This is a genomic window from Pseudomonas sivasensis, from assembly GCF_052938085.1.
Map to the genome: position 1 here is coordinate 1,699,502 of NZ_CP176442.1, position 57,671 is coordinate 1,757,172.

At 61.5% G+C, this 57,671-nt stretch carries 51 protein-coding genes (2 of these 51 running past the window's edge); 39 read left to right on the forward strand and 12 right to left on the reverse strand.

The features are described from left to right. The 32 genes from ACKZ62_RS07995 to yegS all read left to right on the forward strand — a co-directional run. Positions 1-64, forward strand: partial view of a flagellar hook-length control protein FliK gene (locus ACKZ62_RS07995; protein ID WP_447096508.1) — the end only. 1,259 nt of this gene lie to the left of the window's left edge; the window shows 64 of its 1,323 coding nt (coding positions 1,260-1,323); its start codon lies off the left edge, out of view; the stop codon is at positions 62-64. A gap of 222 nt (positions 65-286) precedes the next feature. After that, positions 287-793, forward strand: a complete 507-nt coding sequence (gene fliL / locus ACKZ62_RS08000; protein WP_032887891.1) for a flagellar basal body-associated protein FliL — start codon at positions 287-289, stop codon at positions 791-793. A 9-nt stretch (positions 794-802) separates the two neighbouring features. Then, positions 803-1,771, forward strand: coding sequence for a flagellar motor switch protein FliM (fliM, locus tag ACKZ62_RS08005; RefSeq protein ID WP_010208755.1), 969 nt, complete (start codon positions 803-805; stop codon positions 1,769-1,771). A gap of 43 nt (positions 1,772-1,814) precedes the next feature. After that, positions 1,815-2,282: a flagellar motor switch protein FliN gene (fliN, locus tag ACKZ62_RS08010; RefSeq protein WP_032887893.1), complete on the forward strand. Its 468-nt coding sequence runs from the start codon at positions 1,815-1,817 to the stop codon at positions 2,280-2,282. Position 2,283: 1 nt separating this feature from the next. After that, complete coding sequence (gene fliO, locus ACKZ62_RS08015; RefSeq protein ID WP_032887895.1) at positions 2,284-2,724, forward strand: flagellar biosynthetic protein FliO; 441 nt, start codon at positions 2,284-2,286, stop codon at positions 2,722-2,724. Next, positions 2,724-3,467, forward strand: coding sequence for a flagellar type III secretion system pore protein FliP (gene fliP, locus ACKZ62_RS08020; RefSeq protein ID WP_032887897.1), 744 nt, complete (start codon positions 2,724-2,726; stop codon positions 3,465-3,467). The genes fliO and fliP overlap by 1 nt, the downstream gene beginning before the upstream one ends. Before the next feature lie 4 nt (positions 3,468-3,471). Continuing rightward, positions 3,472-3,741, forward strand: a complete 270-nt coding sequence (gene fliQ / locus ACKZ62_RS08025) for a flagellar biosynthesis protein FliQ (RefSeq protein ID WP_003214552.1) — start codon at positions 3,472-3,474, stop codon at positions 3,739-3,741. A gap of 4 nt (positions 3,742-3,745) precedes the next feature. Further along, positions 3,746-4,531, forward strand: a complete 786-nt coding sequence (gene fliR / locus ACKZ62_RS08030; RefSeq protein WP_032887898.1) for a flagellar biosynthetic protein FliR — start codon at positions 3,746-3,748, stop codon at positions 4,529-4,531. Positions 4,532-4,534: 3 nt separating this feature from the next. Then, positions 4,535-5,671 carry a flagellar biosynthesis protein FlhB gene (gene flhB, locus ACKZ62_RS08035; protein WP_095185434.1) on the forward strand — a complete coding sequence of 379 codons (1,137 nt, stop codon included), beginning with the start codon at positions 4,535-4,537 and terminating at the stop codon, positions 5,669-5,671. Positions 5,672-6,082: 411 nt separating this feature from the next. Further along, complete coding sequence (locus ACKZ62_RS08040; RefSeq protein ID WP_032887903.1) at positions 6,083-6,286, forward strand: cold-shock protein; 204 nt, start codon at positions 6,083-6,085, stop codon at positions 6,284-6,286. Between the two features lie 158 nt (positions 6,287-6,444). Beyond that, on the forward strand, positions 6,445-8,559 hold the full coding sequence (gene flhA, locus ACKZ62_RS08045) for a flagellar biosynthesis protein FlhA (protein WP_185160066.1): 2,115 nt from the start codon (positions 6,445-6,447) through the stop codon (positions 8,557-8,559). 12 nt (positions 8,560-8,571) lie between these two features. Then, complete coding sequence (gene flhF / locus ACKZ62_RS08050) at positions 8,572-9,888, forward strand: flagellar biosynthesis GTPase FlhF (protein ID WP_032887905.1); 1,317 nt, start codon at positions 8,572-8,574, stop codon at positions 9,886-9,888. Positions 9,889-9,994: 106 nt separating this feature from the next. After that, positions 9,995-10,828: a flagellar synthesis regulator FleN gene (gene fleN, locus ACKZ62_RS08055; protein ID WP_003192912.1), complete on the forward strand. Its 834-nt coding sequence runs from the start codon at positions 9,995-9,997 to the stop codon at positions 10,826-10,828. After that, positions 10,825-11,565, forward strand: coding sequence for an RNA polymerase sigma factor FliA (gene fliA, locus ACKZ62_RS08060; RefSeq protein WP_015885174.1), 741 nt, complete (start codon positions 10,825-10,827; stop codon positions 11,563-11,565). The genes fleN and fliA overlap by 4 nt, the downstream gene beginning before the upstream one ends. Before the next feature lie 170 nt (positions 11,566-11,735). Then, positions 11,736-12,110 (forward strand): chemotaxis response regulator CheY, encoded by a 375-nt coding sequence (locus tag ACKZ62_RS08065; RefSeq protein WP_160385018.1) that lies wholly within the window; start codon positions 11,736-11,738, stop codon positions 12,108-12,110. 18 nt (positions 12,111-12,128) lie between these two features. Further along, entirely contained in the window at positions 12,129-12,917 is a 789-nt protein-coding gene (locus ACKZ62_RS08070; RefSeq protein ID WP_032887907.1) for a protein phosphatase CheZ, read from the forward strand. Between the two features lie 11 nt (positions 12,918-12,928). Next, a complete protein-coding gene (locus ACKZ62_RS08075) occupies positions 12,929-15,124 on the forward strand; it encodes a chemotaxis protein CheA (RefSeq protein ID WP_447096509.1) in 2,196 nt (731 codons plus the stop codon). A 48-nt stretch (positions 15,125-15,172) separates the two neighbouring features. Continuing rightward, positions 15,173-16,312: a protein-glutamate methylesterase/protein-glutamine glutaminase gene (locus ACKZ62_RS08080; RefSeq protein ID WP_032887910.1), complete on the forward strand. Its 1,140-nt coding sequence runs from the start codon at positions 15,173-15,175 to the stop codon at positions 16,310-16,312. Beyond that, complete coding sequence (locus ACKZ62_RS08085; RefSeq protein ID WP_032887912.1) at positions 16,312-17,052, forward strand: flagellar motor protein; 741 nt, start codon at positions 16,312-16,314, stop codon at positions 17,050-17,052. The genes ACKZ62_RS08080 and ACKZ62_RS08085 overlap by 1 nt, the downstream gene beginning before the upstream one ends. A 15-nt stretch (positions 17,053-17,067) precedes the next feature. Next, positions 17,068-17,955, forward strand: coding sequence for a flagellar motor protein MotD (motD, locus tag ACKZ62_RS08090; RefSeq protein ID WP_032887913.1), 888 nt, complete (start codon positions 17,068-17,070; stop codon positions 17,953-17,955). A gap of 50 nt (positions 17,956-18,005) precedes the next feature. Next, positions 18,006-18,794: a ParA family protein gene (locus ACKZ62_RS08095; RefSeq protein ID WP_032887915.1), complete on the forward strand. Its 789-nt coding sequence runs from the start codon at positions 18,006-18,008 to the stop codon at positions 18,792-18,794. Beyond that, on the forward strand, positions 18,794-19,594 hold the full coding sequence (locus ACKZ62_RS08100) for a CheW domain-containing protein (protein ID WP_032887917.1): 801 nt from the start codon (positions 18,794-18,796) through the stop codon (positions 19,592-19,594). Before ACKZ62_RS08095 ends, ACKZ62_RS08100 begins: the two co-directional genes overlap by 1 nt. Positions 19,595-19,674: 80 nt before the next feature. After that, positions 19,675-20,157: a chemotaxis protein CheW gene (locus tag ACKZ62_RS08105; RefSeq protein WP_032887919.1), complete on the forward strand. Its 483-nt coding sequence runs from the start codon at positions 19,675-19,677 to the stop codon at positions 20,155-20,157. Then, positions 20,158-20,550 carry a DUF2802 domain-containing protein gene (locus ACKZ62_RS08110; RefSeq protein ID WP_032887921.1) on the forward strand — a complete coding sequence of 131 codons (393 nt, stop codon included), beginning with the start codon at positions 20,158-20,160 and terminating at the stop codon, positions 20,548-20,550. Positions 20,551-20,817: 267 nt separating this feature from the next. Then, positions 20,818-22,485: a ShlB/FhaC/HecB family hemolysin secretion/activation protein gene (locus ACKZ62_RS08115; RefSeq protein WP_032887923.1), complete on the forward strand. Its 1,668-nt coding sequence runs from the start codon at positions 20,818-20,820 to the stop codon at positions 22,483-22,485. 11 nt (positions 22,486-22,496) lie between these two features. After that, on the forward strand, positions 22,497-23,018 hold the full coding sequence (locus tag ACKZ62_RS08120) for a toxin-activating lysine-acyltransferase (RefSeq protein WP_032887925.1): 522 nt from the start codon (positions 22,497-22,499) through the stop codon (positions 23,016-23,018). A 24-nt stretch (positions 23,019-23,042) separates the two neighbouring features. Next, on the forward strand, positions 23,043-30,794 hold the full coding sequence (locus ACKZ62_RS08125; RefSeq protein ID WP_447096510.1) for a hemagglutinin repeat-containing protein: 7,752 nt from the start codon (positions 23,043-23,045) through the stop codon (positions 30,792-30,794). An 11-nt stretch (positions 30,795-30,805) separates the two neighbouring features. Further along, positions 30,806-31,117, forward strand: coding sequence for a hypothetical protein (locus ACKZ62_RS08130; RefSeq protein ID WP_032887929.1), 312 nt, complete (start codon positions 30,806-30,808; stop codon positions 31,115-31,117). 59 nt (positions 31,118-31,176) lie between these two features. Then, positions 31,177-31,485 (forward strand): hypothetical protein, encoded by a 309-nt coding sequence (locus tag ACKZ62_RS08135; RefSeq protein ID WP_032887930.1) that lies wholly within the window; start codon positions 31,177-31,179, stop codon positions 31,483-31,485. A gap of 24 nt (positions 31,486-31,509) precedes the next feature. Next, positions 31,510-31,836 (forward strand): hypothetical protein, encoded by a 327-nt coding sequence (locus ACKZ62_RS08140; RefSeq protein ID WP_032887932.1) that lies wholly within the window; start codon positions 31,510-31,512, stop codon positions 31,834-31,836. A gap of 33 nt (positions 31,837-31,869) precedes the next feature. Next, positions 31,870-32,415, forward strand: coding sequence for a hypothetical protein (locus ACKZ62_RS08145; RefSeq protein WP_032887934.1), 546 nt, complete (start codon positions 31,870-31,872; stop codon positions 32,413-32,415). 92 nt (positions 32,416-32,507) lie between these two features. Continuing rightward, positions 32,508-33,425, forward strand: coding sequence for a lipid kinase YegS (yegS, locus tag ACKZ62_RS08150; protein ID WP_447096511.1), 918 nt, complete (start codon positions 32,508-32,510; stop codon positions 33,423-33,425). On the opposite strand, the gene ACKZ62_RS08155 is transcribed toward yegS, so the two are convergent. The 3 genes from ACKZ62_RS08155 to ACKZ62_RS08165 all read right to left on the reverse strand — a co-directional run bounded on the left by ACKZ62_RS08155 (position 33,384) and on the right by ACKZ62_RS08165 (position 35,738). Beyond that, positions 33,384-34,043, reverse strand: a complete 660-nt coding sequence (locus ACKZ62_RS08155; protein ID WP_032887937.1) for a response regulator transcription factor — start codon at positions 34,041-34,043, stop codon at positions 33,384-33,386. The two genes, yegS and ACKZ62_RS08155, sit on opposite strands and share 42 nt — an antisense overlap. Then, positions 34,040-34,933 (reverse strand): sensor histidine kinase, encoded by an 894-nt coding sequence (locus tag ACKZ62_RS08160; RefSeq protein ID WP_447096944.1) that lies wholly within the window; start codon positions 34,931-34,933, stop codon positions 34,040-34,042. The genes ACKZ62_RS08155 and ACKZ62_RS08160 overlap by 4 nt, the downstream gene beginning before the upstream one ends. A 355-nt stretch (positions 34,934-35,288) precedes the next feature. Then, on the reverse strand, positions 35,289-35,738 hold the full coding sequence (locus tag ACKZ62_RS08165) for a hypothetical protein (RefSeq protein WP_177326444.1): 450 nt from the start codon (positions 35,736-35,738) through the stop codon (positions 35,289-35,291). Between the two features lie 553 nt (positions 35,739-36,291). Between ACKZ62_RS08165 and ACKZ62_RS08170 the strand changes: the two genes are divergently transcribed. Then, positions 36,292-37,227 (forward strand): chemotaxis protein CheV, encoded by a 936-nt coding sequence (locus ACKZ62_RS08170; RefSeq protein WP_032887940.1) that lies wholly within the window; start codon positions 36,292-36,294, stop codon positions 37,225-37,227. Between the two features lie 39 nt (positions 37,228-37,266). Continuing rightward, entirely contained in the window at positions 37,267-38,073 is an 807-nt protein-coding gene (locus ACKZ62_RS08175; RefSeq protein ID WP_032887942.1) for an MOSC domain-containing protein, read from the forward strand. 65 nt (positions 38,074-38,138) lie between these two features. On the opposite strand, the gene ppnP is transcribed toward ACKZ62_RS08175, so the two are convergent. The 8 genes from ppnP to ACKZ62_RS08215 all read right to left on the reverse strand — a co-directional run bounded on the left by ppnP (position 38,139) and on the right by ACKZ62_RS08215 (position 47,729). After that, positions 38,139-38,423, reverse strand: coding sequence for a pyrimidine/purine nucleoside phosphorylase (gene ppnP, locus ACKZ62_RS08180; protein WP_032887944.1), 285 nt, complete (start codon positions 38,421-38,423; stop codon positions 38,139-38,141). A gap of 64 nt (positions 38,424-38,487) precedes the next feature. Then, the gene (locus ACKZ62_RS08185) at positions 38,488-39,030 is read right to left on the reverse strand and encodes a 3'-5' exonuclease (protein WP_032887946.1); all 543 of its coding nucleotides are present in this window, start codon (positions 39,028-39,030) and stop codon (positions 38,488-38,490) included. Positions 39,031-39,103: 73 nt separating this feature from the next. Next, positions 39,104-40,987, reverse strand: coding sequence for an acetyl/propionyl/methylcrotonyl-CoA carboxylase subunit alpha (locus ACKZ62_RS08190; protein ID WP_447096512.1), 1,884 nt, complete (start codon positions 40,985-40,987; stop codon positions 39,104-39,106). A 525-nt stretch (positions 40,988-41,512) separates the two neighbouring features. Further along, on the reverse strand, positions 41,513-42,274 hold the full coding sequence (locus ACKZ62_RS08195; protein ID WP_032887950.1) for an enoyl-CoA hydratase/isomerase family protein: 762 nt from the start codon (positions 42,272-42,274) through the stop codon (positions 41,513-41,515). Continuing rightward, the gene (gene atuD / locus ACKZ62_RS08200; RefSeq protein WP_122764593.1) at positions 42,271-43,428 is read right to left on the reverse strand and encodes a citronellyl-CoA dehydrogenase; all 1,158 of its coding nucleotides are present in this window, start codon (positions 43,426-43,428) and stop codon (positions 42,271-42,273) included. Before atuD ends, ACKZ62_RS08195 begins: the two co-directional genes overlap by 4 nt. A gap of 16 nt (positions 43,429-43,444) precedes the next feature. Then, on the reverse strand, positions 43,445-45,061 hold the full coding sequence (gene atuC / locus ACKZ62_RS08205; RefSeq protein ID WP_447096513.1) for a geranyl-CoA carboxylase subunit beta: 1,617 nt from the start codon (positions 45,059-45,061) through the stop codon (positions 43,445-43,447). Between the two features lie 3 nt (positions 45,062-45,064). Then, complete coding sequence (locus tag ACKZ62_RS08210; protein WP_032887956.1) at positions 45,065-45,937, reverse strand: SDR family oxidoreductase; 873 nt, start codon at positions 45,935-45,937, stop codon at positions 45,065-45,067. Between the two features lie 13 nt (positions 45,938-45,950). Then, entirely contained in the window at positions 45,951-47,729 is a 1,779-nt protein-coding gene (locus ACKZ62_RS08215; protein WP_447096514.1) for an acyclic terpene utilization AtuA family protein, read from the reverse strand. 153 nt (positions 47,730-47,882) lie between these two features. Between ACKZ62_RS08215 and ACKZ62_RS08220 the strand changes: the two genes are divergently transcribed. The 3 genes from ACKZ62_RS08220 (at position 47,883) to ACKZ62_RS08230 (ending at position 50,470) form a co-directional block, all read left to right on the forward strand. Then, positions 47,883-48,506: a TetR/AcrR family transcriptional regulator gene (locus tag ACKZ62_RS08220; protein WP_122756982.1), complete on the forward strand. Its 624-nt coding sequence runs from the start codon at positions 47,883-47,885 to the stop codon at positions 48,504-48,506. A 93-nt stretch (positions 48,507-48,599) separates the two neighbouring features. Next, positions 48,600-49,388 (forward strand): substrate-binding periplasmic protein, encoded by a 789-nt coding sequence (locus tag ACKZ62_RS08225; protein WP_447096515.1) that lies wholly within the window; start codon positions 48,600-48,602, stop codon positions 49,386-49,388. 68 nt (positions 49,389-49,456) lie between these two features. After that, positions 49,457-50,470, forward strand: coding sequence for a GNAT family N-acetyltransferase (locus tag ACKZ62_RS08230; RefSeq protein WP_099603032.1), 1,014 nt, complete (start codon positions 49,457-49,459; stop codon positions 50,468-50,470). A gap of 49 nt (positions 50,471-50,519) precedes the next feature. Here ACKZ62_RS08230 and ACKZ62_RS08235 read toward each other — a convergent pair whose 3' ends face one another. Beyond that, positions 50,520-51,071 carry an RNA polymerase factor sigma-70 gene (locus ACKZ62_RS08235; protein ID WP_005789991.1) on the reverse strand — a complete coding sequence of 184 codons (552 nt, stop codon included), beginning with the start codon at positions 51,069-51,071 and terminating at the stop codon, positions 50,520-50,522. A 299-nt stretch (positions 51,072-51,370) separates the two neighbouring features. On the opposite strand from ACKZ62_RS08235, the gene ACKZ62_RS08240 reads away from it, so the two are divergent. Beyond that, positions 51,371-52,123: a thioesterase II family protein gene (locus ACKZ62_RS08240; protein WP_032887966.1), complete on the forward strand. Its 753-nt coding sequence runs from the start codon at positions 51,371-51,373 to the stop codon at positions 52,121-52,123. A 51-nt stretch (positions 52,124-52,174) separates the two neighbouring features. Further along, a protein-coding gene (locus tag ACKZ62_RS08245; protein ID WP_447096516.1) for a non-ribosomal peptide synthetase crosses the window boundary here: on the forward strand, positions 52,175-57,671 show its 5' portion. 7,415 nt of this gene lie beyond the right edge of the window; the window shows 5,497 of its 12,912 coding nt (coding positions 1-5,497); its start codon is at positions 52,175-52,177; its stop codon lies off the right edge, out of view.

Below are 57,671 nucleotides of genomic sequence, written 5' to 3' on the forward strand. Positions count from 1 at the left end.
TGAAGCCGTGGTGCCAGTGAGCTCTACAGTGATCGGCTCCAGCGCCGTCGATTACTACGCCTGACTTGAGCCGCGTACAGATCCAAATTGTGGGAGGGGGCTTGCCCCCGATGAGGGTGTATCAGTCAACCGATGTATGAACTGACACACCCTCATCGAGGCAAGCCTCCTCCCACATTTGTTTTGTGGTGTTCGTTCGTCTCTGCCTGCCAGACAACTCTGGCATAACACTTGCTCTTGCCTATCCGTAGATCTATGAATTCCCGAATAGTGACGGATTATTGGCATGGCGAAGAGCGACGACGCAGCAAAAGCACCCGCACCGGCAGGCAAAGGCAAGCTCAAGCTTATCCTGATGATAGTCGTGGGCCTGCTCCTGGCCATCGGGGCCTCGGTGGGCGGCACTTGGTACATCATGCATAGCAGTGCAAGCAAACCGGCACCTGCCGCCGAAACCGCCAGTAACGTCAAGCCACCGGCAATCTTCGAGCCGATGCTTCCGGCCTTTGTCGCCAACTTCAATCAGAACGGTCGCCAACGCTACCTGCAAGTGAGCATCACCTTGCTGGCACGGAATGCGGCGGACCTGGATGCCCTCAAAGTGCATATGCCGGTGATCCGCAACAACCTGGTGATGCTGTTCTCCGGGCAGAGCTTCGACACCTTGGCCACCCCGGTGGGCCAGGAAATGCTGCGCCAGAAGGTCACTGCCAGCGTGCAGGAAGTGGCCCAGAAGGAGCTCGGCAAAGTCGTGGTCGAGCAGGCGCTCTTCACTAACTTCGTATTGCAGTAGGATCACGACATGGCCGTGCAAGACCTGCTGTCCCAGGATGAAATCGACGCGCTGTTGCATGGCGTCGACGACGGTCTGGTACAGACCGAAATGGCTGCCGAGCCCGGCAGCGTCAAAAGTTATGACCTGACCAGCCAGGATCGCATCGTCCGTGGACGCATGCCGACGCTGGAGATGATCAACGAACGCTTCGCTCGCTACACCCGGATCAGTATGTTCAACATGCTGCGCCGCTCGGCGGACGTGGCGGTGGGCGGCGTGCAGGTGATGAAGTTCGGTGAGTACGTGCATTCGCTGTACGTTCCCACCAGCCTTAACCTCGTCAAGATCAAGCCGTTGCGCGGCACTGCGCTGTTCATCCTCGACGCCAAACTGGTGTTCAAGCTGGTGGACAACTTCTTCGGCGGTGATGGCCGTCACGCCAAGATCGAAGGCCGTGAATTCACCCCCACCGAATTGCGCGTCGTGCGCATGGTGCTGGAGCAGGCCTTCATCGATTTGAAGGAAGCCTGGCAGGCGATCATGGAAGTCAATTTCGAGTACATCAACTCGGAAGTGAACCCGGCCATGGCCAACATCGTCGGCCCGAGCGAAGCGATTGTGGTGTCCACTTTCCACATCGAACTCGATGGCGGCGGCGGCGACCTGCACGTGACCATGCCGTACTCGATGATCGAGCCGGTGCGCGAGATGCTTGATGCCGGTTTCCAGTCCGACCTGGACGACCAGGACGAGCGTTGGGTCAAGGCCTTGCGCGAAGACTTGCTGGACGTCGACGTGCCGCTGAGCGCCACCGTAGCCCGTCGCCAATTGCGCCTGCGGGATATTTTGCACATGCAGCCGGGAGACATCATCCCGGTCGAATTGCCGGAAGAAATGATCATGCGCGCCAACGGCGTGCCGTCGTTCAAGGTCAAGCTGGGTTCCCATAAGGGCAACCTGGCGCTGCAAGTGGTTGAGCCGATCAACCGTCGCTGATGCATCCCCTATTTATGAATGTTTGCTCCGCCGAGGACATGTAATGGCTACCGAACACGAAAACACTTCCGCCGAAGACCAGGCTCTGGCTGACGAATGGGCTGCGGCCCTGGAAGAAACCGGCGATGTTGGCCAGGACGATATCGACGCCCTGCTGGCCGCCGATGCCGCCACCGCCCCCGCAGGTAACCGCCTGCAGATGGAAGAGTTTGGCAGCGTGCCGAAGAACAACGACCCGGTGACCCTCGATGGGCCGAACCTGGACGTGATCCTCGACATACCGGTGTCGATTTCCATGGAAGTGGGCAGCACCGACATCAACATTCGCAACCTGCTGCAACTCAACCAGGGCTCGGTGATCGAGCTGGATCGCCTGGCGGGTGAGCCCTTGGACGTGTTGGTCAACGGCACCCTGATTGCCCACGGTGAAGTGGTGGTGGTCAACGAAAAGTTCGGCATCCGCCTGACGGACGTGATCAGCCCAAGCGAACGCATCAAGAAGTTGCGCTGATATGAAGCGGCTGATGGTGGGACTGTTGGTCGCGCTGCCATTGGGCGCTTGGGCCGCAGAGCCGGTGGCCCAGGCGGCCGCCGCGGCGGCGCCGGTCGGCAGCGGCCTCGGTGGCCAGTTGACCCAACTGGTGCTGGGGCTGTTGCTGGTGGTTGGCCTGATCTTCGTGTTGGCCTGGCTGTTGCGCCGCGTACAGCAGGTGGGTCCGGGTAACGCGCAGGTGATCGAGATGATCGGCTCCCGCGCCCTCGGCCCGCGTGATCGGCTGGTGCTGGTGCAAGTGGGTGAAGAGCAGATCCTGCTGGGCCTCACTCCTGGCCGCATCACCCCGTTGCATGTGCTCAAGACCCCAGTGAACGTGGATCAGTCCAAGCCCGCCACGCCCGAATTCGCTCAGCGCCTGATGGAACTGTTGGGCAAGGATCAGAAGGATAAGAAGTAATGCGCGTGTTATTGACGCTCATGCTGTGGCTGGCGGCGCCGTTGGCGTTTGCCGCCGACCCGTTGTCGATCCCGGCGATTACGCTGGGTACCAACGCGGCCGGGGCCCAGGAGTATTCGGTCAGCCTGCAGATCCTGCTGATCATGACCGCGCTGAGCTTTATCCCGGCGTTTGTGATGCTGATGACCAGCTTCACGCGGATCATCATCGTGTTCTCGATCCTGCGTCAGGCCCTGGGCCTGCAACAGACGCCGTCGAACCAGATCCTCACCGGCATGGCGTTGTTTCTGACCATGTTCATCATGGCGCCGGTGTTCGACAAGGTGAACCAGCAAGCCCTGCAGCCCTATCTGGCGGAAACCATCACCGCCCAGGTGGCGATTGACCGGGCACAGGTCCCTATCAAGGATTTCATGCTGTCGCAGACCCGCTCCAGTGACCTTGAGCTGTTCATGCGCCTGTCCAAGCGTACCGACATCGCGACCCCGGACCAGGCGCCGCTGACCATTCTCGTACCGGCCTTTGTGACTTCCGAGTTGAAGACCGCGTTCCAGATCGGCTTCATGATCTTTATCCCGTTCCTGATCATCGATCTGGTGGTGGCGAGCGTGCTGATGGCCATGGGTATGATGATGCTGTCACCACTGATCATCTCGTTGCCGTTCAAGATCATGCTGTTTGTGCTGGTAGACGGTTGGGCGCTGATTATCGGCACCCTGGCCGGCAGTTTCGGCGGGGTATAGCGCAATGACGCCAGAAGTAGCCGTCGACCTGTTCCGAGAAGCGCTGTGGCTGACCACCATGATGGTTGCCGTGCTGGTGGTGCCGAGCCTGTTGGTGGGCCTGCTGGTGGCGATGTTCCAGGCTGCCACCCAGATCAACGAACAGACCTTGAGCTTCCTGCCGCGCCTGCTGGTGATGCTGATCACCCTGATCGTCGCCGGCCCGTGGCTGGTGCAAACCTTTATGGAATACATCCTGCAGCTGTACGGCAGTATTCCGCAGTTGATCGGCTGATCGGGTGAATTCCCTGCTGGCATTGACCGACACCCAGATCAGCACGTGGGTGGCGTCGTTCATCCTGCCGTTGTTCCGCGTGACGGCCATGTTGATGGCCATGCCGGTGTTCGGCACGACCCTGGTGCCACGCCGGGTGCGCCTGTATTTGGCGGTGGCGATCACGGTGGTGCTGGTGCCGGGCTTACCGCCGATGCCGTCGGTGAATGCGCTGGACCTGAGTGCCCTGATGCTGATCGCCGAACAAGTCCTGATCGGTGCCATGTTGGGGTTTTCCCTGCAACTGTTCTTCCAGGCGTTTGTGATTGCCGGGCAAATCATCTCGATCCAGATGGGCATGGGCTTCGCCTCCATGGTCGACCCCACTAACGGTGTGTCCGCGGCGGTGATCGGGCAATTCCTGACGATGCTGGTGACCTTGCTGTTCCTGGCGATGAACGGGCATCTGGTGGCGTTCGAGGTGCTGACCGAAAGCTTCACCACCTTGCCGGTGGGGTCAGGGTTGGTGGTCAATCACTTCTGGGAAACGGTCGGGCGCCTCGGTTGGGTGCTGGGGGCTTCGCTGTTGCTGGTACTGCCGGCGATTACCGCATTGTTGGTGGTCAACATCGCGTTTGGCGTGATGACCCGTGCGGCACCGCAGTTGAACATCTTTTCGATTGGTTTCCCGTTGACCCTGGTTTTGGGCATGGGGATTTTCTGGATCGGCCTGGCCGACATTCTCAATCAGTATCAACCGCTGGCGACCGACGCCTTGCAGTTCTTACGTGATCTGGCACGGGCGCGCTGAGCCATGGCCGAGAGCGAGAGTGGTCAGGACAAAACAGAAGACCCCACGGAGAAACGTAAAAAGGACTCCAGGGAAAAGGGCGAGATTGCGCGCTCCAAAGAGCTCAATACCGTTGCCACCATGATGGCCGGTGCCGGCGCCTTGCTGATCTACGGCGGTGGTTTGGCGCTCGACTTGCTGGAGCTGATGAAGCACAACTTCACCTTGCCTCGTGAGGTGTTGCTCAACCCGGATGCGATGGGGCAATACCTGTTGCACTCGGGCAAGATCGCGATCCTGGCGGTGCAGCCCATCCTGATTACCTTGTTGCTGGCCGCGCTGATCGGTCCGGTAGCCCTCGGCGGCTGGCTGTTCGCCGCGAGCAGCATGGCACCCAAGTTCAGCCGCATGAACCCCGGAGCCGGGCTCAAGCGCATGTTCTCCGCCAAGGCCTTGGTGGAGCTGCTCAAGGCCCTGGCCAAGTTCATCCTGATTCTGTTTGTGGCGCTGATGGTGTTGTCGTCAGACATCGACGACCTGCTGCGTATCGCCCACGAACCGCTGGAGTCGGCGATCATCCACAGCGTGCAGGTGGTCGGCTGGAGCGCGCTATGGATGGCCGCCGGGCTGATCATCATTGCGGCTGTGGATGCGCCGATCCAGCTGTGGGAAAGCCATAAGAAACTGCTGATGACCAAGCAGGAAGTGCGCGACGAACACAAGGATCAGGAAGGGCGGCCCGAGGTCAAGCAACGCATCCGCCAGCTGCAGCGGGAAATGTCCCAGCGCAAGATGATGGCGTCGGTGCCCGACGCCGACGTGGTTATCACCAACCCGACCCACTACGCCGTGGCCCTCAAGTACGACCCGGAGAAGGGTGGCGCACCGATGCTGCTGGCCAAGGGCAGCGACTTTACTGCGCTGAAAATCCGCGAAATCGCCGTGGCCCACGACATTCTGTTGCTCGAATCGCCGGAACTGGCGCGGTCGATCTTCTACTCCACCGATCTCGATCAGGAAATCCCCGCCGGGCTTTACCTGGCCGTGGCTCAGGTGTTGGCGTATGTCTATCAGATCCGCCAATACCGTGCGGGCAAGGGCAAGCGTCCGGACCCGCTCAAGGATCTGCCGATCCCGCCGGAATTGCGCCGCGACTCCTGATTATCAGCTGCCCCGAACTCTCCCTCCCGGCTCCATCCTTCCCCCTACCACTCGTCGTTGTCGGTCGTCTACCTGTCAACTTTGACAGTAGCTGCCGTCCCTTTATCGCGGTTCCATAACACTGGGTTTTCCACGCACATTGCTGTACGTGAGGCAGAGGGTGTTGCAATGGAAGTGGTTAAAGGGACGGTCGAGGAATACGACCGCAAAACAGGGGAGGGAGTGATTGCAATGGATGGCGGCGACGAACGCGTGTTGGTGGATCTCACGAGTTCTGCAGGGATTTGGCTCAGAGAGGGCCTAAGGGTGCAATTTACGAGGATCCACCGCCCTGAGGGCGTATTCGCGTCCCATATCAAGATTATCCAGTGAGTCTCGTGTGGTGTGCTGAGCGAGGTCAGGAGAGCGGCAATGTCGACAGGTACGGTGAAGTGGTTTAACGGGGAAAAAGGCTATGGCTTTATCAGTCAGGATGGTGGGGGAGATCTCTTCGTCCACTATTCGGCGATCAAGGGCGAGGGCTATAAAACCCTTGAGGAGGGGCAGAAAGTGGAGTTCAAAGTAGAAACAGGTCAAAAGGGTGATCAGGCTACCGAAGTGCAAATCGTCAGTTGAATTGCCCGGCCTGATAGTGCTCCAGCGTGCTTGGGAGCAATCCGCGTTTTTTAAAGCAAAAGTTGGAAGGCTTCTTGCAATACCGCCTCCAGGACGCCTTCCGGCGTCAAAAGTTTGCTTCAAGGAAACGAGGAATACCGGTGGTGGATCGCTCTCAAATGCTCGGCACGGCCCGTACGACCCTGACTGACCTCTCGCGGGGCAATCTGGGTGTGCCGTTGTTGTTGCTGGTGATGCTGGCAATGATGATGTTGCCGATGCCGCCGTTCCTGCTGGACGTGTTCTTCACCTTCAACATTGCGTTGTCGGTCGTGGTCCTGTTGGTGTGCGTTTACGCCCTGCGGCCGCTGGACTTTGCGGTATTCCCGACGATCCTGCTGGTGGCGACCCTGCTGCGGCTGGCGCTCAACGTGGCGTCCACCCGCGTGGTCATGCTCCACGGCCAGGACGGCCACGCGGCCGCCGGTAAGGTGATCCAGGCCTTCGGTGAGGTGGTGATCGGCGGTAACTACGTGGTCGGTATCGTGGTGTTCGCGATCCTGATGATCATTAACTTCGTGGTGGTCACCAAGGGCGCCGGGCGGATTTCCGAGGTCAGCGCACGCTTTACCCTCGACGCCATGCCCGGCAAACAAATGGCCATCGACGCCGACCTCAACGCCGGTCTGATCGACCAGAATCAAGCCAAGACCCGCCGCCTGGAAGTGGCCCAGGAAGCCGAGTTCTACGGCTCCATGGACGGTGCCAGCAAATTCGTGCGCGGTGACGCCATCGCTGGCCTGTTGATTCTGTTCATCAACCTGATCGGCGGCATGGCCGTCGGTATCTTTCAGCACGGCATGACCTTCGGCGATGCGGGCAAGGTGTACGCCTTGCTGACCATCGGTGACGGTTTAGTGGCGCAATTGCCATCACTGTTGTTATCTACAGCTGCAGCCATCATGGTGACCCGTGCGTCGGGCTCCGAAGACATGGGCAAGCAGATCAGCCGGCAGATGTTTGCATCGCCCAAGGCGTTGGCCGTGGCGGCGGGCATCATGGCGATCATGGGTATCGTCCCGGGCATGCCCCATGTGTCGTTCCTGAGCATGGCGGCCATGGCGGGCGGTGGTGCCTACCTGTTCTGGAAGAAGCAAAATGCGGTCAAGGTCCAAGCCCTGCAAGAAGTTGCGCGTCAACAAGAACTGCTGCCATCGCCAGCCCGCGCCCAGGAAACCAAGGAGTTAGGCTGGGACGACGTGACCCCCATCGACATGATCGGCCTGGAAGTCGGCTATCGCCTGATCCCGCTGGTGGACCGCAACCAAGGCGGCCAATTGCTCGCGCGGATCAAGGGCGTGCGTAAGAAACTCTCGCAGGACCTGGGCTTCCTGATGCCCACCGTGCACATCCGCGACAACCTCGACCTGGCTCCGAGCGCCTACCGCCTGACCCTGATGGGGGTGATCCTGGCTGAAGCCGAGATCTATCCGGATCGCGAGTTGGCGATCAACCCAGGCCAGGTGTTCGGCAGCCTCAACGGCATTACCGCCAAAGATCCGGCTTTCGGCCTGGAGGCGGTATGGATCGAAATCAGCCAGCGCAGCCAGGCGCAGTCACTGGGCTATACCGTGGTGGACGCCAGCACGGTGGTCGCGACCCACCTCAACCAGATTCTGTACAAGCACTCCCACGAGCTCATCGGCCACGAAGAAGTCCAGCAATTGATGGGCTTACTGGGCAAAGCCTCGCCAAAACTGGCGGAAGAGCTGGTGCCCGGCGTGCTGTCGCTGTCGCAATTGCTCAAGGTGTTGCAGGCGCTGCTGGCCGAACAGGTACCGGTACGCGACATTCGCAGCATTGCCGAGGCCATCGCCAACAACGCCGCCAAGAGTCAAGATACCGCCGCGCTGGTGGCTGCGGTGCGTGTCGGATTGTCCCGTGCAATCGTGCAAAGCATTGTAGGGCTTGACTCTGAGCTGCCTGTGATCACCTTGGAACCAAGGTTGGAACAAATATTGCTCAATAGTATTCAGAAGGCAGGACAAGGCCAGGAAGAGGGCGTTCTGCTGGAGCCAAGCATGGCTGAAAAGCTGCAGCGTTCGTTGATCGACGCCGCACAGCGTCAGGAAATGCAGGGCCAACCGGTGATTCTGCTGGTGGCAGGTCCGGTCCGCGCGATGTTGTCGCGGTTTGGACGCTTGGCAGTACCGAATTTGCACGTTTTGGCTTATCAGGAAATTCCTGACAACAAGCAAGTGACTATCGTCGCGACAGTAGGGCCCAACGGCTGAGGGTAGTGGGTTATGCAAGTTAAGCGTTTTTTCGCCGCCGATATGCGTCAGGCCATGAAACTGGTCCGTGATGAGCTGGGCGCCGACGCCGCGATTATCGGTAACCGTCGTATTGCCGGCGGTGTCGAGCTGACGGCTGCCCTGGATTACACCCCCTCGGCGCTGGCGCCGCGTGTACCGAACATGGAGCTCGAAGACGAGCTGCGCAAGACCGCTTCGCGCATCGTCTCGGCCCAGGCTGAGCTGAGCATGCGTGGCGACAGCGATACCACCACCAATCGCCAGTTGTTCGCCGGGCTGCCGCTGACCGCTGCCGAACCACTGGTTGAGCCGACCTTCGTCGAGCCGCCGCGTCCTGCCGCGCCAGCCCCGGCCGCCGCAGTTGACCAGCGTGTGTTCGACTCGATGCGCTTTGAGCTCAACGGCCTGCGCGAACTGCTGGAAGTGCAGCTCGGCTCGCTGGCCTGGACGCAGTTGCAAGGCAGCAAACCGCAACAGGCCAACCTGTGGCGTCGCCTGCAACGCATTGGCTTGTCCGGCCCGTTGTCCCGCGACCTGCTGGCCCTGACCACCGAAATCGAAGAACCACGCCAGGCCTGGCGCATGTTGCTGGCCCACCTGGCGCGGATGATCGCTACCCCGGAAATCGAACCCCTGGAAGAGGGCGGTGTGATCGCCATGGTCGGCCCTGCCGGCATGGGCAAGACCACCACCCTCGCCAAGCTGGCAGCGCGTTATGTGCTCAAGTACGGCGCGAATAATATCGCGCTGGTGAGCATGGACAGCTACCGGATCGGCGCCCAGGAGCAGCTCAAGACGTTGGGCCGCATCCTCAATGTACCGGTGACCCACGTCGACCCGGGCCAGTCCCTGGCCAACGCCCTCGATCCGCTGCTGCGCAAGCGCGTGGTGCTGATCGACACCGCCGGCTTGCAAGCCAGCGACCCGGCGTTGCGCATGCAACTGGAAACCCTGGCCGGGCGTGGCATCAAGTCGAAAAATTACCTGGTGCTTGCAACCACCAGCCAAAAACAGGTTCTTACCGCTGCGTACCATAGCTACAAACGCTGTGGCCTGGCCGGTTGCATCCTCACGAAACTGGATGAAACCGCCAGCCTGGGTGAAGTGTTGAGCCTGGCTATCAGTCATGAATTACCGGTTGCCTACCTGACCGACGGGCCGCGGATCCCGGATGATCTTCATCTGCCGCGCCGTCATCAGTTGGTCAGCCGTGCCGTCAGCGTGCAAATGCAAGAAGAGCCTAGCGAGGAAGCGATGGCCGATATGTTCGCCGACCTCTACCACAACCCGGCAAAACGGGTCGGTTGAAGTCAGGATGAACACCGTGAAATGTACCTACATTGATGGTCTGCAAGCGATTCACGCGGCCAAGCCATGTAGCCTGCGTCTAAGCAAGACAAGGTAAAGAAATAAAATGGGCAGCATGCATCCCGTACAGGTGATCGCGGTGACCGGCGGCAAAGGTGGCGTCGGAAAGACTAACGTGTCAGTGAATTTGTCCCTGGCCCTGGCAGAGCTTGGCCGTCGCGTCATGCTGCTGGATGCTGACCTGGGGCTGGCGAACGTCGACGTTCTGCTGGGACTGACGCCCAAACACACCCTTGCCGATGTGATCGAGGGGCGCTGTGAGCTGCGCGACGTGCTGCTCCAGGGCCCTGGCGGGATCCGCATCGTGCCGGCTGCCTCCGGTACCCAGAGCATGGTGCACCTGAGCCCGGCGCAGCATGCCGGCCTGATCCAGGCATTCAGTGATATCGGCGACAACCTCGACGTGCTGGTGATCGACACCGCCGCCGGGATCGGCGAGTCCGTGGTCAGCTTCGTGCGCGCCGCGCAGGAAGTCCTGCTGGTGGTCTGCGATGAACCCACCTCGATCACCGACGCCTACGCTCTGATCAAACTGCTTAACCGTGACTACGGCATGAACCGCTTCCGCGTCCTGGCCAACATGGCCCAGAGTCCGCAGGAAGGGCGCAATCTGTTCGCCAAGTTGACCAAGGTCACGGATCGCTTCCTCGATGTCGCCTTACAATACGTCGGCGCAGTTCCCTACGACGAGTGCGTGCGCAAGGCTGTGCAAAAGCAGCGTGCAGTCTACGAAGCGTTCCCTCGTTCCAAATGCGCATTGGCGTTCAAGGCTATTGCCCAGAAGGTCGATACCTGGCCGTTGCCCGCCAACCCTCGTGGGCATCTGGAGTTTTTCGTCGAGCGATTGGTACATCAGACGAGCGCAGGACCGGTGCTATGACAGCGAATGGCTACAACGCCTACAAGAAATCTGCCCGTGACAGTCAGGGTGAGTTGATTGAGCGCTATGCGCCGCTGGTCAAGCGTATCGCCTATCACTTGCTGGCTCGCCTGCCCGCCAGCGTGCAGGTCGAGGACCTGATCCAGGCCGGCATGATCGGCTTGCTCGAAGTGTCGACCAAATACGATGCCAGCAAAGGCGCGAGTTTCGAGACGTATGCGGGTATCCGTATCCGTGGCGCGATGCTTGATGAGGTGCGTAAAGGTGATTGGGCGCCGCGTTCGGTGCACCGAAATACGCGCATGGTCAGCGACGCAATTCGTGCAATTGAAGCAAAAACCGGTCGCGACGCTAAAGATCATGAAGTTGCGGCCGAACTCCAATTGAGTCTCGACGATTATTACGGGATTTTGAACGATACCTTGGGCAGCCGCCTGTTCAGTTTCGACGACCTGTTGCAGGACGGCGAACACGAAGGGCTGCACGAGGACGGCGCGAGCGCGCATATGGAACCGTCACGCGACCTGGAAGATGAACGCTTCCAGGGTGCATTGGCGGACGCCATTGCCAACTTGCCCGAGCGCGAGCGGTTAGTGTTGGCGCTGTATTACGACGAAGAGCTGAACCTTAAGGAAATCGGTGAGGTCCTGGGGGTCAGCGAATCGCGTGTCAGCCAGTTGCACAGCCAATGCGCAGCCCGCTTGCGGGGGCGTTTGGGAGAGTGGCGAGCGCGCTGACAGGCAGTGTGGGGAGCATTGCAAAGCGATACCGCGAGGGTGATAGGCCTTCGTGGGTTCGATCCGTGGTGCCCCCGGCAGTCCTTTTTGTGTAATGCCTGTTGATTGAAATGGCGCGTCCAGGTGCTGGGCGCGTTTAAGACTGCTTGGAGGTCGAATTGGACAAGAACATGAAAATCCTCATCGTTGATGACTTCTCAACGATGCGGCGGATCATAAAAAACCTGTTGCGTGACCTTGGGTTCACAAACACGGTCGAGGCGGATGACGGCCTTACGGCGATTCCGATCCTCAACAGCGGGAGCATCGACTTTCTGGTAACAGACTGGAACATGCCGGGCATGACCGGTATCGACTTGTTGCGCCACGTGCGTGCCGACGAAAAACTGCGCAGCCTTCCCGTGTTGATGGTGACCGCCGAAGCCAAGCGTGAACAGATCATCGAAGCCGCCCAGGCCGGGGTCAACGGTTACGTAGTCAAGCCATTCACTGCACAGGCCTTGAAAGAGAAGATCGAAAAGATCTTTGAACGCATCCACGGCTAATGCCATCGCGGGGGAGCTATGGAGCATAAAGAAACGTCACAGGGAGACTTTGAGTCGACCCTGAAAAAGCATGCTCACCAGTTGGTCGACAGCCTTGAAAAAGGCCACTTCGGCGACGCGGTGCAGTTGATCCATGAGCTCAACCAGACCCGTGACCGCGGCCTGTACCAGGAAGTGGGCAAGCTCACACGCGAGCTGCACAGTGCGATCGTCAATTTTCAGATTGACCCGCACATGCCCCAGGCCGAAGAAATCTCGCAGATCACTGATGCCACCGAACGCCTGTCCTATGTGGTCAGGCTGACCGAGGCCGCGGCCAACCGCACCATGGACCTGGTGGAAAATGCCACGCCTCTGGTCAACGGCATGGCCAATGAAGCCCAGGCCCTCAGCGTTGACTGGGGCCGCTTCATGCGTCGCGAAGTCGGGGCTGAAGAGTTTCGTGAATTGGCCCGTCGGGTCGACGGTTTCCTGTCGCGCAGCGAACAGGAAAACCGCACGGTTTCCAGCAACCTCAATGACATTCTGCTGGCCCAGGATTACCAGGACCTCACCGGTCAGGTGATCAAACGTGTAACCCAGTTGGTTACCGAAGTGGAAAGCAATTTGCTCAAATTGGTGCTCATGGCTGGCCAGGTAGACCGTTTTGCCGGCATCGAACATGACCGCGAAGCGATCCTCTCTGAAAAAGATCCACAAAAACATCTCGCCAAGGGTGAAGGTCCGCAGATTCATGCCGATAAACGTGAAGACGTTGTGTCAGGTCAGGATGACGTAGATGACCTGTTATCCAGTTTAGGCTTCTAAGGAGCACCCACATGAGCTTCGGCGCCGATGAAGAGATCCTTCAGGATTTCCTTGTAGAGGCCGGCGAAATTTTAGAGCAACTGTCCGAACAACTGGTCGAGCTGGAAAGCCGACCGGATGATGCGAACCTGCTCAATGCAATTTTTCGCGGTTTTCATACTGTAAAAGGGGGCGCCGGCTTCCTCCAGCTCCATGAGCTGGTGGAGTGCTGCCACATCGCCGAGAACGTGTTCGACATCCTGCGCAAGGGTGAGCGTCACGTTGATTCGGAATTGATGGACGTGATTCTCGAAGCACTGGATGCGGTCAACGGCATGTTCAGCGAAGTTCGCGAACGTGCCCCGATCACGGCGGCCACCCCGGAACTGCTGGCCGCCCTGGCGCGCTATGCAGAGCCGGCCGACACCACGGCAGCGCCGGTGGTTGAGGCCGCGCCTGAGCCGGTGGCGGAGCCTGAAGCGGATGTGACGGACAATGAGTTCGAACAACTGCTCAACTCCCTCAGTGCCGTCAAGGCCGAAGCTGAAGCACCGGCCGCCGTTGCCCCGGCAGCGGCACCGACCAGTGAAGACATCACCGACGCCGAGTTCGAATCCCTGCTCGACCAGTTGCACGGTAAAGGCCAGTTCGCCGCCGATGCGGTGGCGCCTGTCGCGGCTGCCGAAGCGCCTGCGGCCCCGGCCAGCACCGACATCACCGATGACGAATTCGAAGCCTTGCTTGACCAGTTGCACGGCAAAGGCACGTTTGCGGTCGACGCCCTGCCGGAAGTGGCGGCAGCGCCTGCTGCGGCGGCGGCTGCCAGTGCCAAGCCTGCGGACGATGGGTTGATCTCTGATCACGAATTCGAAGCGCTGCTGGATGATTTGCACGGCAAGGGCAAGTTCAGCGAAGTTGCCCCAGCGGCTGCAGTCGCCACGGCAGCACCGGCTGCTGCTAAAGCGGCTGCGCCTGCGCCTGTGGCCAAGCCCGCAGCCCCGGCTCCAGCACCTGCGCGTGCGGCTGCGCCACCACCGGCGGAAAAACCCGCCAGTGAAGCCGAAACCACCGTGCGGGTTGATACCGCGCGTCTGGACGACATCATGAACATGGTCGGCGAGCTGGTACTGGTGCGTAACCGCCTGGTGCGCCTGGGCTTGAGCAGTGGCGATGAAGCCATGCAGAAGGCCGTGTCGAACCTCGACGTGGTGACGGCTGACCTGCAAACCGCGGTGATGAAAACCCGGATGCAGCCGATCAAGAAAGTCTTCGGCCGCTTCCCGCGCCTGGTTCGTGACCTGGCGCGCCAGCTGAAGAAAGAGATCAACCTGGAACTGGTGGGTGAAGAAACCGACCTCGACAAAAACCTTGTCGAGGCCCTGGCCGACCCGCTGGTCCACTTGGTGCGCAACGCTGTCGATCACGGTGTCGAAACCCCTGAAGAACGCGAAGCCTCGGGCAAGTCCCGTGGCGGCAAGGTGATTCTGGCGGCGGAGCAAGAAGGCGACCACATCCTGCTGTCGATCACCGATGACGGCAAGGGCATGGACCCGGCGATCTTGCGCAATATCGCCGTCAAGCGTGGCGTGATGGACAAGGACGCCGCCGACCGCCTGACCGACACCGAGTGCTACAACCTGATCTTCGCCCCTGGCTTCTCGACCAAGACCGAGATTTCCGACGTGTCGGGCCGTGGCGTGGGCATGGACGTGGTGAAGACCAAGATCAGCCAGCTCAATGGCTCGATCAACATCTACTCGACCAAGGGCCAGGGCTCCAAGATCGTCATCAAGGTGCCGTTGACCTTGGCGATCATGCCGACCCTGATGGTGATGCTGGGTAACCAGGCGTTCGCCTTCCCGTTGGTCAACGTCAACGAGATCTTCCACCTCGACCTGTCGCGCACCAACGTGGTGGACGGTCAGGAAGTGGTGATCGTGCGTGATAAAGCGCTGCCGTTGTTCTACCTCAAGCGCTGGCTGGTTGCATCGGCGGCCCATGAGGAGCAGCGCGAAGGCCATGTGGTGATTCTCTCGGTGGGCACTCAGCGGATCGGCTTTGTCGTCGATCAACTGGTTGGCCAGGAAGAAGTGGTCATCAAGCCTTTGGGCAAAATGCTGCAGGGAACCCCGGGCATGTCGGGTGCGACCATTACCGGTGACGGTCGGATCGCGCTGATTCTCGATGTTCCGAGCATGCTCAAGCGTTACGCCGCACGGCGTATTTGATTCTGGCGGGGCAGGGCGGTAATGCCCGCCCCGCCTAACGGAGTGTTTATGGCAGTCAAGGTCCTGGTGGTGGACGATTCGGGTTTCTTCCGCCGCCGCGTCTCGGAAATTCTTTCCGCCGATCCAAGCATCCAGGTGGTCGGTACGGCCACCAACGGTAAAGAGGCGATTGATCAAGCCATTGCGCTAAAGCCGGACGTGATCACCATGGACTACGAGATGCCGATGATGGATGGCATCACGGCAGTTCGGCACATCATGCAACGCTGCCCGACCCCGGTATTGATGTTCTCCTCGCTGACCCATGAAGGTGCCCGAGTGACCCTCGATGCGCTGGATGCCGGTGCGGTGGACTTCCTGCCGAAGAATTTCGAAGACATCTCGCGCAACCCCGATAAGGTCAAGCAACTGCTGTGCGAGAAAGTCCACAGTATTTCCCGCAGTAACCGTCGCAGCCTGTTCAGCGCCCCAGCACCCGCCCCGGCGCCGGTAGCTGCGCCGTCTGCGCCCACCAGTTCCTCGTTCAGTCGCCCGGCGCCTGCCCCGGTTACCCGGCCTGCGCCGCCGCCGGTACGCACGTCGGCACCGGCTGCCGCGCATGCTCATTCGCCAGCGCCCAAGCGCAAGGCTTACAAGCTGGTTGCCATTGGGACTTCCACCGGTGGCCCGGTGGCCTTGCAGCGCGTATTGACCCAATTGCCGGCCAACTTCCCGGCGCCGATCGTGTTGATCCAGCACATGCCAGCGGCGTTCACCAAAGCGTTTGCCGAGCGTCTGGACAAGTTATGCCGCATCAGCGTCAAGGAAGCCGAGGATGGCGACATCCTGCGCCCTGGCCTGGCGTTGCTGGCCCCAGGCGGCAAGCAGATGATGGTCGATGGCCGTGGCGCGATCAAAATCCTTCCGGGTGACGAGCGCCTCAACTACAAGCCGTGCGTGGACATTACCTTCGGTTCGGCGGCCAAGTCCTACGGTGACAAAGTTCTGGCGGTGGTGCTCACCGGCATGGGCGCCGACGGTCGTGAAGGCGCGCGCCTGCTCAAGCAGGGCGGCAGTGCGATCTGGGCCCAGGACGAAGCCAGCTGCGTGATCTATGGCATGCCCATGGCCATCGTCAAGGCTGACCTGGCCGACGCCGTTTACAGCCTGGACGACATCGGCAAGCATCTGGTGGAGGCCTGCCTCTGATGGATGTATTGAGCCTGATCGGCATCATCATGGCGTTTGTCGCCATTATCGGCGGCAACTACCTCGAAGGCGGCCACCTCGGCGCCCTGGCCAACGGCCCGGCGGCGCTGATCGTGATTGGCGGCACCGTGGGCGCTGCGTTGTTGCAGTCACCGATGAGCTCGTTCAAGCGTGCGATGCAGATCGTGATCTGGATCATCTTCCCGCCACGTGTCGACTTGGCCGGTGGCATCGACAGGGTGGTCAACTGGAGCCTCACCGCACGCAAGGAAGGCCTGCTGGGCCTGGAAGGCGTGGCCGATGCCGAGCCCGACAGCTACTCGCGTAAAGGCTTGCAGTTGTTGGTCGACGGTGCCGAGCCGGAAGCGATCCGCAGCATCCTGGAAGTGGATTTCTACACCCAGGAAAGCCGCGACATCAACGCCGCCAAAGTGTTTGAAAGCATGGGCGGCTACGCGCCGACCATCGGCATCATCGGTGCAGTCATGGGCCTGATCCACGTGATGGGCAACCTGGCCGACCCTTCGCAATTGGGCAGCGGCATCGCCGTGGCGTTCGTCGCGACTATCTATGGTGTGGCCAGTGCCAACCTGGTGCTGTTGCCGGTAGCGAGCAAGCTCAAATCCATTGCCATGCGCCAGTCCCGTTACCGCGAGATGCTGCTCGAAGGCATTCTCTCGATTGCCGAGGGCGAGAACCCGCGCTCCATCGAATTGAAGCTTCAGGGCTTCATGGATTGATGGGGAGTAATGCCAATGAGCCGTCGCCGTCGCGAGCCTGAGGAACACGTCAACCACGAGCGGTGGCTGGTGTCCTATGCGGACTTCATCACCTTGCTGTTCGCATTTTTCGTGGTGATGTACTCCATCTCGTCGATCAACGAAGGCAAGTACAAAGTCATTTCCCAGGCGCTGATCGGCGTGTTCAACGACGCCGACCGTTCGCTCAAGCCGATACCCATTGGCGAAGAGCGGCCCAAGAGCGTGACCCCGGCCAAGCCGCTGGTCAACGACAGCGACGAAACCGCTGCCGGCGTGGGCGGCACCAGCGATCCGCTGAAAAGCATCGCCGATGACATCAGTGCCGCGTTTGGCGACCTGATCAGCTCCAACCAGATGACCGTGCGCGGCAATGAGTTGTGGGTGGAGATCGAGCTCAATTCCAGCCTGCTGTTCGCCAGTGCCGATGCGTTGCCCAGCGACCAGGCGTTCACCATCATCGACAAGGTGGCGGCGATCCTCAAACCTTTTGAAAACCCGGTCCACGTCGAAGGTTTTACCGACAATGTGCCGATCAGCACCGCGCAATACCCGACCAACTGGGAGCTGTCCTCGGCCCGTGCCGCCAGCATCGTGCGCATGCTCGCGATGCAGGGTGTGAACCCCGGGCGCCTGGCGTCGGTGGGGTATGGCGAGTTCCAGCCGGTGGCCAATAACGCCACCCTGGAAGGCCGCGCGCGCAACCGTCGGGTGGTGTTGGTCGTCTCACGCAACCTGGATGTGCGCCGTAGCCTGACCGGCACCGGCACCGCCAATGCAACACCGGATGCGGCCTTGAGGCGCGCTGGCACACAAACTGCACCGGCCCCTGCAAAGCCGCCGGTTCGGCAGAGTGCCGTCAATTCTCCGTCACCGGCTCAATAACCTATGCAATGTCTCGGTCGCGCACGTGCCCACCGGGAGGAACCATCCGAATGAGAGTCTGGGCAGTTGCCAATCAAAAAGGTGGAGTCGGCAAGACCACCACCTCCATCGCTTTAGCCGGCTTGCTGGCCGAGGCGGGCAAGCGTGTGGTCGTGGTCGACCTCGACCCCCACGGCTCGATGACCAGCTATTTCGGTTACGACCCGGACGCGCTGGAGCACAGCAACTATGACCTGTTCCTGCACAAGGGCAGCGTGCCGAGCGACTTGCCCGGCCAACTGCTGTTGCCGACCAGTAACGAGAGCATTTCCCTGCTGCCGTCCAGCACCGCGCTGGCCACCCTTGAGCGCCAGTCGCCGGGGCAGAGCGGCCTGGGCCTGGTGATCGCCAAGACCCTGGCGCAACTGTGGCAGGACTTCGATTACGCGATCATCGACAGCCCGCCGTTGCTTGGCGTGCTCATGGTCAATGCCTTGGCGGCCAGCCAGCAGTTGGTGATCCCGGTGCAGACCGAGCACCTGGCGGTCAAAGGCCTGGAACGCATGGTCAGCACCCTGGCGATGATCAACCGCTCGCGTAAACAGGCGCTGCCGTACAGCATTGTGCCGACCTTGTTCGATCGCCGTACCCAGGCGTCCCTGGGCACGTTGCGCGTATTGCGTGACGCCTATCCGCAGACCATCTGGAACGGCTACATCCCGGTGGACACGCGCCTGCGCGATGCCAGCCGCGCCGGGCTGACGCCTTCGCAGTTCGACGGTAAAAGCCGTGGTGTGTTGGCCTACCGCGCATTGCTCAAGCACCTGCTGTCCCAGCAGCTTGTTGCGCAGGTGGCGTGATGAATCGTCCTGTCGAACTCAAGACCCGGCCGCAACTGGCACTGGAATCCTACCTGGATGCCTTGTTGCAGGAAGCCACTGCAGAAGAATTGCCGGAACCGATCCTGGTCCTGGAACCTGCGGTAGAAGAACCGTCGTCCAGTACCCTGGATGAGTTCCAGTTGGCCGTATTGGAAGAGCAGGCGCGTGATGCCTACGTCGCGCCGGTGATCGTGCCGGTCGCCGTCCCGGTGGTCATGCCCGTCGCGCCGGTGGTGGTCGAGCCCGTGGTGGAAGTGCACCTGCCACCGAATATTACGCCGCCGCCCGTGAGCGGCGATGGTCGTCCGGCCTGGGCGGCGGAGCCTTTCGAATGCCTGCTGTTCGACGTCGCCGGCTTGACCCTTGCGGTGCCGCTGGTGTGCCTGGGCTCGATCTACTCCCTGGCCGGCCAGGAACTGACGCCGCTGTTCGGGCAACCGGAGTGGTTCCTCGGAATCCTGCCGAGCCAGGCCGGTAATCTCAAGGTACTGGACACCGCGCGCTGGGTGATGCCCGATCGCTACCGCGACGACTTCCGCCAAGGCCTGCAATACGTGATCTCGGTGCAGGGTTACGAGTGGGGGCTGGCGGTGCATCAAGTCAGCCGCTCGTTGCGCCTGGACCCTAACGAAATCAAATGGCGCAGCCACCGGGGCCAGCGGCCTTGGTTGGCGGGCACTGTAATCGAACACATGTGCGCGTTGCTCGACGTCGCCGAACTGGCCGAGTTGATCGCCAGCGGTGCCGTCAAGTCGATGCCCGTGAACATACGCAGTTGATTGAACAATAAGGGCCGCACGCGAGTGCGGTCGACGAAGCACACACGCCGTTCGTAACGGCATTTGAAGGGGTCATGGGTATGAATAAGTCAGCATCTGCACAAGGTTTGGATGATCCGATCCTGCAATGGGTTACCTTCAAACTGGACAACGAAACCTACGGCATTAACGTGATGCGCGTGCAGGAAGTGCTGCGCTACACCGAGATCGCCCCGGTTCCAGGTGCGCCGAGCTACGTGCTGGGCATCATCAACCTGCGCGGCAACGTGGTGACGGTGATCGACACCCGCCAGCGTTTTGGCCTGGATACCGTCGAAGTCAGCGACAACACCCGTATCGTCATCATCGAAGCCGACAAGCAAGTGGTCGGGATCATGGTCGACAGCGTGGCCGAAGTGGTTTACCTGCGCCAATCGGAAGTGGAAACCGCGCCGAACGTGGGTAACGAGGAATCAGCCAAGTTCATTCAGGGCGTGTGCAACAAGAACAACGAACTGCTGATTCTGGTTGAGCTGGACAAGATGATGAGCGAAGAAGAGTGGTCGGATCTGGAGAACATCTGATTGTTCCTTGAAGCAGCAGTGATTGTCCTGGCCCTGCTGTGGGCCGGGACGCTGGCGTTTATGCTGCGCTATGTGCGCCAGCAGCGAGAATTGGCCATGCAACAGGCCGAGCGCGATGCGCTGCGCGACCGGCGCATTCTGGAGCTGGTCAAGCGGGTTGATCACTTCCAGCAAAGTGCGGTGAGGGTCGGGGATGAGGTGCATGAACTGCGCGCCATCCTCGCGCCGTTGCCGGACAAGCTGGCGCAGATTGAGCAGCGCGACCCAGCGAGCCTGTCGTTTGCCCAGGCAGCGAAGCTGGTGGGCATGGGCGCGACGGTGGATGAACTGACCCAATCCTGCGGTTTGACTCAGGCTGAGGCGCAATTGATGAGCAAATTGCACAAAAACTGAGGATTAATTTTTACACCTGAAAAACCGCTATAACCCTTGAGTTAGAGCGTTGCAATGTGACAGTCCTGGCGGTCTGCAGTGGCCGCTTTTGCGAATCAAGTCACAGTGCCATGTTTTGCTGGGGCACTTTTGTGTCGTTGTGGTGACAAAGCCTGCGCATGTAGGAAGTTTCACTCACAAGGATGCGAAATGTCTCTCGTCGCTGTATCTAGAACAAAACCATCAGTTTTGCTGCAGTCGTGCGTTTCCACCTGTACTGCAGTTGGTTTGCTAGCCAGCGCGGCTGCGTTTGCGGCCGAGCCGCAAGCGCCAGCCCAGCAATTGATCCAGCAGCAACAGCGCGAGCGTGCACAACGCGAGCAGCTGGAACCGTCGCCCGACGTTCGCCTGCAAGCGCCCCAAGACACCGAAGCCAGCCTGCGCCTGCCGCGCGATGAAACGCCGTGCTTCAAGATCGACCGCGTGGTGCTCAGTGGCGACCAGGCCGAGGATTTCCAGTGGGCCCTGCGTGCCGCCAACCCGTCCGATGATCCAGTGCAAGGGCGTTGTGTTGGCGCGCGCGGGATCAACCTGACCATGAAGCGCATCCAGAATGCGATCATCGCCAAAGGTTTTATTACCACCCGCGTGCTGGCCCAGGCCCAGGACTTGAATCAGGGCACCCTGTCCCTGGTGGTGGTGCCCGGCCGGATCAAACACATCCGTTTTGCCGCCGGTACTTCGGCCCGCGCCAACTACTGGAATGCGATGCCCGCGTCCGATGGCGATGTGCTGAACCTGCGCGACATCGAACAGGCGCTGGAAAACTTCAAGCGCGTGCCCACCGCCGAAGCCGACGTACAGATCACCCCCGCCGAAGGCGCCGATGCGCAGCCGGGTGAAAGCGATGTGGTGATCGCCTGGAAGCAGGCCGTGCCCGTACGGGTCAGCCTGTCGGTGGACGACTCCGGCAGCAAGCAGACCGGCAAGTACCAGGGCAACGTCGCGCTGTCGCTGGATAACCTGGCGACCCTCAACGACCTGTTCTACATCAGCTTCAACCACGACCTCGGCGGCGGCGAAAGCGGCGACCGTGGGTCCAAGGGCCACACCATTCACTATTCGGTGCCCTACGACTATTGGCAGTTGAGCCTGACCTCCAGCGAATACGACTACCACCAGACTATCGCCGGGGTGAACCAGGCGTATTCCTACAGCGGCCGCAGCCGGACCAATGAGGTGCAGCTGTCGCGCGTGATCTATCGCGACGCGGTGCGCAAGACCACCGTGTCCCTCGGAGGCTGGAGCCGTACCTCCAGCAACTACATCGAAGACACCGAAATCGAATTTCAGCGCCGGCGCATGGCCGGTTGGCAGGCCGGGATCAATCACCGTGAATTCATCGGTGCGAACACCCTCGACCTTGGCGTCGGCTATCGCCGTGGCACCGGTGCGCGCGATGCCTTGCGCGCACCCGAGGAAGAAAACGGCGAAGGCACGTCGCGCTCGCAGATCATTACCGCCAACGCGCAATTGCAAGTGCCGTTCAGCGTCGGCCAGCAGAAGCTGCGTTACATCGGCGGCTGGCGCGGGCAATGGAACCGCACGCCGCTGATTCCCCAGGACCGCTTTTCAATCGGTGGGCGCTACACCGTGCGCGGCTTTGATGGCGAGCAGATTCTGTCGGCGGAACGCGGCTGGACCTTCAGCAACGACCTCGGCCTGAGCCTGGGCAACACCGGTCAGGAGCTCTATCTGGGCGTGGATTACGGCCAGGTTGGCGGGCATTCCACCGAGTACTTGCTGGGTCGCCGCCTGGCCGGTGCGGTGGTAGGCCTGCGCGGCGGCTACAAGCAGTTTTCCTATGACATCTACACCGGCAAACCTCTGGAAAAACCCAAGGGTTTCCAGACCGCCGACGTGACCAGTGGCTTCAGCGCCAACTGGTCATTTTGAAGGAGGCCAGCATGTCGGATGACACCCTCGAAGTGCTCGCGCCCACGGGGCCCGACAGTCCCATCGACGAAGCCCAGGTGTTGGGTTCGGCGGTGTGGTTGTGGATGCACTCGGCGGCGCATCGCGATGCGCCATTGCACAGCCTGTCGACCCTGTTGCTGCCGGCGATCAAGCGCCGTCAGTTCATCCTGATCAGCGAAGCGGGGCGCCCGGTGTTTTTCCTGTCGTGGCTCAACCTCAGTGCCGAGGCCGAGGCGCGCTACCTGCGCGAACCAGCCGTCTGCCTGCCTGCCGCGGACTGGGACAGCGGCGACCGCCTGTGGATCAACGACTGGGTCGCGCCGTTCGGGCATACCCGACGAGTCAGCGGCCTGTTGCGACGGCGGCTGTGGCCCGGGCGGATCTTCCGTTCGCTGTACCACCGAGGCGATGAGCGCGGACTGCGCGTCATGAATTTCCAGGGTATCGCCGTCCTGGACCTGGAGGCGCAAGCCTGGTTTGCCACTCACCCGTTACCCAGCGACGCGCTCTGATCAGCCACCGCGCAAAGGACTTGCATGAATAAGCATCTGTATCGAATTGTTTTCAACCAGGCTCGCGGCCTGCTGATGGTGGTGGCCGAAAACGTCAAGAGCGCGTGCAAGGCTCCCGGCACGACCGGCGCCGTAGCGCGCCCGGGTACGGCGGTTGCCACGCTGACGCCGCTGCGGTTTGCGCTGATGCTGGGCATGGGCTGGGTCGCGCTGGCGGCGCCGGTACAAGCGCAGGTGGTGGTCGATGGCTCCGCACCGGCGGGCCAGCGCCCGACCATCGGCGCCGCCGGCAACGGCACCACGGTGGTGGATATCGCCCGGCCAAGCGGCGCGGGCGTGTCGCGCAACACCTACACCCAGTTCGACGTGGACAAGCGCGGGGTGATCCTCAACAACGGCGTGACCAACAGCCAGACTCAACTGGGCGGGTGGATCGAAGGCAACCGCAACCTGGCCAACGGCAGCGCACGGGTGATTCTCAACGAGGTCAATTCGAGCAACCCTAGCCAGTTGCGCGGCTTTGTCGAAGTGGGGGGCTCCAAGGCGCAGGTGGTAATTGCCAACCCGTCGGGCATCACCTGTGAAGGCTGCGGGTTTATCAACGCCGACCGCGCGACCCTGACCACCGGGCGCGCGCAGTTCGAGAACGGCCTGATCAGCGGCTATGAAGTCTCGGGCGGCAAGATCAGCATCGGCGGCGAAGGCATGGACACCAGCCGCGCCGACTACACCGAAATCATCGCGCGCACGGTCGAGGTGAACGCGGGCATCTGGTCCAAAGACTTGACCATCAAGGCCGGCACCACCGGCGCGGCACCGACCGACACGCCAACCGTCGCCATCGACGTGGCGCAGTTGGGCGGCATGTACGCGGGCAAGATCACCTTGGTCGGCAATGGCGCAGGCGTGGGCGTGCGCAATGCCGGGCAGATCGGCTCCAGCGCTGGTGAAGTGGTGATCGGCACCGACGGCCGGATCGAAAACCACGGCCAGATCAGCAGCGCCACCGATTTGACCGCCCGCGCCGACAAGGGCATCGACAACGACGGCACGCTGTACGCCCAAGGCAACCTGGCCGTGCACACCGCTGGTGATATCGACAACCGTGGCATCGTGTCCGCCCAGGGCAATGCCGCGCTGACCGCCACCGGCGCCAATTCGGCGATTCGCAGCCACGCAGGTTCCGCATTGGCCGCGGGCGTGGACAGTACCGGCAAGCTCGGCAGCAGCGGTTCGCTGACGCTGACCTCGGCTGGCACCTTGACCGCCAAAGGCCAGAACCTCGCCGCGCAGACCCTCAAGGCCAGCGCCGCCCAGGTCGACCTGAGTGACAGCCAGACGTCCGCCCAGACCGTTGAGTTGACCAGCACCGCCGGCAATCTCGACTTGCGTCGCAGTCGCGTCACCGCCGGCCGCGCCCTCACGGCCGACGCTAACCAGAGCGTGCTCAGCGATGCTGCACAGGTAGGCGCTGCACAGATCAGCGTGACCGCGCTGGACCTGTCCAACGTCGGCGGCAAGTGGGTGCAGACCGGCAGCAACGGTATGCAGATGACCGTCGCGCGCAGCCTCGATAACAGTGGCGGTACGCTGTCCAGCGGTGGCACCCTCGTCGTCAGCGCTGACACCCTGAACAACGCGGATGGTCTGGTGCAGTCGGGTGGCCTTGGCGACTTGTCCGTCACCGCGCGCCAGCACCTGAACAATCAGAAGGGCAAGCTGGTCACCGCCGCGCAATTGACCCTCAACGGCGGCACCCTGGACAACAGCAGCGGGCAGATCACTGCCGGCGGCGCGCTGGGGATCAAGGCCGCGCAGTTGAACAACGCCAATGGCACCGTCGCGGCCACGCAAACCTTGACGGTCAAGGCCGACAGCCTGCAGAACCAGGGCGGTACCCTCGGTTCGGTGGCCGCCGACCTGATCCTCAACAGCGACACCAGCGTGCTCGACAACCGTGGCGGGCGTCTGGAGGCAGCCAAGGCGCTGACCCTCAATGCACTCGGCCTGAACAACCAAGGTGGGGTGATCACCGGCGCGCAACTGCTGCTCAATACCCAGGGCCAGCAACTCGACAACAGTGCAGGCACCGTCAACGCCAGCGACACGCTGAGCGTCGACAGCGGCGCGTTGATCAACGACGGCGGCATCATGCAGGCCAAGTCGGACCTGCGCGTGGATACCCACGGCCAACAGCTGAGCAACCGCAATTCCGGCGCCACCGGCGGCATCCTCGGCCAGCGCGACGTCACCGTGCGCGCCGGTCAAGTGTTCAACGACCAAGGCTTTATCGGCAGCGCGCGCACCCTGGACATCAACGCCCAGCAACTGAGCAACCAGGCGGGCCTGTTGCGCGCCGACGGGCATCTGTTGCTGACCGCCGCGAGCGTGGACAACAGCGCGACCCAGGGCGCGAACCAGGGCATCAAGGGCCAGAGCGTCGATCTCGACACCGATACGCTGACCAACCGCGCTGGCTCAATCGTGTCCGACACCACGCTGAACGTGAAGGGCAGCGGCAGCGTGGACAACGATGCGGGCATCCTCTCGGCGGGCAGCGTGCTGACCCTGGCCGATCGCAACCCGGCGCAGAAAAGCCTGGCCATCAACAACGGCGCGGGCACCCTGATTGGGGGCCAGTCCGTGTTGCTCGACAGTGCCAATTACAGCGGCGCCGGCAAGGTCCAAAGCCTCGGCGACCTGACCTTCCGGTTGACTCAAAACTTCATCAACAGCGGCCTGGTGCAGAGCAACGGCGACCTGTCGCTGCAGACTGGCGGCACGATGACCAACCAGGGGGCGGTGCAGTCCGGCGCGCTGGTGCGCGTGGATGCCGGCGCTATCGACAACGGTGTCAACGGCGTGATCAGTGGGCGGCGTGTGCAGGCCAACGCGGTCAACCAATTCGACAACCGTGGCGTGGTCGACGGCGAGACGACCCGCCTCAGTGCTGCGACCCTGAACAACCTCGGTACCGGGCGCCTCTACGGTGATCATTTGTCGATCACCGCCGGTACGCTCAACAACATCCTCGAAGGCGCAACGGCGGCGACCATCGCGGCACGCAACCGCCTGGATATCGGCGCTCAGGCGATCAACAACCGTGAGCACGGACTGATCTTCAGCGCCGGCGATACGGTGATCGGCGGCTTGCTTGACGCCAACGACCAGGCCAGCGGCCAGGCACAGGTGCTCAACAATGCGAGCGCCACCGTCGAAGCGCTGGGCCATCTGAGCGTCAACGCCAAGCAGATCAACAACACCAACGAACACTTCGCCACCGACCGCGTGCTGGTGTCCAACCAAGTGCTGCAGGAGTACCTGCTGTCGGGCTCGACCAACCGTTACACGCCGGACCAGATCTCGCTGTACAACGACGAGGTGCTGCACCTGGTCACGCCGGAAGGCTACGGCACGCGCTGGAACCGCTATGACTACACGCGCAGCGTCACCGAGACGCAAATTGTCAGTTCCGACCCTGCGCAGATGCTTGCCGGTGGCAACCTCACGTTGATCGTCGACCAGGTGCTCAACGACAAGAGCCGGATCATTGCCGGGCAGGCGCTCAACGGCAGCATCGGCCAAGTGATCAACACCGAAGTGACCGGCGAACGGGTCACGGCCGACAACGGCAGCGTGGCCAATTACTATCGCATCCAGCGCAAGGGCCGTGACCGCCAGGGTGTCGGCCTGACCGGTTATACGCCGGCGCCGCTGATCGAGCAGATCTCCCTTAAACCCACGGTGTACACCGAGTACGCGGCCATCAACGGCAGCGGCACCCAGGTTGGCGCGCTGGTTCTGGCCAACGTTACCGACAGCACTGCGGGTACCGGTGAGCTGGCGGGCGTAGGCCGCACCCACGCCGTGAGCCCGATCAGTGAAGTGAAGGCACTGACCCAACTGGACGCGGCAGGCGCGGTGGAGCAGATCCGCACGGGTGGTTTCAACCCCGACCTGCCCAACAGCAGCCTGTTCCAGACCAACCCGAACAGCACCGCCGGTTATCTGGTGGAGACCGACCCGCGCTTCGCTAACTACCGCAAGTGGTTGTCTTCGGACTACATGCTCGGGCGCCTGAACCTCGACCCGGCGGCCACGCAGCAGCGTCTCGGCGACGGCTTCTACGAACAGAAGCTGATCCGTGAGCAAATCGCGCAACTCACTGGCCGGCGCTTTCTCGACGGCTACGCCAGTGATGAGGAACAGTATCGCGGCATGATCGACAGCGCCGTGACCCTGGCGGATCAGTGGAAACTGATTCCTGGTGTCGCCCTGACCGCCGAACAAATGGCGCAGTTGACCAGCGACATCGTCTGGCTGGTGTCCAAGGACGTCACGCTGGCGAGCGGTGAAGTCCGTCAGGTGCTCGTGCCGCAAGTCTATGTGCGGGTTCGCGAAGGTGATCTGGATGGCTCCGGCGCACTGATGGCCGGGCGCACGTTGAACCTTGATGTGCGCGGTGATCTGGTGAACTCCGGCAGCCTGTCCGGGCGCGATGGCGTGAACATCAGCGTGCAGAACCTCGACAACCTCGGCGGCCGTATCCAGGGCAACGACGTGGCCCTGACCGCCAGCCAGGACATCAACAACATCGGCGGCCTGATCAGCGCCAACAGCCGTCTGGCCCTGAGCGCCGGCAACGACATCAATGTGCGCTCGGTCACCACCGACAGCGAGAGCGATCAGGGCACCCGCACTGGCTTGTCGCGGGTGGCGGGGTTGTACGTGTCGGCACCGGCGGCGAACCTGATTGCCACCGCCGGCAACGATATCAACCTGCAAGCCGCGCAAGTGAGCAACACCGGCGTCGGCGGCAAGACGTCGCTGGTGGCGGGCAACGACATCACCCTGACCACAGTGAAAGAGTCCTACACCCAGTCCAACCAGTGGGATGGCGACAACTGGCGCAAGGAAGCCGGACGCAATGAAGTCGGCAGTTCGGTGCAGGCCAACGGCGATGTTCGCGTGGGCGCCGGGCGTGACGTGCAGGTGCGCGGGGCGATGGTCAACAGCGACGCGGGGGCTGTTGCTGTGAGTGCGGTGCGCGACATCAATGTCGAGGCCGGCGAGCGCTTCAACAGCGCCGACGAAGCGCACAAGGTCAAGGGCAGCAACGGGATGTTTTCGAGCAAGACCACCACCACCCGCGACACGGTCAGCCAGACCACCGCACAGGCCTCGACCTTCAGTGGCGAGCAGGCGGTGATGCAGGCCGGCAACAACATCACGATTACGGGTAGCAACGTGGTTTCCACATCGGGCACGGTGCTGGCGGCGGGCAACGACATCAAGGTATTGGCAGCCACCGAGCAACTTGACGAAAAACACATGAAGGACGTGAAGACCAGCGGGATGTTCAGCGGCGGCGCCATTGCCGTCACCGTTGGTTCCAAGCAACAGACCAACAAAGACAGCAGTCAGCAGACTACGGCGGCCGCGAGCAACATTGGCGCAACCGACGGCAACGTGCTGATCAGCGCCGGCGGCGAATACCGTCAGGTGGGCAGCAATGTGAACGCGCCCAATGGCGATGTGTCGATCGACGCGTCCGAGGTCAATATCCTCGAAGCGCGCAACCTCAGTGCGCAGCAGCAGGAGCAGCGCTTCAAGCAGACCGGCGTGAGCCTGACCCTGACCAACCCGATCGTGAGTGCGGTACAGACCGGCCAGCGCATGAACAAAGCCGCTGAACGTACCGATGACAAACGTATGAAAACTTTGGCGGCGCTGAGTACTGCGTGGGCCGCCAGCGATGCGCACACTCAGGTCATGGCCGACCCGGCGGCGGCGGGCGGTATCAACTTGAGCATTGCCCTGGGCATGAACAAGAGCGAGAGCAAAAGCGAGCAGACCAGCAACACCGCAGCCGCTTCGACGGTCGCGGCGGGTGGGGATGTGACGATCGTGTCCTCGGGCGGCACGCGCAACAACAACCTGACCGTGCAGGGCAGTGAGATCACGGCGGGCAACAATGCGTTGTTGAAAGCTGACGGCAACATCCTGCTGGCGGGTGCGCAGAACACCATCGAGCAACACAGCACCAACAAAAGCGTCAACGGCAGCCTTGGCATCGGCATCTCGTTTGGTAGCGAGAAAAACGGTCTGAGCTTCAACGCGTCCGCCTCTCAGAGCCGTGGCAATGCCGATGGCAATGACTTGGTGTGGAGCAATACCCACGTGACTGCCGGCAAAGAGGTCAGTCTGATTTCCGGTAAGGACACCACCCTGCGTGGTGCGGTGGTGTCGGGTGAGACGGTCAAGGCCGATATCGGCGGCGACCTGAATGTCGAGAGCCTGCAGGACACCAGCACCTTCGCGTCCGAGCAGAAGAGCATGAGCGCTGGGATCAGCATCTGTATCCCGCCGGTCTGTGCCGGTGCGGCGACCGCTAGCTTCAGCTCCACCAACGCCAAGCAGAAGTCCAACTTTGCCAGCGTGATCGAACAATCGGGCATACGTGCCGGCGACGGTGGTTTCGACATCAACGTGCGCGGCAATACCGACCTCAAGGGTGGCGTGATCGCCAGTTCCGACAAGGCCATTGCCGACGGCAAAAACAGCCTGACCACCGGCACGCTGACGGTGTCCGACATCCACAACGTGTCCGAAGCCAGCGCCAAAACTTCAGGCGTCGACCTGAGTTCGGACATGCTCGACGGCAAACTGGGCACGGCCAAGGCGCTGCTCGCCAACAGCATCAACAACGGCTCGGACTCTGACTCCGCCGACAGCGACACCCGCAGCGCGATCAGCGCCGGCACCTTGGTGATCACCAATGCCGAGCGCCAGCGTGTGGTTGGCGGCATGACGGTTGACCAGACAATTGCCAACCTGAACCGCAACACCGAGGCCGCCCATGTCGCCGTGGGACGGTTGGATGTGGCGGAAATGGGGCGCAAGGTAGCGGCTGAGCAGGAGATCAAGCGTGAGTTCTATCATCAGGTCTCGCTGCTGGCGGATGAGGCGTATCGCAAGATCTTTATCGAGAAGGCGCGGGTGTATGAGGTCTCGAAGGACAAGGAGGGCAAAGTTCAACGTCGCGAACTGAGCGACGAAGAGAAAATGAACCTCAAGAAAGGGCCGGACGGCAAAGTGCATATCGCCAACAACGGCATTTTCAATGATGCCGACGCTGCGGCCAAATACGCCGAGCAGCACAGTTCGGCTGATAGCGGGCCGCAATACTTGATCCACTTCGAGCAAGCCAACAACTTCACTTCCGAGCTGATGATCGCTGCTTATCAGAAGAATCTGGAGAATGATTTCTGGGGGTTGTCCAATGCAACGGTGCAAACCAAAGACTACATGACGCAGTTCGGCCAGAGCGGGTTGCACATCGATGGTCACAGCCGGGGCACGTTGACCACTGGCAGCGCCATGGAGTCGCTGGCCCGTGATCCGGCCAACGTGGGCATTCTCGGCAAAACGTCGATGAACTTCTTCGGTGCTGCCTACAGCGTGCAGAAGGCCGACTCGTTGTTAGGGGTCTTACAGAGTCGTTCAGGGGTGAGCTCCGAATCACAGCGCGAGGCGATGGAGCTGCGCTACCAGAATCACAATCTCGATCCGGTTGCGCGCTTGCCGCTCGTAGGGTTCAACCCCGCTACGGGCGGTACGGTCCCGGACGGCAGCGTGCGTGTATGGGAATGGCTGAAAGTGCTTGGCGGCGATAAGACAGTGCACAACTGCTACGGCAATGGAGGGCCCGCCTGCAAGCCCTTCTGGAAAGATTCAACCGATGGCGTTCCACACTTTAAGCGCGCCGGAGAATAAGGAAGAACGTTATGTTGAGAAGTACGTTGCTGTTGACTATTGGCGCTGTGTTACTGACCGGCTGCACGGGGAGGGGCTTTCAACCGCCGCCGCCGGAATTCACCAATTGGAAAAAAAGTGGGGTCTCCCAAGAAGGCGTCAAGAGTGCGATGAGAGCTTGCGGGTATATCAACCTGACAGGCACGGGGGACACAACGCCTATTGACCAGGTACTCACACAGTTTTATTGCATGAAAGACTCGGGTTTCAAGCGCACAGATAACATTGACCTGTGCAAAGAAGGCCGCATTGGTGAATCACCGGTGTGCGAAGGCCGCCGTTAATCGATCACTGAAAGGTCGCAGGGAATGAACGATTTACGCAAACCTTAAGGAACACCCCTATGTCCAGGAGCGGGCTGCTGTTGAGTGTTTGCGCTGTACTGCTGGTCGGCTGCACAGGCAGGGGTTTTCAGCCGCCGCCGCCTGATTTTGTCTATTGGCAAAAGAGTGGGGTCTCTGTAGAGGGCGTCAAGAGCAGTATGCTCGCGTGCGGGTACGAGAATGTGGCGGGCACGGGCGGAGGTTCAATCGATGAGCGGCTTAGGAGCTTCTACTGCATGAAAGATGCGGGCTTCACACGCAAAGATAACTTGGACATGTGCAAGCTTGGCCGTATCGGCGAATCACCGGTGTGCGAAGGCCGTCGGTAACCCATCCCTAAAAGGAAGCAAGGAATGAACGATTTACGCAATGGACTGTACGGCGTCGCGCTGGCATTGGCGGCGACAGGGTTGGGCGGTTGCGCCTCGTCGATGACGGTCACCGGCGAGCCAGGGGTGAGGATGGGCCAGAGCTATGCACAGGTGCTCGCGGTGGTCAGCCGCAACAACGCCGTGACCAAGCAGGTCGATGGCGAAGGCTTCCGGGCGGAGGGTTACTCGTCGATGTTCAAGGACTGCCGCATCAAGTACTTCATCTTTCAGGGCGCCGATGGCTTGCAGCAGGTGAAGTACGAGCCCGCACCGCAGTTGTCGGTCAGCCAGAATTGCCGTCAGCCGTAAACAGCCCTTTATTCCTTTGCGAGTTGACTGCTGATGAGCGTTTTACGTGGGGTTCCCGTGGCGTTGCTGGTGCTGCTGACAGGCTGCGGCCAAGTGGCGAATATCCGTTCCTTGTCCACCGGCTACGTCGCACCAACGTCTGGCGAGACTGCCCGTGTGCGGTTGATCACCGATGGTCTGGTGCGCGCGGTGCCGGGGCGTGATTGCCTGGACTGGAATGTACCGGGCGCTGGGGTGATGGCGTCGACGAAAGCGGGCTTCCCCGATCACAACGGCGAGAGCCTGGGCATGCCTGGGCCGATTTACTCGTGGGCGGCTGCCGTATCGTCGGAGTTGGTGGTGCCGGCGAACACCCCGATCGCGTTTCATTACTTGGGGAAACTGCAGTATTCCCGGCAATGCTCCAGCACCATGACCTTTGTGCCTCGGCCGGGGATGGACTACATGGTGCAGGCGTCCATCTATGCGAGCTGTTCGTTCCAGCTGCACGAGCTGCCGCCGGGCGGTAAGCAATGGGTCGAGGTGGAGCCTGCGCCCAAGGGCAAGGTGTCGATGTGCAACGCGATGGATAATTTCTAGCGAGCCAATTATTTTTCGACCTTAATGACTTTTTCCTACTCCTCAAAGGTCAACATCCTTCAAGCACCATTGACTCCAGGAGTACGCCCCCCATGACCACCCCCAAGGCACTGTTGATCCTTCACGGCAAGCAAGCCCTCAACGAGGACGTACGTGCGGCCGTGCTGGCCCGGCGCGAGTCGGGTTTGGAGCTGGCGGTGCGGGTGACGTGGGAGGGCGGTGACGCTCAACGGCTGGTCAAGGAGGCGCTGGACGGCGGTTACACCCACATCATTGCCGGCGGCGGCGACGGCACGTTGCGCGACGTGGCCGAAGCCATGGCCCAGGCCAAGAGCGACGCCAGCCTAGTGCTGATGCCGCTGGGCACCGCCAATGATTTTGCCAAGGCTGCCGGCGTGCCGTTGGAGCCTGCCCAGGCCCTGGCATTGCTGGATGTGCTCCCTAGGGCAATCGACCTCGGCCAGGTCGGCGGGCAGATTTTCCTGAACATGGCCACTGGCGGCTTTGGTAGCCAGGTCACGGCCAATACCTCCGAAGATTTGAAGAAAGTCCTCGGCGGCGCTGCTTATCTGTTTACCGGCCTGACGCGCTTCAGCGAGTTGAAGGCCGCCTACGGTGAGCTGGAAGGACCGGACTTTCACTGGAAGGGCGAGTTGCTGGCGCTGGGTATCGGCAACGGCCGCCAGGCGGGCGGTGGGCACATACTGTGCCCCGGCGCATTGGCCGATGATGGTTTGCTCGACGTCAGCATTCTGCCGGCGCCTCAGGAAGTGGTCGGCACGCTGCTCAATCTGGTGAGCGACGGTGGGATCGACAACATGTTCGTACGGGCGCGCCTGCCGTGGGTCGATATCAAGGTGGCGCAGGGCTTGTACATCAACCTCGATGGCGAGCCGCTGGAAGGTGACGACCTGCACTTCGAGGCGTTGCCCAAGGCGCTTCGCGTGCATTTGCCGGTGGATTCGCCCCTAGTCGTCCAGGCTGATGATCTGCTCGCGCACAGCGAATAACACCAGGCCTGCCACATCAAATATCTGCAGGCGCTTCATGATTTGCGAACGGTGGGCTTCTACGGTCTTGATGCTCAGGCCCAGGCCGTGGGCGATCTCACGGGTGGATTTGCCGCGCACGATCAGGCGCAGGATCTCCAGTTGGCGTGCCGTGAGGTTATGGCTTTGACCGGCGGGCGTGATCGGCCCCTGGCTGCGCACCAGCGCCTGGTTGATCACGGTGTGGGCGATCGCCGGGCTCAGGTAGCGCTCGTTGTTGCGCAAGGCTTGCAGCGCGTGTTCCAGCTCATTGGCGGTAGTGTCCTTGAGCAGGTAGCCATGGGCACCGGCTTGCAGCGCGCGCATGATCAACTCCGGGTCGGTGTGCATCGACAGGATCAGCACCTTGCTCTTGGGGTGCGCACTCTTGAGTTGCTTTAAAGCGTCGAGGCCGCCGGTGTGCTTCATCGACAGGTCCAGCAGCACAATGTCCGGCAGCAAGCGATTGAACTGCTCCAGCAACTGGGCGCCATCGCTGGCTTCGCCCGTCACCGTGTAGCCGGGAATATCCTGGATCAGCGCACGCACGCCTGCCCTGATCAGGGCATGATCGTCCACCAGAAGCAATGTGCAGGTCACTCGATAACCTTAGGGGCGCTGGCCCGTTCGAGGGAGCGGGGCGCCCAGGGGAAGAGCGCTTCGATGCGCGTCCCGTTACCTGGATGACTGCTCACGGACAATGTGCCGCCAAGCTGATCAACCCGCTCGGACATGCCCGCCATGCCCCGCTGGCCTTCCAGGCTGGGATTGATGGCGGGCAAAAAACCCTGGCCGTCATCACAAATGCTCAGCGACAGGCCTTCGGGTAGACGTTGCAGGCGCACCAGCAGGTTGTGTGCCTGGGCGTGGCGCAGCATGTTGGTGACGGCTTCCTGGGTGATGCGAAAGGCCGCCACGGCCATTTCTTCCGGGATGCCGGTTAGCCGTTGCTGGCATTCCAGGCTCCAGTGCACCGGGGTGTTTTCCAGGGTCTTGAGCAGGTGCGCGCGCAGGCTGGCTTCGAGGCCCAGGCTGGCGAGCTGTCGGGGGTTGAGGATGGCAGAGACGTCGCGCACCTTGGCCAGGGTCTCGTTCAAGGTATTGCACAAGACGTTGCACTGGGTTTGCAGCTCATCCGGCATACGGCGCTTGAGCCATTCGCTTTGCAGCTTGGCGGCGGTCAGCAGTTGCCCGATGTCGTCATGCAGCTCGCGACTGAGGCGGTGGCGTTCGTTTTCCTGCACTTGCAGCAGGCGATCGGCCAATTCCTGGGGCTGGAACTTGATGGATTTGCGCGAGTACCACTGTTGCAGGCCTACCACTAATAAGGTGGCCAGGTTGAGCAGCAGTACCATCAGCGGCAGCGTTGCGGAATGGGCGTAGGCCCACAGGCTCAGCAGCAGCGAGCCAAGGCATAGCGTGAGGATCAAACGGCGTGCATTGCTGCGGGACGCGGACCTTGCGATGAATGTCTTGAGGCTGGCATGCATAGCGGATGGAGCCAATAAAGGTTCGCTGCGGGAAGACCGGTCGATACTGACCGGGCGCTGTTTGAGATACGTTAATGAATCGTTTTCAAAGTTAATAAATTCAATCACTTTGAGGGGGTGATAGTACCACTACTCTTACCTTCGGTCGCCAGGCGCCTGTCTGGCGGGATTATCTAAGCGCGCAAATATTCAGGGACGATAGTCCCAAAGTTAATGAAGGGGGGGATGTATTACTTCAACAGGAATGTAGGGGTTATGGCTAATTGATATCTACGCGCGCGCCATTCAGTTTCAATGGGTTGGTTAAACCTGTCGTTTTTAGAAAACTGCGCGTTATTTACGACCTCATAACCGCTCAGGACGAGGGGTGTAAACGCTGCTGCGGTTTATATCTGAAATCCTTTTGTGGGATTTGCAGTGTGACCGTAGCAATCAATGAGGTTTGTTCCGATTCATCCAGTGCCAATAGCCCTGTCTTTGCATCGATAAGCTCCAGTTGCCAGGCCAGCAGTCTCAGGCAATCTTCCAGGGCGCTCAGGGCCTGATCATGCAACTGCAACGGGTTTTCGGCGTTGGCGATCACGTATTGGATATGCCGCGAAAATTCGCTGATCGCCTGCAGGGCCAGGCAATCGGCTTTTTCGGCGAGCTTGATCAGGCTGGCTTTCATGCAGTCGATGGCGTCGCTGTCGTTGCGAATCAGATGCAGGTGACTCAGGCACTCTTCCGACTTGGCCAGCAGGTTTTCAGCCTCGTGCAGGAATTCGGGAAGTGCAAGTTGCCACTCGTTACCGTCGTTCATCATGCAAGTCTCCACAACATAAGGTGGGGTGATGAGAGGTCGCATTGGGTGAGTGGCGTAAAACTACTGCTGAAAGATAACTGGAGTCTGTAGGTTGCTTCTGAGCGTTCAGTAGGACGTTTATTTGAATGATGGCGACGGCTGCGCGCGGCCCTCGTGAGCGGGCTCAATTGCACACCTTCAGTTGCCGCGACGTGAGTGTCTGGTAGACCCGTGGAACGAGGGCTTGGGATGGCAAACAAAGCCTGACTCCATTCATGCAATGAGAATGGCGTCACATTAATGACTATTAGATAAAGCGAATATCAGGTTGGGCCTGATTGCTTATAGGGGAATCCCTTACATGGCGGAACTTTACATCGCTTTGAATGTCCGGCAACGCCGATGTACCGCTGTCTGGAGAGGTTCATGCAGTAGAGCATGATGTCAGTGTGACATCAATGAATTTACGTGGCATTTTAGCAGGGGGTCAAGGTCTGGCTTTCGCCGCCGATAACAGCAGTAATGAATTGCACAATCCCTTCGCGCATCTAGCTGCGCACACCAGGAGCTTTTGATGGCCGGCATTCTCGACACAGTAGACCAACGCACGCAACTGGTGGGTGAGAATCGCCTGGAGATCCTCATGTTTCGCCTGGCCGGGCGGCAACTGTTCGCAATCAACGTTTTCAAGGTGCAGGAAGTCCTGCAACTGCCCAAGCTGACCCTGATGCCTCAGCGTCACCCGTTCGTGTGCGGCGTGGTCAACCTGCGTGGCCAGACCTTGCCGGTGATCGACCTGTCCCAGGCCATCGGCATGCGCCCACTGGTACCGGGCCCGAACAGCACCATCATCGTCACCGAGTACAACCGCTCGGTACAGGCGTTCCTGGTGGGTGGTGTGGACCGTATCGTCAACATGAACTGGGAATCCATCCTGCCGCCGCCGACCAGCGCCGGGCGTCAGCACTACCTGACCGCCATCAGCAAGGTCGATGACCAATTGGTGGAGATCATCGACGTGGAAAAAGTCCTCGCCGAGATCGTGCCCTATAACGCCAAAGTTTCCCGTGAAAAACTTGAAGATCCGGTGTTGGAACGTGCCCGTGGTCGCGAAGTGCTGCTGGTGGACGACTCCAACGTCGCCCTGTCGCAACTGCGCGACACCTTGGGTCAACTGGGTGTGAAGATGCACATCGCCAGCGACGGCCTCAAGGCACTGAACATGCTCAAGGCCTGGGCCGACGCCGGCCACGTAATGACCGACAAGCTCCTGATGATCTTCACCGACGCCGAAATGCCCGAGATGGACGGCTACCGCCTCACCACCGAAATTCGCAACGATCCACGCCTGCGCAAGCTCTACGTGGTGCTGCACACTTCGCTGTCGGGCAGCTTCAACGACTCGATGGTGAAGAAGGTTGGGTGCGACAACTTCCTGTCCAAATTCCAGCCCGACAAACTGGTGGATGTGGTGCGCCAGCGACTGATGCTGGACGAAGCCACCGCTTGACCTTAGGGTTGCATCTTTGCCCCTCAGGAATGTAGGCCCATGCTTCGTCTCAGCGCGTTGTACCGTTACCCCTTGAAGTCCGGCAAGGCCGAAACCTTGCAGCACATCGGCCTGGATAAACTCGGGTTGAATGGGGATCGACGCTGGATGCTGGTGGACGAGGCCAGCGGGCGTTTCCTCACGCAGCGGGCGGTGGCGAAGATGAGCCAACTCTCTGCGCTGTGGAACCGCACGGGCGGCCTGACCTTGAGTTCGCCTGGCTACGCGCCGCTGGACGTGGCGCTGCCCGGCAGCGACGCCGAGTTGCGCGGCGTGACCATCTGGCGCGACACCTTGCGCGTGCCGGACGCCGGTGATGAAGCTGCCGCCTGGGTCAGCGACTTTATCGGCAAGCCGACACGGCTGGTGCAGATGCCCTTGGACCGCGCCCGCACCACCCAGGCCGGTTTCGGGCGTGATGATGATCAAGTGGCGTTTGCCGATGGTTATCCGTTGCTGCTGATCGGGCAAGCGTCGCTCGACGACCTCTCGCAAAAAATCGGCCGCCCCATGGAGATGCTCCGCTTTCGCCCGAACCTCGTGATCGAGGGCGGCGAAGCTTTCGCGGAAGATGGCTGGAAGCGTCTGCGCATTGGTGATGTGGAGTTTCGCGCCGTGAAACCCTGCTCACGTTGCATTCTCACCACTATCGACCCGCAAACCGGTGAACGCAGCGCCGACCGTGAACCGTTTGTCACGTTGGAGGCTTATCGCAAAACGGAGGACGGCGCGATGTTCGGCCAGAACCTGGTCAACGATGGTAATGGTCGCCTGGAAGTGGGCATGCCAGTGACCATTCTCGAATAGCCTTCGGCGCCCATAAAAAATGCCCGTCTCCCACGAGACGGGCATTTTTTTGACCGGGCGAATGCTTAGCCGCGGTACTCGCACAGGTAAGCAGTATCCACGGCGACCTTCAGTTGGAACTTGCTGTTGGCCGGTACGTGGAACTGGCTGCCGGCGGCGAAGGTTTCCCACTCGCTGGCGTCAGGCAGTTTAACGGTCAGGGCGCCGGAGACTACGTGCATGATTTCACGCTGGGCGGTGCCGAATTCGTATTCACCCGGGGCCATCACGCCGATGGTCGCCGGACCTTCTGCGGTGCCGAAAGCGATCGACTTGACGGTGCCGTCGAAGTACTCGTTGACTTTGAACATGGGCGAATCCTCGGAAAAAGGGTCTGGAAAGGTCGGCCAGTATGCCCAAGGGCAGGGGAGCTGCCTAGACCGGTAAAATCAGCGGCAACAGGCGTGCGGTATTGCGTGCATCTTCCAGCGCCCGATGTTGCTGGCCATGGAACTGCATTCCCGCCAATTGAAGGGCGCCATTGAGGCCCAAGGGCTTGTCCAGGCGCCGGGCCTTGGCGAAGCGCTGCTTGAGGTTCACGTGGGGTGTCTTGGCGAGAGCACTCACCAGGCTGTTGCGCTGCCATTCGAGCTCAAGCTGCGCACGGTCATAGTCACCCCAACTCGCCCAGCCTTCCAGGCGCGGTTGATGCTGGCCCAGCCAGCGTTCGAACAGCGGCCACACCTCGGTGATGGGCGCGGCGGTGTCGATATTGGCCTGGGTGATATGGGTCAGCTGGCGGCAAAAGGGCGTCAGCAATGGGCGCCGCAATGGCCGCACAAAGCGCTGGAAGTGGTCCAGTTCGCGGCCCTGGCGGTTAACCAAGCTCGCGCCGATCTCGATGACTTCCATCTCCGTCACGGGCCAGCCGCCTTCATCCGTTGTGGCTTCAAGGTCAATAATCAGCCAATGAGGCATTGTGCAGGTTCCCGTACTCGTCCCTTCCTGATGGGGATAGAGCGTAGCCCGGCCCTGTAGTTCCGCCTAGGGACTATTCGATCTCCAGCAATACCTGCCGATTACGCACCTGATCGCCTGCCATTACCTGCACGGCCTTGATCACACCGTCGATGCCCGCCGTGAGCGGGTGCTCCATTTTCATGGCTTCAAGCACCAGCAGCAGTTGGCCTTTGCCGACACGCTCACCTGCACGGACCCGCACATCGACAATGGCGCCATCCATCGGCGCCTTGACCGTGCCGCTGCTGGCGTCGGCCTGGCGGCTGGCGACCTGTTGGGTGCGGTTGGTCACCGTCAGGCCAGGTAGCCGTAACTGGTCGCCGTCGAGGTGGTAAGCGATACGGCGCCGGATCCCGTTGAGCACGCGCGTGGCGTAGCGGCCGTCGGTGCTGAGTTGCAGGTCGTCAACGGTGACCGTTTGAAGGTCGCCGTTGACCTCCAGGCGGTATGTCCAGGGGATGCTTGCGTTATTGCGCCATCCCGCCAGACCCTGGGCGTGCTGGTCAGCGCTGTGGTGATAAAACAGCGCGGCGGCCAGGGCAAGCTGTTCTGTTGACGCGGCGGGCGGCGGGATTTCGCGAAAGTGCTCGGCGATAAACCCGGTGCTGAAATGGCCGTCGATAAAGTCCGGTTGCTTGAGCAGGTCGGCCAGCAGTTGCTGGTTGGTATTGACGCCCAGCAGCACGGTGTCTTCCACGGCGCGCAGCAGCTTGCGCCGCGCCTCTTCGCGGGTGGCGCCGTGGGCGATGATCTTGGCTTGCATGGCGTCATAGAACGGGCTGATTGTTTGGCCTTCGCTGACGCCATGGTCAATACGTACGCCTGCGGCCGGCTCCCAGCGCAGCACCTCACCGGTTTGCGGGAGGAAACCTTGGGCCGGGTCTTCGGCGTACAGGCGCACTTCCATGGCATGGCCGCTCAGGGTCACCTCTTTTTGGCTCAATGGCAGTGGGTGGCCGGCGGCGACCAGCAGTTGCCAGGCCACCAAGTCCAGGCCGGTGATCAACTCGGTGACCGGGTGCTCCACTTGCAGGCGCGTGTTCATTTCCAGGAAGTAGAACTGACCGTTGCGGTCGAGCAGAAATTCCACGGTGCCGGCGCCGACGTAATTCACCGCGCGCCCGGCCTTTAGCGCCGCCTCGCCCATGGCCTGGCGCAGTTCCGGGGTCATGACAGGGCAGGGCGCTTCTTCGACGATTTTTTGGTGGCGACGCTGGATCGAGCAGTCGCGTTCGCCGAGGTAGATCAGGTTGCCGTGGCTGTCGCCGAACAGTTGGATTTCGACGTGACGCGGGTCGATCAGTGCCTGTTCGAGGATCAGTTCGTCACTGCCGAAGGCGTTCTGCGCTTCGGAGCGGGCGGTGCGCAATTGCTCCAGCAAGTGCTCGGGTTTGTGCACCAGGCGCATGCCTCGGCCACCGCCGCCGGCGCTGGCCTTGATCATCAACGGGTAGCCGATGCGGTCGGCCTGGTGTTGCAGGGTGGTGTCGTCCTGGGCGCTGCCCTGGTAGCCGGCGATGCAAGGCACTTCGGCTTCCAGCATGGCGAGTTTTGACCGGCGCTTGCTGCCCATCAGTTCGATGGCCTCGACGCTGGGGCCGATGAAGATCAGGCCGGCGTCTTGGCACGCGCGGGCGAAACCGGGGTTTTCCGAGAGGAAGCCGTAGCCGGGGTGTATGGCGTCGGCGCCGGTTTTTTCGGCGGCCTCAAGGATGGCCGGGATGTTGAGGTAGGACTGTTGTACCGGGGCGGGGCCGATGCGCACGGCTTCGTCGGCCATCTGCACGTGCAGGGCCTGGGCGTCGGCATCGCTGTAGACGGCGACGGTGCGGTAGCCCAATGCCTGGGCCGTGCGTTGGATGCGGCAGGCGATTTCACCGCGGTTGGCGATCAGGATCTTGTTGAACTGCGGCATGGGTGTTTTCCCTGGGACTGAGTACATATCCGTTTCTTCGGTAACGGCAATCTATGGTTCCGCGCTTACAAAGGGTGGCCTTCGCCCCAACACCCGGTACCCGGCCGAGGCTCGGTGTGCCAGCTTCTTTGACAGGGCGATCGCAGTTCGAATGTGGGAGGGGGCTTGCTCCCGATAGCAGTGGTTCAGTTACACATCTGTTGGCTGATACACCGCCATCGGGAGCAAGCCCCCTCCCACATTTGGATCTCCACCTATCAGATAGGTCTCACCCTGCTTTTGACCTGCTTTTGATCTGACCCTTACATCCTTTTTGCTGACGAAGTCAGCGGTCTTTTGATCTTGATCTCAGGCGCCCCGTTAAACACGCTGGCCGCACACCGAGGCTGGGCGAGGTGCCGAGTGTTGGGGCAACAGCCTTTTGCTTGTGTTTGGCTGGGCTGGCATTCCGGCTCTTCCAAAAGTGAGTCGCCGTAAGGGCGAAACCATAGGCAGCCGTTACCCAAATAACGGATATACCCCCAATCAACGAGCCCACTCAGGCCGACGCCTCTGCAAAAAAGCCCGAGTCCCCTCAACCCCCTCCGCCCCGCTGACCGCCTCGGCAAACCACTGCGCCCCGCGATCCAATACAACCCCAATCGGCTCATCCACACTGGCCAACAACAACGCCTTGGTGCGCGCGTTGGCGCCTGGTGCGCAGCGCAGCACCTGCCCCAGGACTTCATCCAAACGCTCCGCCAACGCCTGCGGATCGCGCTCGGTGAAGTGCACCAGCCCCAGCCGTTCAGCTTCCTGCCCATCAAATCGCGCGGCGGTCAGTGCCAGTCTCCGCGCCTGGGTCAGGCCGATCCGCTTGACCACAAACGGCGCAATCTGCGCCGGCAGCAACCCCAGGCTGGTCTCCGGCAAACCGAACTGCGCCTGGTGATCGGCAATCGCGATGTCGCTCACACAGGCCAAGCCAAACCCGCCGCCGAGCACCGCGCCTTGCAGCACCACGATGACCACTTGCGACACGGCTTCCACCTCTTGCAGCAACGTGCCAAAGGCCCGGTTCAGCGCCTGCAATTGATCGCCTGCGCTGACCAGGTCCTTCACGTCGGCTCCCGCGCAGAAATGCCCGCCGGCACCGCTCAGAACCACCGCGCGGACTTGGTCGTCGAGTTGGGCCACTACCGCTCGCAGTTCGTTGACCATCTCCAGGCTCATGGCGTTGCGGCATTCGGGCCGATTGAGGGTGATGTGCAGCACGCCGTTATGGGGCTCCAGCAGCAAGGTGCTCATGGTTTTTTCCCTGGTAGCGTGCCCATCAATTTGCAGATGATGCCCAGCATGATTTCGTCGGCACCGCCGCCAATCGATACCAGGCGCACATCGCGATAAGCACGGGCTACGGGGTTGTCCCACATAAAGCCCATGCCGCCCCAGTATTGCAGGCAACTGTCGCTGACCTCACGGCCCAGGCGTCCGGCCTTGAGTTTGGCCATGGAGGCCAGGCGGGTCACGTCCTGGCCTTTGATGTATTGCTCGGTGGCCTGGTAAACCAGTGCCCGCAGGCATTCGATTTCGGTGGCCAGTTCGGCCAGGCGAAAGTGGATCACCTGGTTGTCGATCAGCGCTTTGCCGAAGGTCTGGCGTTCCTTGCAGTACTCGATGGTGCTGTCGATGCAGTACTCCAGGCCCTTGATCATATTGGCTGCGCCGAACAGGCGTTCTTCCTGGAATTGCAGCATCTGCATCATGAAGCCCGCGCCTTCGTGGCCGATACGGTTGCGCTGGGGGATGCGTACGTTGTCGAAGAACACCTGGGCGGTCTCGGAGCTGTGCATGCCGAGTTTTTCCAGGGGCGTGCTGACGCTGATGCCGGGGGTGTTCATCGGCAGCATGATCAGCGATTTGTTGATGTGCGGCTTGTCGTCCGAGGTGTTGGCCAGCAGGCACATGAAGTCCGCGCTGGGCGAGTTGGTGATCCACATTTTGCTGCCGTTGATCACGTAGTCATCGCCGTCCTTGCGCGCGTAGGTCTTGAGCCCGGCCACGTCGGAGCCGGCGCCGGTTTCCGAGACGCCGATGCAACCGACTTGCTCGCCGCTGATGGCCGGGCGCAGGAATTCGTCGCGCAGTGCATCGCAGCCGAAGCGGGCGAGGGCGGGGGTGCACATATCGGTCTGCACGCCGATGGACATGGGAATGCCGCCGCAGCGAATGGTGCCGAATTCTTCGGCGGCGACGATCGAGTAGCTGTAGTCCAGGCCCATGCCGCCGAATTGTTCGGGTTTGGAAATGCCCAGCAGCCCGAGGTCGCCGGCCTTGCGTAAGATCGCGTGGATGGGAAAGCGCCCGGCTTTTTCCCATTCGTCCACGTAGGGGTTTATCTCGCGATCGACGAAGGCGCGGACGGTGCGGCGCAGTTCCTGATGTTCCTGGGTGAAGATCATTGTTCTTGTTCTCCTGTTAGAAACGCGCCACACCGAAGCTGTTGGGCTGCAATTGCCGCACCTCGGCGTCATGGCAAATATCCAGCAAAAAGCCGAGCAACGTGCGGGTATCCCGGGGATCAATCAGCCCGTCATCCCACAGGTTTGCGCTGCCGTACAGCGCGGTGGATTGGCTGTCGAGCTTCTGCGCGGTGACCTGTTCCAGCATGTCCAGCACTTTGGGGTCGGGCACCAAGCCGTCTTTGAGCTGCTTGGCCTCGGTGACGATGCGCAGCACCTTGCCCGCCTGCGCGCCGCCCATCACCGCCGTGCGGCTGTTGGGCCAGGCGAAGATAAAGCGTGGGTCCAGACCCCGGCCACACATCGCATAGTTGCCCGCACCGTAGGAGCCGCCGACCACCACGGTGAGTTTAGGCACCCGCGCATTGGCCACCGCCTGGATCATCTTCGCGCCGTGCTTGATTACGCCTTGTTGCTCTGACTCGGTGCCGACCATAAAGCCAGTGGTGTTGTGCAAAAACAGCAGCGGCGTGCGGCTCTGGTCGCACAGCTGGATAAACTGCGCAGCCTTGCTCGCGCCTTTGGGCGTGATGGGGCCGTTGTTGCCGATCACACCAATGGCGCGGCCCTGGATATGCAGGTGGCCGCAGACGGTGTGGGCATCGAACTCGCCCTTGAATTCAAGGAATTGGGAACCGTCAGCCAGCCGCGCCAGGATCTCGCGCACGTCGTAGGGTTTTTTCGGGTCATCGGGGATCAGCCCCAACAGTTCCTCTGCGCAGTACAGCGGTTCTTTGTAGGTGCGTTTTGGCGCAGACGGCAGGCGGTCATTCCAGGGCAGCAGGCTGACGATCTCACGCACGATACGCACGCCATCGGCGTCGTTTTCCGCCAGGTATTCGGCGGTGCCGGCCGTTTGCGCGTGCATCTCGGCGCCGCCCAGTTCTTCATCGGTGGCCACTTCGCCCGTCGCCGCCTTGAGCAGCGGCGGCCCGGCCAGGAACAGCTTGGCCTTGCCGCGCACCACCACCACGTAATCCGACAACCCCGGTTGGTACGCGCCACCCGCAGTGGCCGAGCCGTGCACCACGGTGATCTGCGGCAGGCCCATGGCTGACATGCGCGCCTGATTGGCGAAGCTGCGTGCGCCTTCGACAAAAATCTCGGCGGCATAGTTGAGGTTGGCGCCGCCGCTTTCGGCCAGTGTCACCACCGGCAATTTGTTCTCCAGCGCGATCTGCTGCAGGCGCAGGGATTTTTTCAGCCCGGTAGGAGAAATGGTGCCGCCCTTGATCGCGCTGTTATTGGCCACCACCAACATGCGCACGCCGCTGACGTAGCCGATTCCTGCGATCAACCCACCCCCGGCGGCGCTGCCGTCCTTGTCGTCGTGGAGTTTGTAGCCGGCCAGGCTGGCCAGTTCCAGGAACGGCGCGCCGGGGTCCAGCAGCAAGTTGAGGCGTTCGCGGGGCAACAATTGGCCCCGTTTGTCGAACTTGGGCTTGGCTTCCTGGGCCTTGCTCAGCAGGTTTTGCTCCAGTTGGCGCAGGTGCTGAATGCTGTCCAGCATGGCCTCACGGTTGCGTGCGAACGCTGCGCTGTGGGCGTCGATCAGGCTTTCAATCACCGGCATGATTTATTTCCCTTCCTTGAGCACGTCCGGCAGGTAAGCGCGGTGAAAACCATTGAACGGTTCGCTCGGCGGCTGGGCCTTGTGCAGCGGCCAGGCACGGCTGCCGAGGCTGGCGGCGCCGTCGATGCGCAGGGTGCTGCCGCTGATAAATGCAGCGGCGGGGCTGAGCAGGAACACAATGGCGGCGCTGACTTCCGATTCGGTGCCGATACGCTTGAGCGGCACGTGTTCACGCAGGGTGGGGATCACCGCCTTGAACGCGCCCTCGTAGGTGTCCATGCCGCTGGAGGCGATCCAGCCCGGCGCCACGGCGTTGACCCGAACCCCAGCGCAGCCCCATTCGAAGGCGGCGGTTTTGGTGAAGTTGTCCATGCCGGCACGGGCGGCGCCGGAGTGGCCCATGCCGGGCATGCCGCCCCACATGTCGGCAAGCATATTGACGATAGCGCCGCCGTGTTTGCTCATGGATTGGTTGAACACTTCGCGGGCCATCAGGAAACCGCCCACCAGGTTGGTGCGCAGCACGGTTTCAAAGCCTTTCTGATTGATCGACGCGAGCGGTGATGGGTACTGGCCGCCAGCGTTATTCACCAAACCGTGGACCTGGCCGTGGTCATTCAGGATTTGGCTGACCAGCGTCTTCACCGCCTCTTCATCGCGAATATCGCAGGCGCTGCAATGGGCGATGCCGCCGTCTTCGGCAATTTCCGCCGCGACCGCTGCGAGCTTGTCCGGCTTGCGTCCGACCAGGATCACCTGGGCGCCGAGCGCTGCCAGCTCATGGGCGGTGCAGCGGCCAATGCCACTGCCGCCACCGGTGACAATCACGGTGTGACCCTGGAAAAGGTCGGCTTTGAAAATCGAGTCGAAGGCCACGGCAACGCTCCTGTTATTGGCATTGATCGGCAATGTGTTGCGGCACCGCAATGGGAATTTCCAGCAGTTGCTGGGCGAAAGCCTTGCCTTGGGGGTCGATGCGCAGGCTGGCAATGCCGCCGCCGCCCAACGCGTTTTCCAGCAGGAAATTCAGGCTGTGGCTGCCGGGCAGATACCAGCGCTCGACGCGGCCGTGCAGCGGGTCGAGCACGTGGCTCATCCAGTCGACGATCACTGCGGGCGTCAGCGCTTCGGCGATCCATGGCAGGTACTCGGGATCACGGGCGATCACGCCGATATTGCTGTGATTGCCCTTGTCACCGGAGCGTGCCACGGCGAGTTTCACGAGGGGCACGCTGGCGTCGGCGCGACCTTGGGGCTTGGGTGGATCCATCGGCGCGGCGGGCAGGGTTGGGGCATCGGTGATGGGTAGCGCGCAAGCGTGGCGTTCACCTTGGAAGTCGATCAGTAACTCACATGAGGACTTGTCGATCAGAAACGAAAACAACCGAATCAACGGATACACCGTCGGGCGACCCCCTACGATTCCGGTCAACCCCGGCGCCATCCCGGTAGCGGCCTGGGCGATCTCTCGCGCGAACAGCACCAGCGCCTGCTTGCTCGGGTGTCGCACCGCCAACTTGACCACCACTTCACGACAGTCATGACGCATCGCATGTGCGCCATAGGTTGCTTCGCTGCCCAGCAGCTCGATATTCACCTCGGTGTACGGCGCCCAGCCGCGTTGGCTGAACAGTTGCGAGGTCTTGTTGATGATCGCCTGGCTGACCCGCTCGGCCTTGGCCACCGCGTCGATCCCGGCAATCAGGCAACTGGCGGTGCAACGCGAGCCATCGGGATACGTGGCGCTGACCTTGTACTGGTCGGTGGGTGGCGAACCCTTGGCGCCGTGCAGGAGCACGCGGTTTTTTCCCTGCTGCTGCAGTTTGACCTGGCTGAAATCGCAGATCACGTCGGGCAACAGATAGGCGCATGGGTCGCCGATTTCATACAGCAACTGTTCGGCCACGCTGAGTTCGCTGATCAACCCGCCGGTGCCGTCGACCTTGGTTACCGTGAACTGGCCGTCGGCGCTGACCTCGACGATGGGGAAACCGATGTGTTCGTAGTCCGGCACATCGCGCCAATCGGTGAAGTTACCGCCGGTGCACTGGGCGCCGCATTCGATGATATGCCCGGCCAGGGCCGCTTGGGCGAGGCGGTCGTAGTCGTGCCAGGACCAGTCGAATTCATGCACCAGCGCTGCGCTGACCACGGCGCTGTCGACCACGCGGCCGGTGATAACGACATCGGCGCCCAGCGCCAAGGCTTGGGTGATGCCCGGTGCGCCAAGGTAAGCGTTGGCGGACACGCACACCGGCGGCAGCGGTGTGCCGCTGAACATATCGGTCGTGCCCGTGAGGTTTTTCAATTGGGGTTGCAGGTCATCGCCCAGCAGAACGGCTATTTTCAGCGGTACCTGGGCTTTATCGCAGGCCGCTTGCAGGGCTGCGGCGCAGGCTTGGGGATTAATGCCGCCAGCGTTGCTGATTACGCGGATGCCTTGGCCCTGGATATCGGCGAGCAGCGGTGTCAGCACCTCGACAAAATCCGTGGCGTAACCGGCCTGGGGGTCTTTCATCCGTGCGCCGGCAAGGATCGACATCGTGACTTCCGCCAGGTAGTCGAACACCAGGTAATCCAGCTTACCGCCGTGCACCAACTGGGCGGCGGCAGTGCAGGTATCGCCCCAGAAGGCGCTGGCACAGCCGATACGAACCGTCTTGCTCATGAGAAATCCTTCCTCGAATGGCTGTTGGCGAGACTACCAAGCAAGCGCTTGGTTTGTAAACTCCAGTCACAAGTTTTAGCCAAGCGCTTGCTTGGTTGGCGGCCACGGCCTAAATTGCCGGCCAAGACGTCAGTAGAAGTAGAGGAGAGCAGCATGGATGAGCACAAAGCCCTGCGGGTGATGCGCACCATGGTCGATGGCGGCCAATTGACCGATCCCGACAGCGCCCGGGGCAAGTTGCTGCAAACGGCGGCCCACCTGTTTCGCAACAAGGGTTTCGAGCGCACCACCGTGCGTGACCTGGCCAGTGCGGTGGGCATTCAGTCCGGCAGCATCTTTCATCACTTCAAGAGCAAGGACGACATCCTGCGGGCGGTGATGGAGGAAACCATCCACTACAACACGGCGCTGATGCGGGCTTCGCTGGAGGAGGCGACAAACGTGCGCGAACGTGTGCTGGCGCTGATTCGCTGCGAGTTGCAGTCGATCATGGGCGGCAGCGGCGAAGCCATGGCAGTGCTGGTGTATGAATGGCGCTCACTGTCGGCGGACGGCCAGGCCCAGGTCCTGGCGCTGCGCGACGTGTATGAAGACCTCTGGCTGCAAGTGCTGGGCGAGGCCAAGGCTGCTGGCTACATCAAGGGCGATGTATTTATCGCGCGCCGCTTCCTCACAGGCGCATTGTCCTGGACGACCACCTGGTTTCGCGCCGAGGGCAGCATGACGCTGGAGCAGTTGGCCGAAGAAGCCTTGTTGATGGTTCTGAAAGCCGACTGAGGCGCAAGCTATTAATTTGCTGGCGGAAAGTTGTCTCGCCAGACAAAAACGCCTAGCTTATCGCCATCAGAGTTTTGAACGGTGTGTGCCTTGATGTTTTCGCCATGGCAGCTGGCTGCAGGACTTACCTTTTGGGCACTGGGCACCGCGTGGTGGATGCCGGCGTCGGCTGCGCAATTGGTGCGCATCGGCGCGGCGCATTTCCCTCCTTATACGGTGCGCCCGGAGCAGGGCGCCGACACGGGATTGCTGCCGCAACTGGTGGAGGCCTTGAACGCCTCGCAAACCGACTACCAATTTGTGCTGGTGCCGACTTCCATTCCTCGACGTTTCCGCGATTTCGAGCAGGGCCGGATCGACATGGCCATCTTCGAAAACCCCGCGTGGGGCTGGCAGAAAATTCCCCATACCAGCGTCGACATGGGGCTGGAGGACGCGGAAATCTTCGTCGCCCAGCGTGAACCCGGTCGCGGCCAGGACTATTTCGCCGACCTTGCGGGCAAACGCCTGGCGGTGTTCAGCGGTTATCACTACGCCTTCGCCAGCTTCAACCCCGACCCCAAGAACATGGCCGAGCACTTCAACGCCACCTTGACCTATTCCCACGACAGCAACCTGCTGATGGTTGCGCGCGGGCGTGCGGACATTGCCTTGGTGACCCGTTCGTACCTGAGTGACTTCATGGTGCGCAATGCGGATATGGCCGCGCAGTTCCTGGTGTCTGAGCGTATCGATCAGGTTTATCACCATTACGCCTTGCTGCGGCCGAAGGCGCCGATCACGGGCCAGGCTTTTTCCGCGTTGCTCAAGCGTCTGCGCGATGACGGCGAGATGCTGAAGATTTTCGAGCCGTACCGCATCGACGTGATGCCGGTACCTTGATCGGCTAAATTTCCTCTCCCGGCTCACGTCACTTCTTTATCTGTCGACGGTTACCGTGAGCCCCTCCCATGTCCAATCTGAATGACCTGTCGGTCCTGCCGTTACCGGCCGGGCCTGCCTTGAATGCTGATGAAACCGAAAGCCACCTGAGCCTGACCCTGGAAGGCCAGCCGCTGGCGCGTTTGCGCCTGGAGCGTGGCGAGGACCTGCAGGTGCATTTGCAGACCCCCGCCGAGGTGCCTTCCCCCCGCGCCTTGTGGGCTGCCTGCTACTGGTTGTTTACCAAGGAGCCGACTCGGCAACGTCTGACCTGGCACCTTGAGCATGCGCCCGAAGACGCCTTGCGCAGTGGTTTGCTGGTGGCTAGCGAGATCGCCGGGCAGTACCGATGTGAACGCACCCTGTTCTGGCAATTGCCCCAGCCGTGGTTGGGACTCTCGCCCAGTGGCAGCTACCCGCAGCAGATGATCATCAGTGCCGGCAAGCGCCACCCCGTCCGTGCGCCGAAGCCTCGGGGTGAGGTTTACCGGCGTTATGACGCACGCCTCGGGGCCTGGATTTCCCTGCGCACCGTTGAGGTCGATGTGGATTTGGCGCGCTTCAATCGCTGGCAGAACAGCACGCGCGTGGCGAGTTTCTGGCAGGAAACCGGCAGCCTGGAGCAGCACCGGGAATACCTGGATAAGCTCGCCGCCGATCCGCACACCCTCACGCTGATCGGCTGTTTTGATGACGAACCCTTTGCCTATTTCGAAGCCTACTGGGCCAAGGAAGACCGTATCGCGCCGTTCTACGATGCCGCTGACTACGACCGTGGCATCCACATGCTGGTGGGGGAGGAACATCATCGCGGTCCGCACAAGGTCGCCAGTTGGCTATCGGCGCTGGTGCACTACCTGTTCCTGGATGACCCTCGCACCCAACGTGTGGTGGCAGAACCGCGCGCCGATAACGCGAAGATGATCGGCCATATGCACAACCAGTGTTTCCACTGTGAAAAGGAGTTCGATTTCCCGCACAAGCGTGCGGCGCTGATGATTCTGGGGCGGGAGCGGTTTTTTGAGCGGTGCGGGCTGGTGTGAGCGGTGGGGGCGGGCGTGCTCGCCCCCATTATGGGCAGATCCGTGTCGATCAGACGCGCCGTGCAAATGTATCGCTATGGCTGCCCGACACCTTGCGGCAGTGCACCAGCGCATCGCGAATCATGAAGTTCACCAGCGTTGGTGACACCCCCAACTCCTTGGCGATGTCCTTTTGCGGCACGCCGTGCAGACGGTACATCTCGAACGCGTAACGGGTGCGCTGGGGCAGCTCAGTCAGGGCGTCGGCGATGTTTTCCAGGGTGTTGAAATTGATGTGGGAGGTTTCCGGTGAAGCGCCGTGAATAACCACATTCAAGCCTTCCTCTTCCGTCCCGGAGTATTTGAGCTCCAGGGCCTGCTTACGGTAGTGATCGATGGCCAGGTTACGGACGATCTGGAACAGGTAACTCAATTGGGCCTTGAACGAGGATGTGATCGTCGGCGCCGATTGCAGGCGGAAGTAGGCATCCTGCACGACGTCTTCGGCGCGGGAGCGGCAGCCGGTAATTCGTGCTGCGATCTTCACCAGAATCAGTCGGTTGTCGACGAATGCCTGGAGAAGTGGTGAGTCGCACCTGCCTGTGGATACTTGTTCCGTCATGGAAATCACCTTGAAAAATAGGTTGGGGGAGGGCGTCCTTGCTGAGGCCTCCTACACATCGGGCAACAAATTAGGCTGAATGATAATGATTGTCAAATGAGAAGACGAACTAATCTTATGCTTTCTTGTTCGGCGTGAACCACGTCTCGCTCATGCCTGGCGACTAATTATTTGCCGGTGCCGTCCGTTCTTCTGGGTGAAAGGTCCGTTAGTCAGGCGGCCAAGGATCAGCACCCGCAGGAGGACGAGATGGGTTTTTATCGTGCATACAGCGTGTTTCAGTTTGGGGTCTTCGAGCGATGAGCGCGCCGACCCGACTGCGCCTGTTCTGCCTGCCCTATTCAGGCGCCAGCGCCATGGTCTATGCACGTTGGCGCCGGGTGTTGCCCGAGTGGCTGCAGGTATGCCCGCTGGAATTACCCGGTCGTGGCATGCGCATGGACGAGCCCTTGCAGCGCGATATCAAGGCCTTGGCTGCGCAACTGGCGGACGAAATCTGCCACGACTTGAGCGGCCCCTACGCGTTGTTCGGCCACAGCCTCGGCGGCCTGCTCGCCTTTGAATTGGCCCATGCGTTAAACGCACGCAACGTCCCTGCGCCGCTGGCGCTGTTCGCTTCCGGCACTGCCGGCCCTGCGCGTCGCGATGTCAGCGAATACGCCATCGAAAAGACTGATGAGCAACTGATCGCCCGTCTGCGCGAACTGCAGGGCACCGCCGAAGCGGCCCTGGCCAACCCCGAATTGATGCAACTGATGCTGCCGATCCTGCGCGCTGACTTCCTGCTGTGCGGCAGCTTCACCTACGGCGAGCGTGAGCCGCTGGGCATGCCGATCCATGTATTCGGTGGCAAGCAGGACAGCGTACGCGCCGACCAATTGCTCGACTGGCAACTCGATGCCGCCAGCGGCTTTTCCCTCGATATGTTCGACGGCCACCACTTCTTCCTCATGCAGCACGAAAGCACCGTATTGCGCTGCCTGCGGCGCTACGCCGACGAACACCTGGCCCGCTGGCGCAATGGCGCGGCGCGGCAGTTGGTCGCCGGCTGATAGCTACTCAATTTCCGAATTTCCCGTAAGCCGATTTCAGGCAGGAACCCCATGATGGACGCCTTCGAACTTCCCCGCACCCTGGTCCAGTCCCTTCAACGTCGCGCCGCGCAGACCCCGGACCAGGTGGCTCTGCGCTTCCTCGCCGAGTCCGCCGAGCACAGCGTTGTGCTCAGTTATCGCGACCTCGACCAACGCGCCCGCACCATTGCCAGCGCCCTGCAGGCCAATGCCGCGCTGGGCGACCGCGCAGTGCTGTTGTTCCCCAGCGGTCCGGATTACGTCGCGGCGTTTTTTGGCTGCCTGTACGCTGGGGTGATCGCAGTGCCGGCCTACCCGCCTGAGTCCACCCGCCGTCATCACCAAGAGCGTTTGCTGTCGATCATCAGCGACGCCGAACCGCGCCTGCTGCTGACCATTGCCAGTCTTGCCGATGGCCTGGCACAGATCGAAAATGCGCCGCCGGTGTTGAGTGTCGATACCCTCGATGCGCCAGTGGCCGATGCCTGGATCGCCCCTGACCTACAGCCCGACGACATCGCGTTCCTGCAATACACCTCCGGCTCCACAGCGCTGCCCAAAGGCGTGCAAGTCAGCCACGGCAATCTGGTGGCCAACGAAGTGCTGATCCGCCGTGGCTTTGGCATCGACCTCAACCCCGACGACGTGATTGTCAGCTGGCTACCGCTGTACCACGACATGGGTCTGATCGGCGGCCTGTTGCAACCGATCTTCAGTGGCGTGCCGTGCGTGCTGATGTCGCCTGCGTACTTCCTTGGCCGGCCATTGCGCTGGCTGGAAGCTATCAGCCAATACGGCGGCACCATCAGCGGCGGCCCGGATTTCGCCTACCGCCTATGCAGCGAACGGGTCAGTGAGTCAGCCCTGGAACGCCTGGACCTGAGCACGTGGCGCGTGGCCTATTCCGGCTCCGAGCCGATCCGGCTCGACACCCTGGACCGCTTCGCCGAGAAATTCGCCGCCTGTGGTTTTAGCTCAGACAATTTCTTTGCGTCCTACGGCCTCGCCGAGGCCACGCTGTTTGTCGCTGGCGGCACCCGGGGTCATGGCATCCCGGCGCTGCGCGTCGACGAGACGGCGCTGGCTGCCAACCGCGCCGAACCGGGGCAGGGCAGTGCGATCATGAGTTGCGGCACCAGCCAGCCGGAACACGCGGTGCTGATCGTCGATCCCCACACCTTGAGTGAGCTGCCCGACAACCGCGTCGGCGAACTCTGGGCCACCGGTCCGAGCATCGCCCACGGCTACTGGCGCAACCCCGAAGCCACGGCCAAGACCTTCGTCCAGCATGCCGGGCGGACCTGGCTGCGCACCGGCGACCTGGGCTTTATTCGCTTTGGTGAGGTGTACATCACCGGCCGCCTGAAAGACCTGTTGATCGTGCGCGGTCATAACCTCTACCCGCAAGACATCGAGCAGACTATCGAGCGCGAAGTGGAAGTGGTGCGCAAAGGCCGGGTTGCTGCGTTTGCGGTGAATGACCAGGGTCTGGAAGGCATCGGCATCGCCGCTGAAATCAGCCGCAGCGTGCAGAAAATCCTGCCGCCCGAGGCGTTGATCAAAGCCATCCGCCAAGCCGTGGCCGAAGCCTACCAAGAAGCGCCGAGTGTGGTGGTGTTGCTCAACCCCGGCGCATTGCCCAAGACCTCCAGCGGCAAGGTGCAGCGTGCGGCCTGCGCGCTGCGTCACGCCGACGGCAGCCTCGACAGCTATGCGCAGTTCCCCGATCTGCAAGGGCTGGCGGGCGATGCTGCGCTGGAATCCGAACTGCAACAGCAGATCGCGGCGATCTGGTGCGAACAGTTGCAGGTCGCGACCGTTGCTGCCGACGATCACTTCTTCCTGCTCGGCGGTAACTCCATCACCGCTACCCAAGTGGTCGCACGTCTGCGTGAAACCCTCGGCCTGGAGCTGAACCTGCGCATGCTGTTCGAGGCGCCGACCCTGTCGATGTTTGCCGCCAATGTTGCGCAATCGCAGCAGGACGGCGGCGTAGCCCAAGGTGCAATTCATGCCTTGTCACGCCAGGACGAACTGCCTCAGTCCCTGGCCCAGAATCGGCTGTGGATCACCTGGCAACTGGACCCTCAGAGCAGCGCCTACACCATTCCCGGCGGCTTGCGCCTGCGTGGCGAGCTGGACGAAGACGCAGTGCGCCTGAGTTTCCAGCACCTGATCCAGCGCCACGAAGCCCTGCGCACCCGCTTCTACGAGCGCAACGGCCAGGCCTTCCAGCGTGTTGACGCCAACGTGGCGTTCGACCTGCAAGTCATCGACCTTAGCGACTTGCCCGCTGCCGAGCGCGAAACCCGCGCGCAGCAGATCCGCGAAGACGAAGCACGCACTCAATTTGATCTGGAAAAAGGCCCACTGCTGTGGGTGACACTGGTGCGCCTGGACGATGAAGACCATCAACTGCTGGTGACGCTGCATCACATCATTGCCGATGGTTGGTCGCTCAACATCCTTATCGACGAGTTCTCGCGCCTCTATGCCGCGGCCTCCCAGGGACAATCCCTGGAACTGCCGGCCCTGGCCCTGCAATACGCCGACTACGGCAGTTGGCAACGTCAATGGCTGGCCGAAGGTGAAGGTCAGCGCCAACTGGCGTACTGGAAAAACCAACTGGGGGACGAGCACCCGACCCTGAGCCTGGCCACCGACCATCCGCGCTCCGTGCAGCACATCCGCAGTGCTTCGCGCCATAGCGTGCGCCTGAGCGTCGGCCTCAGCGAAGCGATTCGCCAGACCGCCCAGGCCAATGAGTCCACGCCATTCATGCTGTTGCTGGCGGCGTTCCAGACCTTGCTCTATCGCTACAGCGGCCAGCGCGATATCCGCATCGGCGTGCCCAATGCCAACCGCCCGCGCCAGGAAACCCAGGGCCTGATCGGCTTTTTCATCAACACCCTGGTGCTGCGCGCCGAACTGGACGGGCGCCTGCCGTTCAACCAGCTATTGGCCGCCACCCGCGAGACCGCACTGGGTGCCCAAGCCCATCAGGACCTGCCCTTCGAGCAACTGCTGGAAGCCTTCCCTCAGGCCCGCGAGCAGGGCTTGTTCCAGGTCATGTTCAACCACCAGCAACGCGACCTCAGCGCCTTGCGCCGCCTGCCGGGCATGCTCGCCGATGAGCTGCCGTGGCACAGCCGCGAAGCCAAGTTCGACCTGCAACTGCATACCGAAGAAGACCGCAACGGCCGCCTGAGCCTGGCGTTCGACTACGCCGATGAAGTGTTTGAAGGCACAACCATCCAGCGCCTCGCCGAGCACTTCATCAACCTGCTGCACGCCATCTGCGAGCAACCCCAGCAAGCCCTCGGCGACCTGCGTTTGCTGCAAGCGGACGAACAGCAACCGTGGAGCCAAGCGCCGTGCGCGCCCGCCCAGCAATGGTTGCCCGAGCTGCTCAATCAGCAGACTTCGGACAACACCGCGTTGGTCTGGCAGGACGGCAGCCTGACCTTCGCCCAACTGCATGCCCAAGCCAACCGCCTGGCCCATTACCTGCGCGACAAAGGCGTGGGCCCGGACGTGTGCGTGGCTATCGCCGCCGAGCGTTCGCCGCAACTGCTGATCGGCCTGCTGGCGATCATCAAGGCCGGTGGCGCCTACGTGCCGCTGGACCCGGATTACCCCGCTGAGCGCCTGGCCTACATGCTCAAGGACAGTGGCGTGCAACTGCTGCTGACCCAGACCGCAGTGTTGGAAAAACTGCCGAGCGCTGACGGCGTGTGTGTCATCGCCATGGACAGCCTGCATCTGGAAAGCTGGCCGACCCAGGCGCCGGGCCTGCACCTGCACGGCGATAACCTCGCCTACGTGATCTACACCTCCGGTTCCACCGGCCAGCCCAAAGGCGTGGGCAATACCCATGGGGCCCTGGCCGAGCGCTTGCAGTGGATGCAGGCCACTTATCAACTGAACGACACCGACGTGCTGATGCAAAAGGCACCGATCAGTTTCGACGTGTCGGTGTGGGAATGCTTCTGGCCGTTAATCACCGGCTGCCGCCTGGTGCTGGCCGGCCCTGGCGAACATCGCGACCCGCACCGCATCGCGCAGTTGGTGCAGGAACATGGCGTGACCACCCTGCACTTTGTGCCGCCGCTGTTGCAGCTGTTCATCGACGAGCCGCTGGTACCCGAATGCACCAGCCTGCGTCGCCTGTTCTCCGGCGGTGAGGCGTTACCAGCCGAGCTGCGCAACCGCGTATTGGCTCAGTTGCCGGCGGTGCAGTTGCACAACCGCTATGGCCCGACCGAGACCGCGATCAACGTCACCCACTGGCACTGCACCGCTGAAGATGGCGAGCGCTCGCCGATTGGCCGACCGCTGGGCAATGTGATCTGCCGCGTATTGGACGATCACCTCAACCTGTTGCCGGCCGGTGTGCCGGGCGAACTGTGCATCGGTGGCATCGGCCTGGCGCGGGGGTATCTGGGGCGTGCCGGTTTGACCGCCGAACGGTTTATCGCCGACCCGCTGGGCGAGGCGGGTGCGCGCCTGTATCGCACTGGCGACCGTGTGCGCTGGAATGCTGACGGCGTGCTCGAATACCTGGGGCGTCTCGATCAGCAGGTCAAGCTGCGCGGCTTCCGCGTGGAGCCTGAAGAAATCGAAGCGCGCCTGCTGGCGCTGGACGGTATCGCCCAGGCCGTTGTGCTGGTGCGCAATGCCACACTGATCGGCTACTACACCGCAAGCAGAGCGCTGGACGAACAGGACGTGAAAGCCGCCCTGGCAGCCGAGCTGCCCGAGTACATGGTGCCTGCGCAACTGATGCGCCTGGACGCCATGCCCCTGAGCCCCAGCGGTAAGCTGGACCGCCGCGCATTGCCGGAGCCGGTGTGGCAAACCCGCGAACACATTGAACCCGAAACCCCGTTGCAACAGCAGATCGCCGCAATCTGGCGCGAAGTGCTCGGCCTGCCGCAAATCGGCCTGCGCGATGACTTCTTCGCCCTCGGCGGCCACTCATTGCTGGCCACGCAAATCATCTCCCGCACCCGCCAGGCCTGTGACGTTGAGCTGCCGCTGCGTACCTTGTTTGAAGCCAGTGAACTGGGCGCGTTTGCCGAGCAAGTCGGCCTGATCCAGGCCTCGGGCCAGCGCAACCAGCAAACCGCGATTGCCAAAGTCGACCGCAGCCAACCGGTGCCGCTGTCCTATTCCCAGCAGCGCATGTGGTTCCTCTGGCAGATGGAGCCGGACAGCCCGGCCTACAACGTCGGTGGCATGGCGCGCCTGCGGGGCGTGCTGGATGTGGGGCGTTTCGAGGCGGCGTTGCAGGCCTTGATCATGCGCCACGAAACCCTGCGCACCACGTTCCCCAGTGTCGACGGCGTGGCCTATCAAAAGGTCTCGCCGCAGACCGGCGTGCGCATGGACTGGCAGGATATTTCGGCGCTGAATGAAACCGAGCGCGAGCAGCGCTTGCAGCAGTTGGCCGATCACGAGGCCCACACGCCGTTCAACCTGGAAACCGGCCCGTTGCTGCGCGCGTGCCTGGTCAAGGCCGGCGAGC

Excerpts from the sequence above, each read along its gene's own strand:
- fliL (WP_032887891.1), top strand. The coding sequence starts at position 287 with ATGGCGAAGAGCGACGACGCAGCAAAAGCACCCGCACCGGCAGGCAAA.
- fliM (WP_010208755.1), top strand. The coding sequence starts at position 803 with ATGGCCGTGCAAGACCTGCTGTCCCAGGATGAAATCGACGCGCTGTTG.
- fliN (WP_032887893.1), top strand. The coding sequence starts at position 1,815 with ATGGCTACCGAACACGAAAACACTTCCGCCGAAGACCAGGCTCTGGCT.
- fliO (WP_032887895.1), top strand. The coding sequence starts at position 2,284 with ATGAAGCGGCTGATGGTGGGACTGTTGGTCGCGCTGCCATTGGGCGCT.
- fliP (WP_032887897.1), top strand. The coding sequence starts at position 2,724 with ATGCGCGTGTTATTGACGCTCATGCTGTGGCTGGCGGCGCCGTTGGCG.
- fliQ (WP_003214552.1), top strand. The coding sequence starts at position 3,472 with ATGACGCCAGAAGTAGCCGTCGACCTGTTCCGAGAAGCGCTGTGGCTG.
- flhB (WP_095185434.1), top strand. The coding sequence starts at position 4,535 with ATGGCCGAGAGCGAGAGTGGTCAGGACAAAACAGAAGACCCCACGGAG.
- ACKZ62_RS08040 (WP_032887903.1), top strand. The coding sequence starts at position 6,083 with ATGTCGACAGGTACGGTGAAGTGGTTTAACGGGGAAAAAGGCTATGGC.
- flhA (WP_185160066.1), top strand. The coding sequence starts at position 6,445 with ATGCTCGGCACGGCCCGTACGACCCTGACTGACCTCTCGCGGGGCAAT.
- flhF (WP_032887905.1), top strand. The coding sequence starts at position 8,572 with ATGCAAGTTAAGCGTTTTTTCGCCGCCGATATGCGTCAGGCCATGAAA.
- fleN (WP_003192912.1), top strand. The coding sequence starts at position 9,995 with ATGGGCAGCATGCATCCCGTACAGGTGATCGCGGTGACCGGCGGCAAA.
- fliA (WP_015885174.1), top strand. The coding sequence starts at position 10,825 with ATGACAGCGAATGGCTACAACGCCTACAAGAAATCTGCCCGTGACAGT.
- ACKZ62_RS08065 (WP_160385018.1), top strand. The coding sequence starts at position 11,736 with ATGAAAATCCTCATCGTTGATGACTTCTCAACGATGCGGCGGATCATA.
- ACKZ62_RS08070 (WP_032887907.1), top strand. The coding sequence starts at position 12,129 with ATGGAGCATAAAGAAACGTCACAGGGAGACTTTGAGTCGACCCTGAAA.
- ACKZ62_RS08075 (WP_447096509.1), top strand. The coding sequence starts at position 12,929 with ATGAGCTTCGGCGCCGATGAAGAGATCCTTCAGGATTTCCTTGTAGAG.
- ACKZ62_RS08080 (WP_032887910.1), top strand. The coding sequence starts at position 15,173 with ATGGCAGTCAAGGTCCTGGTGGTGGACGATTCGGGTTTCTTCCGCCGC.
- ACKZ62_RS08085 (WP_032887912.1), top strand. The coding sequence starts at position 16,312 with ATGGATGTATTGAGCCTGATCGGCATCATCATGGCGTTTGTCGCCATT.
- motD (WP_032887913.1), top strand. The coding sequence starts at position 17,068 with ATGAGCCGTCGCCGTCGCGAGCCTGAGGAACACGTCAACCACGAGCGG.
- ACKZ62_RS08095 (WP_032887915.1), top strand. The coding sequence starts at position 18,006 with ATGAGAGTCTGGGCAGTTGCCAATCAAAAAGGTGGAGTCGGCAAGACC.
- ACKZ62_RS08100 (WP_032887917.1), top strand. The coding sequence starts at position 18,794 with ATGAATCGTCCTGTCGAACTCAAGACCCGGCCGCAACTGGCACTGGAA.
- ACKZ62_RS08105 (WP_032887919.1), top strand. The coding sequence starts at position 19,675 with ATGAATAAGTCAGCATCTGCACAAGGTTTGGATGATCCGATCCTGCAA.
- ACKZ62_RS08120 (WP_032887925.1), top strand. The coding sequence starts at position 22,497 with ATGTCGGATGACACCCTCGAAGTGCTCGCGCCCACGGGGCCCGACAGT.
- ACKZ62_RS08125 (WP_447096510.1), top strand. The coding sequence starts at position 23,043 with ATGAATAAGCATCTGTATCGAATTGTTTTCAACCAGGCTCGCGGCCTG.
- ACKZ62_RS08130 (WP_032887929.1), top strand. The coding sequence starts at position 30,806 with ATGTTGAGAAGTACGTTGCTGTTGACTATTGGCGCTGTGTTACTGACC.
- ACKZ62_RS08135 (WP_032887930.1), top strand. The coding sequence starts at position 31,177 with ATGTCCAGGAGCGGGCTGCTGTTGAGTGTTTGCGCTGTACTGCTGGTC.
- ACKZ62_RS08140 (WP_032887932.1), top strand. The coding sequence starts at position 31,510 with ATGAACGATTTACGCAATGGACTGTACGGCGTCGCGCTGGCATTGGCG.
- ACKZ62_RS08145 (WP_032887934.1), top strand. The coding sequence starts at position 31,870 with ATGAGCGTTTTACGTGGGGTTCCCGTGGCGTTGCTGGTGCTGCTGACA.
- yegS (WP_447096511.1), top strand. The coding sequence starts at position 32,508 with ATGACCACCCCCAAGGCACTGTTGATCCTTCACGGCAAGCAAGCCCTC.
- ACKZ62_RS08160 (WP_447096944.1), bottom strand. The coding sequence starts at position 34,933 with ATGCATGCCAGCCTCAAGACATTCATCGCAAGGTCCGCGTCCCGCAGC.
- ACKZ62_RS08165 (WP_177326444.1), bottom strand. The coding sequence starts at position 35,738 with ATGATGAACGACGGTAACGAGTGGCAACTTGCACTTCCCGAATTCCTG.
- ACKZ62_RS08170 (WP_032887940.1), top strand. The coding sequence starts at position 36,292 with ATGGCCGGCATTCTCGACACAGTAGACCAACGCACGCAACTGGTGGGT.
- ACKZ62_RS08175 (WP_032887942.1), top strand. The coding sequence starts at position 37,267 with ATGCTTCGTCTCAGCGCGTTGTACCGTTACCCCTTGAAGTCCGGCAAG.
- ppnP (WP_032887944.1), bottom strand. The coding sequence starts at position 38,423 with ATGTTCAAAGTCAACGAGTACTTCGACGGCACCGTCAAGTCGATCGCT.
- ACKZ62_RS08185 (WP_032887946.1), bottom strand. The coding sequence starts at position 39,030 with ATGCCTCATTGGCTGATTATTGACCTTGAAGCCACAACGGATGAAGGC.
- ACKZ62_RS08190 (WP_447096512.1), bottom strand. The coding sequence starts at position 40,987 with ATGCCGCAGTTCAACAAGATCCTGATCGCCAACCGCGGTGAAATCGCC.
- ACKZ62_RS08195 (WP_032887950.1), bottom strand. The coding sequence starts at position 42,274 with ATGAGCACCTTGCTGCTGGAGCCCCATAACGGCGTGCTGCACATCACC.
- atuD (WP_122764593.1), bottom strand. The coding sequence starts at position 43,428 with ATGATCTTCACCCAGGAACATCAGGAACTGCGCCGCACCGTCCGCGCC.
- atuC (WP_447096513.1), bottom strand. The coding sequence starts at position 45,061 with ATGCCGGTGATTGAAAGCCTGATCGACGCCCACAGCGCAGCGTTCGCA.
- ACKZ62_RS08215 (WP_447096514.1), bottom strand. The coding sequence starts at position 47,729 with ATGAGCAAGACGGTTCGTATCGGCTGTGCCAGCGCCTTCTGGGGCGAT.
- ACKZ62_RS08220 (WP_122756982.1), top strand. The coding sequence starts at position 47,883 with ATGGATGAGCACAAAGCCCTGCGGGTGATGCGCACCATGGTCGATGGC.
- ACKZ62_RS08225 (WP_447096515.1), top strand. The coding sequence starts at position 48,600 with ATGTTTTCGCCATGGCAGCTGGCTGCAGGACTTACCTTTTGGGCACTG.
- ACKZ62_RS08230 (WP_099603032.1), top strand. The coding sequence starts at position 49,457 with ATGTCCAATCTGAATGACCTGTCGGTCCTGCCGTTACCGGCCGGGCCT.
- ACKZ62_RS08235 (WP_005789991.1), bottom strand. The coding sequence starts at position 51,071 with ATGACGGAACAAGTATCCACAGGCAGGTGCGACTCACCACTTCTCCAG.
- ACKZ62_RS08240 (WP_032887966.1), top strand. The coding sequence starts at position 51,371 with ATGAGCGCGCCGACCCGACTGCGCCTGTTCTGCCTGCCCTATTCAGGC.